The sequence below is a fragment of the Nonomuraea sp. B19D2 genome (genome assembly GCF_040137845.1).
Taxonomy (GTDB): domain Bacteria; phylum Actinomycetota; class Actinomycetes; order Streptosporangiales; family Streptosporangiaceae; genus Nonomuraea.
Genome location: NZ_JBEFAK010000013.1, coordinates 172441 through 228803, shown reverse-complemented (window position 1 = coordinate 228803; position 56363 = coordinate 172441). Strand labels below are relative to the sequence as shown.

The 56363-nt window shown below is 70.7% G+C and carries 52 protein-coding genes and 1 pseudogene (2 of these 53 only partly in view); 33 read left to right on the top strand and 20 right to left on the bottom strand.

The genetic code is table 11. From position 1 onward, the window contains the following. On the bottom strand, positions 1 to 1949 hold the 5' portion of the coding sequence (locus ABN273_RS24900) for an ATP-binding protein (RefSeq protein WP_349451396.1). Its footprint begins 193 nt before the window's first position; 1949 of the gene's 2142 nt are visible here — the first part of the coding sequence; the start codon lies at positions 1947 to 1949; its stop codon lies beyond the left edge, outside the window. Between the two features lie 135 nt (positions 1950 to 2084). On the opposite strand from ABN273_RS24900, the gene ABN273_RS24895 reads away from it, so the two are divergent. Beyond that, a complete protein-coding gene (locus ABN273_RS24895; protein ID WP_349451395.1) occupies positions 2085 to 2489 on the top strand; it encodes a hypothetical protein in 405 nt (134 codons plus the stop codon). A gap of 517 nt (positions 2490 to 3006) precedes the next feature. On the opposite strand, the gene ABN273_RS24890 is transcribed toward ABN273_RS24895, so the two are convergent. Further along, positions 3007 to 3477: a hypothetical protein gene (locus ABN273_RS24890; protein WP_349451394.1), complete on the bottom strand. Its 471-nt coding sequence runs from the start codon at positions 3475 to 3477 to the stop codon at positions 3007 to 3009. On the opposite strand from ABN273_RS24890, the gene ABN273_RS24885 reads away from it, so the two are divergent. Beyond that, on the top strand, positions 3470 to 4315 hold the full coding sequence (locus ABN273_RS24885; RefSeq protein WP_349451393.1) for an aldo/keto reductase: 846 nt from the start codon (positions 3470 to 3472) through the stop codon (positions 4313 to 4315). The genes ABN273_RS24890 and ABN273_RS24885 overlap by 8 nt on opposite strands. 39 nt (positions 4316 to 4354) lie before the next feature. On the opposite strand, the gene ABN273_RS24880 is transcribed toward ABN273_RS24885, so the two are convergent. Then, complete coding sequence (locus tag ABN273_RS24880; RefSeq protein WP_349451392.1) at positions 4355 to 6022, bottom strand: glycosyl hydrolase family 18 protein; 1668 nt, start codon at positions 6020 to 6022, stop codon at positions 4355 to 4357. Between the two features lie 371 nt (positions 6023 to 6393). Between ABN273_RS24880 and ABN273_RS24875 the strand changes: the two genes are divergently transcribed. Genes ABN273_RS24875 through ABN273_RS24855 form a run of 5 tightly spaced genes read left to right on the top strand, consistent with a single transcriptional unit; the run spans position 6394 to position 13501 of the window. Continuing rightward, positions 6394 to 6885, top strand: coding sequence for a hypothetical protein (locus tag ABN273_RS24875; RefSeq protein WP_349451391.1), 492 nt, complete (start codon positions 6394 to 6396; stop codon positions 6883 to 6885). Positions 6886 to 6919: 34 nt separating this feature from the next. Beyond that, positions 6920 to 8326, top strand: coding sequence for a hypothetical protein (locus ABN273_RS24870; protein ID WP_349451443.1), 1407 nt, complete (start codon positions 6920 to 6922; stop codon positions 8324 to 8326). Further along, on the top strand, positions 8323 to 9633 hold the full coding sequence (locus tag ABN273_RS24865) for a VWA domain-containing protein (RefSeq protein WP_349451390.1): 1311 nt from the start codon (positions 8323 to 8325) through the stop codon (positions 9631 to 9633). The genes ABN273_RS24870 and ABN273_RS24865 overlap by 4 nt, the downstream gene beginning before the upstream one ends. Positions 9634 to 9644: 11 nt before the next feature. Then, positions 9645 to 10760: an ATP-binding protein gene (locus ABN273_RS24860; RefSeq protein WP_349451389.1), complete on the top strand. Its 1116-nt coding sequence runs from the start codon at positions 9645 to 9647 to the stop codon at positions 10758 to 10760. Next, the gene (locus ABN273_RS24855) at positions 10757 to 13501 is read left to right on the top strand and encodes a DUF5682 family protein (RefSeq protein ID WP_349451388.1); all 2745 of its coding nucleotides are present in this window, start codon (positions 10757 to 10759) and stop codon (positions 13499 to 13501) included. The genes ABN273_RS24860 and ABN273_RS24855 overlap by 4 nt, the downstream gene beginning before the upstream one ends. 179 nt (positions 13502 to 13680) lie before the next feature. On the opposite strand, the gene ABN273_RS24850 is transcribed toward ABN273_RS24855, so the two are convergent. Continuing rightward, positions 13681 to 14538 carry a polysaccharide deacetylase family protein gene (locus ABN273_RS24850; RefSeq protein ID WP_349451387.1) on the bottom strand — a complete coding sequence of 286 codons (858 nt, stop codon included), beginning with the start codon at positions 14536 to 14538 and terminating at the stop codon, positions 13681 to 13683. A 163-nt stretch (positions 14539 to 14701) separates the two neighbouring features. Continuing rightward, positions 14702 to 16213 (bottom strand): cytochrome bc1 complex cytochrome b subunit, encoded by a 1512-nt coding sequence (qcrB, locus tag ABN273_RS24845; protein ID WP_349451386.1) that lies wholly within the window; start codon positions 16211 to 16213, stop codon positions 14702 to 14704. Between the two features lie 402 nt (positions 16214 to 16615). Here qcrB and ABN273_RS24840 point away from each other — a divergent pair, with 402 nt between their 5' ends. Then, the gene (locus ABN273_RS24840) at positions 16616 to 17791 is read left to right on the top strand and encodes a L,D-transpeptidase (RefSeq protein WP_349451442.1); all 1176 of its coding nucleotides are present in this window, start codon (positions 16616 to 16618) and stop codon (positions 17789 to 17791) included. Here the strand turns inward: ABN273_RS24840 and ABN273_RS24835 are convergent. The 5 genes from ABN273_RS24835 to ABN273_RS24815 form a co-directional block, all read right to left on the bottom strand. Continuing rightward, positions 17781 to 18128 carry a sensor histidine kinase gene (locus tag ABN273_RS24835; RefSeq protein WP_349451385.1) on the bottom strand — a complete coding sequence of 116 codons (348 nt, stop codon included), beginning with the start codon at positions 18126 to 18128 and terminating at the stop codon, positions 17781 to 17783. The genes ABN273_RS24840 and ABN273_RS24835 overlap by 11 nt on opposite strands. A 282-nt stretch (positions 18129 to 18410) precedes the next feature. Then, entirely contained in the window at positions 18411 to 19073 is a 663-nt protein-coding gene (locus ABN273_RS24830; protein ID WP_349451384.1) for a response regulator, read from the bottom strand. Between the two features lie 33 nt (positions 19074 to 19106). Beyond that, positions 19107 to 20291, bottom strand: a complete 1185-nt coding sequence (locus tag ABN273_RS24825) for a sensor histidine kinase (protein WP_349451383.1) — start codon at positions 20289 to 20291, stop codon at positions 19107 to 19109. 84 nt (positions 20292 to 20375) lie between these two features. After that, complete coding sequence (locus ABN273_RS24820) at positions 20376 to 21044, bottom strand: response regulator (RefSeq protein WP_349451441.1); 669 nt, start codon at positions 21042 to 21044, stop codon at positions 20376 to 20378. Between the two features lie 17 nt (positions 21045 to 21061). Then, a complete protein-coding gene (locus ABN273_RS24815) occupies positions 21062 to 22183 on the bottom strand; it encodes a sensor histidine kinase (protein WP_349451382.1) in 1122 nt (373 codons plus the stop codon). 154 nt (positions 22184 to 22337) lie between these two features. Between ABN273_RS24815 and ABN273_RS24810 the strand changes: the two genes are divergently transcribed. From ABN273_RS24810 to ABN273_RS24750, 13 genes and pseudogenes are all read left to right on the top strand, one after another. Then, the gene (locus ABN273_RS24810) at positions 22338 to 22736 is read left to right on the top strand and encodes a hypothetical protein (RefSeq protein ID WP_349451381.1); all 399 of its coding nucleotides are present in this window, start codon (positions 22338 to 22340) and stop codon (positions 22734 to 22736) included. Beyond that, entirely contained in the window at positions 22733 to 24187 is a 1455-nt protein-coding gene (locus tag ABN273_RS24805) for a multicopper oxidase family protein (protein ID WP_349451380.1), read from the top strand. The genes ABN273_RS24810 and ABN273_RS24805 overlap by 4 nt, the downstream gene beginning before the upstream one ends. Positions 24188 to 24277: 90 nt before the next feature. Beyond that, complete coding sequence (locus tag ABN273_RS24800) at positions 24278 to 25162, top strand: fumarylacetoacetate hydrolase family protein (RefSeq protein WP_349451379.1); 885 nt, start codon at positions 24278 to 24280, stop codon at positions 25160 to 25162. A 45-nt stretch (positions 25163 to 25207) separates the two neighbouring features. Further along, complete coding sequence (locus ABN273_RS24795; protein ID WP_349451378.1) at positions 25208 to 25720, top strand: beta-galactosidase domain 3-containing protein; 513 nt, start codon at positions 25208 to 25210, stop codon at positions 25718 to 25720. Continuing rightward, positions 25615 to 25872 (top strand): annotated as a pseudogene (locus ABN273_RS24790) (beta galactosidase jelly roll domain-containing protein); the annotation flags it as partial. The gene ABN273_RS24795 and the pseudogene ABN273_RS24790, both read left to right, overlap by 106 nt. A 48-nt stretch (positions 25873 to 25920) precedes the next feature. Further along, positions 25921 to 26256, top strand: a complete 336-nt coding sequence (locus ABN273_RS24785) for a beta galactosidase jelly roll domain-containing protein (protein ID WP_349451440.1) — start codon at positions 25921 to 25923, stop codon at positions 26254 to 26256. 126 nt (positions 26257 to 26382) lie between these two features. Continuing rightward, positions 26383 to 27711 (top strand): lanthionine synthetase LanC family protein, encoded by a 1329-nt coding sequence (locus ABN273_RS24780; RefSeq protein WP_349451377.1) that lies wholly within the window; start codon positions 26383 to 26385, stop codon positions 27709 to 27711. Positions 27712 to 27836: 125 nt separating this feature from the next. Beyond that, positions 27837 to 28712: an ABC transporter substrate-binding protein gene (locus tag ABN273_RS24775; RefSeq protein WP_349451376.1), complete on the top strand. Its 876-nt coding sequence runs from the start codon at positions 27837 to 27839 to the stop codon at positions 28710 to 28712. Beyond that, on the top strand, positions 28709 to 29515 hold the full coding sequence (locus ABN273_RS24770) for an ABC transporter ATP-binding protein (RefSeq protein WP_349451375.1): 807 nt from the start codon (positions 28709 to 28711) through the stop codon (positions 29513 to 29515). Before ABN273_RS24775 ends, ABN273_RS24770 begins: the two co-directional genes overlap by 4 nt. Continuing rightward, positions 29508 to 30368 carry an ABC transporter permease gene (locus ABN273_RS24765; protein ID WP_349451374.1) on the top strand — a complete coding sequence of 287 codons (861 nt, stop codon included), beginning with the start codon at positions 29508 to 29510 and terminating at the stop codon, positions 30366 to 30368. The genes ABN273_RS24770 and ABN273_RS24765 overlap by 8 nt, the downstream gene beginning before the upstream one ends. Further along, positions 30365 to 31702, top strand: a complete 1338-nt coding sequence (locus ABN273_RS24760; protein ID WP_349451373.1) for an LLM class flavin-dependent oxidoreductase — start codon at positions 30365 to 30367, stop codon at positions 31700 to 31702. The genes ABN273_RS24765 and ABN273_RS24760 overlap by 4 nt, the downstream gene beginning before the upstream one ends. Then, positions 31699 to 32223 carry an NADPH-dependent FMN reductase gene (locus ABN273_RS24755; protein WP_349451372.1) on the top strand — a complete coding sequence of 175 codons (525 nt, stop codon included), beginning with the start codon at positions 31699 to 31701 and terminating at the stop codon, positions 32221 to 32223. Before ABN273_RS24760 ends, ABN273_RS24755 begins: the two co-directional genes overlap by 4 nt. A 182-nt stretch (positions 32224 to 32405) precedes the next feature. Beyond that, a complete protein-coding gene (locus ABN273_RS24750; RefSeq protein WP_349451439.1) occupies positions 32406 to 32909 on the top strand; it encodes a flavin reductase family protein in 504 nt (167 codons plus the stop codon). 179 nt (positions 32910 to 33088) lie between these two features. Here the strand turns inward: ABN273_RS24750 and ABN273_RS24745 are convergent, their stop codons facing one another. The 7 genes from ABN273_RS24745 to ABN273_RS24715 form a co-directional block, all read right to left on the bottom strand. Further along, complete coding sequence (locus ABN273_RS24745) at positions 33089 to 33991, bottom strand: TauD/TfdA dioxygenase family protein (protein ID WP_349451371.1); 903 nt, start codon at positions 33989 to 33991, stop codon at positions 33089 to 33091. A gap of 163 nt (positions 33992 to 34154) precedes the next feature. Further along, entirely contained in the window at positions 34155 to 34817 is a 663-nt protein-coding gene (locus ABN273_RS24740; RefSeq protein ID WP_349451370.1) for a cysteine hydrolase family protein, read from the bottom strand. 158 nt (positions 34818 to 34975) lie between these two features. Continuing rightward, positions 34976 to 36169 (bottom strand): MFS transporter, encoded by a 1194-nt coding sequence (locus ABN273_RS24735; protein ID WP_349451369.1) that lies wholly within the window; start codon positions 36167 to 36169, stop codon positions 34976 to 34978. Positions 36170 to 36275: 106 nt separating this feature from the next. Then, the gene (locus tag ABN273_RS24730; RefSeq protein ID WP_349451368.1) at positions 36276 to 37511 is read right to left on the bottom strand and encodes an amidohydrolase family protein; all 1236 of its coding nucleotides are present in this window, start codon (positions 37509 to 37511) and stop codon (positions 36276 to 36278) included. Positions 37512 to 37609: 98 nt separating this feature from the next. Next, a complete protein-coding gene (locus ABN273_RS24725; RefSeq protein WP_349451367.1) occupies positions 37610 to 40498 on the bottom strand; it encodes a M36 family metallopeptidase in 2889 nt (962 codons plus the stop codon). Between the two features lie 154 nt (positions 40499 to 40652). Next, the gene (locus ABN273_RS24720) at positions 40653 to 41045 is read right to left on the bottom strand and encodes a hypothetical protein (protein WP_349451366.1); all 393 of its coding nucleotides are present in this window, start codon (positions 41043 to 41045) and stop codon (positions 40653 to 40655) included. 125 nt (positions 41046 to 41170) lie between these two features. Next, positions 41171 to 42466: a serine hydrolase domain-containing protein gene (locus ABN273_RS24715; protein ID WP_349451365.1), complete on the bottom strand. Its 1296-nt coding sequence runs from the start codon at positions 42464 to 42466 to the stop codon at positions 41171 to 41173. Positions 42467 to 42622: 156 nt separating this feature from the next. On the opposite strand from ABN273_RS24715, the gene ABN273_RS24710 reads away from it, so the two are divergent. The 8 genes from ABN273_RS24710 (at position 42623) to ABN273_RS24675 (ending at position 49319) form a co-directional block, all read left to right on the top strand. Continuing rightward, on the top strand, positions 42623 to 43654 hold the full coding sequence (locus ABN273_RS24710; RefSeq protein ID WP_349451364.1) for a LacI family DNA-binding transcriptional regulator: 1032 nt from the start codon (positions 42623 to 42625) through the stop codon (positions 43652 to 43654). Positions 43655 to 43879: 225 nt separating this feature from the next. After that, positions 43880 to 44977, top strand: a complete 1098-nt coding sequence (locus tag ABN273_RS24705; RefSeq protein ID WP_349451363.1) for a Gfo/Idh/MocA family protein — start codon at positions 43880 to 43882, stop codon at positions 44975 to 44977. Further along, positions 44974 to 45879, top strand: a complete 906-nt coding sequence (locus tag ABN273_RS24700) for a DUF6807 domain-containing protein (protein WP_349451362.1) — start codon at positions 44974 to 44976, stop codon at positions 45877 to 45879. The genes ABN273_RS24705 and ABN273_RS24700 overlap by 4 nt, the downstream gene beginning before the upstream one ends. Then, positions 45876 to 46589, top strand: a complete 714-nt coding sequence (locus ABN273_RS24695; protein ID WP_349451361.1) for a cupin domain-containing protein — start codon at positions 45876 to 45878, stop codon at positions 46587 to 46589. Before ABN273_RS24700 ends, ABN273_RS24695 begins: the two co-directional genes overlap by 4 nt. Before the next feature lie 67 nt (positions 46590 to 46656). Then, positions 46657 to 47064, top strand: a complete 408-nt coding sequence (locus ABN273_RS24690) for a hypothetical protein (RefSeq protein ID WP_349451360.1) — start codon at positions 46657 to 46659, stop codon at positions 47062 to 47064. Beyond that, the gene (locus ABN273_RS24685) at positions 47061 to 48134 is read left to right on the top strand and encodes a LacI family DNA-binding transcriptional regulator (protein WP_349451359.1); all 1074 of its coding nucleotides are present in this window, start codon (positions 47061 to 47063) and stop codon (positions 48132 to 48134) included. Before ABN273_RS24690 ends, ABN273_RS24685 begins: the two co-directional genes overlap by 4 nt. A 7-nt stretch (positions 48135 to 48141) precedes the next feature. Continuing rightward, a complete protein-coding gene (locus ABN273_RS24680) occupies positions 48142 to 48870 on the top strand; it encodes a class I SAM-dependent methyltransferase (RefSeq protein ID WP_349451358.1) in 729 nt (242 codons plus the stop codon). Positions 48871 to 49130: 260 nt separating this feature from the next. Further along, the gene (locus tag ABN273_RS24675) at positions 49131 to 49319 is read left to right on the top strand and encodes a hypothetical protein (RefSeq protein WP_349451357.1); all 189 of its coding nucleotides are present in this window, start codon (positions 49131 to 49133) and stop codon (positions 49317 to 49319) included. Between the two features lie 106 nt (positions 49320 to 49425). Here the strand turns inward: ABN273_RS24675 and ABN273_RS24670 are convergent, their stop codons facing one another. From ABN273_RS24670 to ABN273_RS24660, 3 genes are all read right to left on the bottom strand, one after another. After that, positions 49426 to 50220, bottom strand: coding sequence for an SAM-dependent methyltransferase (locus ABN273_RS24670; RefSeq protein WP_349451356.1), 795 nt, complete (start codon positions 50218 to 50220; stop codon positions 49426 to 49428). Between the two features lie 66 nt (positions 50221 to 50286). Further along, complete coding sequence (locus tag ABN273_RS24665; protein WP_349451355.1) at positions 50287 to 52167, bottom strand: M6 family metalloprotease domain-containing protein; 1881 nt, start codon at positions 52165 to 52167, stop codon at positions 50287 to 50289. Between the two features lie 80 nt (positions 52168 to 52247). Further along, positions 52248 to 52703 (bottom strand): SpoIIE family protein phosphatase, encoded by a 456-nt coding sequence (locus ABN273_RS24660; RefSeq protein ID WP_349451354.1) that lies wholly within the window; start codon positions 52701 to 52703, stop codon positions 52248 to 52250. Positions 52704 to 53008: 305 nt separating this feature from the next. On the opposite strand from ABN273_RS24660, the gene ABN273_RS24655 reads away from it, so the two are divergent. The 4 genes from ABN273_RS24655 to ABN273_RS24640 form a co-directional block, all read left to right on the top strand. Beyond that, positions 53009 to 54163, top strand: coding sequence for a sensor histidine kinase (locus tag ABN273_RS24655; RefSeq protein WP_349451353.1), 1155 nt, complete (start codon positions 53009 to 53011; stop codon positions 54161 to 54163). Beyond that, positions 54160 to 55278: a hypothetical protein gene (locus ABN273_RS24650; RefSeq protein WP_349451352.1), complete on the top strand. Its 1119-nt coding sequence runs from the start codon at positions 54160 to 54162 to the stop codon at positions 55276 to 55278. Before ABN273_RS24655 ends, ABN273_RS24650 begins: the two co-directional genes overlap by 4 nt. 127 nt (positions 55279 to 55405) lie before the next feature. Then, positions 55406 to 56146 (top strand): response regulator, encoded by a 741-nt coding sequence (locus tag ABN273_RS24645; RefSeq protein WP_349451351.1) that lies wholly within the window; start codon positions 55406 to 55408, stop codon positions 56144 to 56146. 12 nt (positions 56147 to 56158) lie between these two features. Next, positions 56159 to 56363, top strand: the 5' portion of a protein-coding gene (locus tag ABN273_RS24640) for a TauD/TfdA family dioxygenase (protein WP_349451350.1). It continues 770 nt past the right edge of the window; 205 of the gene's 975 nt are visible here — the first part of the coding sequence; the start codon lies at positions 56159 to 56161; the stop codon falls past the right edge of the window.

Sequence of the window (56363 nt, the reverse complement as noted above, 5' to 3'; positions counted from 1 at the left end):
TCGTAGTGGGTGAGCGCCTGCTCATGTTGCCCTAATTCGGCGTACGTGTAGCCGAGGCTGTCGAGAGTGTCCGCCTCGCCATCGTGGTCGTTGAGGTCTTGGAAGAGCTTCAGCGCGGCGTTGCATGTCGCCAGCGCCGCTGGATACTCGCCGAGATGGGCGTGGCACCAGCCGAGATTCTCCAGGGCGTGGGCTTGGCCGGCCGGTTCGTGATGGCGCTTGTGCAGGCTCAGCGCGCGTTCGAGGTGCTCCTTAGCCTCTCCGTAGCGGTCCTGCTCCTCGTGGACGATGGCCAAGGCGATGAGCGTGTTGGCCTCATGCACCTCCGAGCCGACCTCCCGCAGGATGGCCAGCGCCTCGAACAGTTGCTCCTCGGCTTCGGCAAAGTGCCCGATGCGCGAGTGCGCGTAGCCGATGCTGGTACGGATCAGCGCTTCAGCCTCACGGTCACCCAGTCGCCTGGTCGCCCGCAGCGCGGCCTCGCTGGTGTGCAGCCGGTCGGACGCGTGACCGCGGCGGTCGAAGTAGACACCGAGCGTCCAGGCGAGCCGCCAGGCGTGCGTGTCGAATCCGTGGCGCAGGGCGTGATGGATGCTCTCCACCAGGCCGGTGTGCTCGGTTTCCAGCCAGTTGATGGCCTCTCCGTAGGTGGAGAACACGGGCACGGGGAGGCTGTCGGCGGAAGGCGGGAGGTCGATGCGGGTGCGGTTGGGAGTGATCAGGCGGTCGGCCGCATCGGCTGCCAGCAGTAGGAAGTCGAGGAATCGCCGCATGGCCTCCCTTCGGGATTCTGCGGGCTCGTCGCGCTCCACCTGGTCTGCGGCGAAGGTACGCAACAGGTCGTGGATGCGGTAGCGGTCGCGGGTCAGCTCGCTGACGAGGTTGGTCTCTACGAGCACGCTGAGTAACTGTCGGGTCAGGGCGAGCGGTGAGTCGGCCAGCGACGCCACGGCGGCAAGGCCGATCTCGGGGCCGGGGGCCAGCCCGAGCAGACCGAAAAGCCTGGCGGGATCGGGGGAAAGGCTGCGGTAGGACCAGGAGAAGACGGACGTGACGTTTGTCGTTTCGCTGTCGTGCAGATCCAAGGCGTAGAGCCGATCTCTCTCGGAGCGCAGGTCATCGGCGAGCGATTCCAGAGACCAATTGTAAATCGCCGCTCGTGCCCCGACTATGCTCAACGCGAGTGGTAATCTGCCGCAGAGTTCCACAAGTGTGGCTGCTGCGCTTCTTTCATTTTTGACGCGTTCGCTGTTCAAGTAGCGGACCAGTAGGTTGATCCCTTCCCGTCGGCCCATGAGCTTCATCGCCAAGGGTATGGCGCCGTGCTCCGCCACCAGCGCTCCCAACTTGTTTCGGCTGGTGACGATGGCCATGCAGGTCGGCGAACCGGGAAGAAGAGGGCGTACCTGATCGGTACTGAGAGCATTATCCAGTATGACCAGAACTTGTCGCCCATCGAGCAGGGATCGATAGAGCGAAATCTGATCATCCAGCTCGAACGGAATACTATCCGGCCTAATTCCCAACGCCGCGATAAAGCCCTTCAATGCTTGGCCTGGCGTCACCGGGACGCCGCTGGAGTCGAATCCCCGTAGATTCACATAAAGGTGCCCGTGGGGAAAACGGTCCGTGACCCCGTGGGCCCAGCGCAAGGCGAGCGTCGTCTTGCCGATCCCGGCCATGCCGCTGATGGCGTAGATGGCGCCAGGGCCAGGCCCGCGCTCGTCCAGGGCTCTGTCGAGCGCGGCAAGCTCGCTTTTCCTGCCGATGAAACGACTTGTCGCCGGTGGGAGCTGCCGCGGCACCACGGGAGCTGAGGACGTCTGCCAGTGGATCTGCACGCCCCCGCTGATCGATCCGGCCTGGATCGCCGGGCCATGGACCGAACCCGACAACACATTGGCCGGCTCGTCCTCCGACGACGCGGAAGGTGACACCTGCGCAATCACGGTCTGACTGGTTCCCTGCCGACGACACCGGCTTACCATCGATTCCAGGATTGCATGGTGCCTCTATCATGTCATTAAGCTCAAGAGATTAATACGCCTGAGACGAATGCGACTTACCGGGATAAAGAGGTCGACATGGACGAGACCGCCTTGGCTCTTGTGACCGCGGCCATTACCAGCCTCATCACCGGGGCAACCGGCGAGGCGGGCAAAGGGGCGTGGACGTCGCTCGTGGCCATGGTGAAAAAGACGTTCGGCAAGAAGGGCGAACAGGAACCGCCCTTGGAGCTCGTCGAGGCCGTCAAGGTGGAGGATCGGGACGTCATCGAACTGTCGGAAATCCTGGTGGAGCGGGCCGGGCAGGACGCCGAGTTCGCCAGCGAGCTGTCCGCCTGGCTCAAGGACGTCAAGGTGCTCGCGAAGTCCGACGGGCCCACCAATGTGGTGGCAGGAAACGCGAGGATCACCGGTCCTCTGATCCAGGGACGAGACTTCTCGGGGCCGATCAGCTTCGGCGCTCCTCCACCGGGCGCGAGCTGAAAGAGTCGAACGGAAGCTCGCACAGTGGCGGGAGACCACGCCCGACGCCCAGGTCAGCTACCTCTGCCACTCCATGGGCGGGCTATAGCCCGCTACTACTTGGAGGTGCTCGGCGGCAGGAGCACCGCCCGGCGACTGGTCACCATCGGGACACCGCATCAAGGAGCGGCCAAGGCCGCCGTCGCGCTCAGCCTGGGACCGCTGCCCGCGCTGCGGGCCCGGTTGGGGAGTTACGGCGACTTCCTGGGACCGGATCGGCGAGGTGATGAGCGAGTCTCCCTCAGTGCACCAACTGTTGCCGACCTACCGGTGTGCCCGTAGTGGACGAGCTTGCACAGGCTTGTGAGCGTTAGACCGGCGGCTAGACGTCGCCTGCGAAGTTCCCGGCCAAAGCTGAGTGGCTGCTGAACCACCTGGACCTCCCTCGCAGTCCGTTGCGCAGCCGAGAGTCGCTGCTGTAAGAGTGCGTCAGCGGCGCCAGTTGATCAAGGCCCGCTATGGTGTTTTCCGTTTCCACCTACAAGCCCCGTGCCTGACCAGCGAGGTTGCCAGCCAGCGTAAATAGGTGCATGCCTCCTGTGGTGATGCGCTCTACGAGCAGAAGGTCGGTGGCGTGGATATGCACATAACCGAAAGCTGAGCCGACGGCGCTCTGCTGCTTGATGGCAAGGGCGCGATCGGCGGTACGGCGGAGGGTGAGAGCGAGGTCGATCTCCACTCGAACGTGCATGTCGACCTGGGCCTCGGGGGCTCCGTACAGTACGGCGTTCAGTTCCTCGATATTGCGGATCTCCACGGCTTCGCGGGAGACCAGCGAACGCAGCGCTGTGGCCAGTACCCATTCGCGTTGCTGAGAGTCCATGGCGGATAGATGCGGCTTGGGGTTCTCCTGCCCTGGCGGCGGATACAGGCGGCCGGTGCCACGGGCGGGTCCGTCATGCTGGGAGAGTAAAGGTTCGACGTCTGACGGAGTGTTACGCATGTCCATAGAACTCCAGTCCACCGGTATGTTCACGATCGGCGACAAGAGCGTTCATCGCCTCGGCTTCGGCGCCATGAGTCTGACCGGGCCCGGGGTCTGGGGGCCGCCCCGCGACCATGACGAGGCCGTCCGGGTGCTGCGCCGGGCCGTCGAGCTGGGCGTCGACTTCATCGACACCGCCGACTCGTACGGGCCGTACATCAATGAGGAGATCATCCGGGAGGCGCTGTACCCGTACCCTGAGCAGCTCCTGATCGCGACCAAGGCCGGGTTCGTGCGTCCGGGGCCGGCGCAGTGGGTGGTCGTGGGCCGGCCCGCGTACCTGCGGCAGGAGGTCGAGATGAGCCTGCGCCGGCTCAAAGTGGACCGGATCGACCTGCTCCAGCTGCACCGCATCGATCCGGAGGTGCCGCTGGAGGACCAGCTCGGGGAGCTCAAGGCGCTGCGCGATGAAGGCAAGATCGGCAGTGTCGGCCTGTCCGAGGTGAGTGTCGAGGAGCTGGAGCGGTCGCGGCGCATCGTCGAGATCGTCAGCGTGCAGAACCGGTACAACCTCACCAACCGGTTCTCGGAGGGGGTGCTGGAGCACTGCGAGGAGCAGGGGATCGGGTTCATCCCCTACAGCCCCATCGCCAAGGGTGCGCTTGCGGCGCCCGGCAGCCCCGTGGACCACGTCGCCAAGGCCGTCGGCGCCACGCCCGCGCAGGTCAGCCTGGCCTGGCTGCTGGCCCGTTCGCCGGTGACGATGCCGATTCCCGGCACCTCCACGGTCGCCCACCTTGAGGAGAACCTGGCGGCCTCGACGGTGGCGCTGACCGCCGAGCAGTTCAGCGAGCTGGGCTGAACGGGCCGGCCCCTTGACAGGGGCCGGCCCTCTCGTGGGTCAGCCCAGGCCGTTCCTCATGGCCGTGAGCAGCTCGGCGTTGGTGGTGTCGCCGCTGAGCTCCCAGAAGAACGCGCCGCCGAGGCCCTGGCTCTTCGAGTAGCTCATCTTGCCGCCGATCGTGTTCGGCGTGTCGTAGCTCCACCACTGGCCGCCGCAGTACGCGTACGCGGTGCCCGCGACCGTGCCGGTGGCCGGGCAGCGGGTCTTGAGCACCTTGTAGTCCTCGATGCCCTGTTCGTACGTGCCCGGCGCCGCTCCCGTGGCCGTGCCGCCCGGCGCGGCCTGCGTGACCCCGGTCCAGCCGCGGCCGTAGAAGCCGATGCCGAGCAGCAGTTTGCTCGCCGGCACGCCCTTGCCCTTGAGCTTCTGGATCGCGTTGTCGGAGTAGAACCCGGCGATCGGGATGCCGGCGTAGGAGGTGAGCGGCGAGTGCGGGGCGGTCGGGCCCTGTGCCGCCCAGGCGCCGAAGTAGTCGTACGTCATGACGTTGTACCAGTCGACGTACTGCGCGGCGCCGGCGTAGTCGGCCGCGTCGATCTTGCCGCCGTTGGTGCCGTCGGCGGTGATGGCCGCGGTGACCAGGTTGCCGGAGCCGAAGCGGGAGCGCAGCGCCGACATGACGTTCCTGAACGCGGCCGGGCCGCTGGTGTCGCAGGTGAGGCCGCAGGCGTTCGGGTACTCCCAGTCGATGTCGATGCCGTCGAACACGTCCGCCCAGCGCGGGTCCTCGACCAGCTTGTAGCAGGAGTCGGCGAACGCGGCCGGGTTCTGGGCGGCCTGGGTGAAGCCGCCGGACCAGGTCCAGCCGCCGAAGGAGAACAGCACCTTCAGGTTCGGGTACTTCTTCTTGAGCTTGCGCAGCTGGTTGAAGCTGCCGCGCAGCGCGCCGGCGTCCCACGTGTCGGCCACGCCGTCCACGCTCTCGCTCGCCTGGTAGAAGCGGTCGTAGTCGGCGTAGCTGTCACCGATCGTGCACTGGCCGTTCTGCACGTTGCCGAACGCGTAGTTGATGTGGGTCAGCTTGGCGGCCGAGCCACTCGTGTCGATGTTCTTGACGTGGTATCCGCGCTGGTAGACGCCCCACTGCACGAAGTAGCCGAGCACCTTGTCGCCGCCGCCACCGCCGCCACCGCCGCCCGTGGTCGTGGCCGTGATGGTGTTGCTGTTGGCGGAGCGGTTGCCGGCGGCGTCGCGGGCGCGGACGGTGTAGGTGTGGGCGGTGTTGGCGGTCAGTCCGGTGTCGGTGTGGGTGGTGCTGGTGACGGTGGTGATGAGGGTGCCGCCGCGGTAGATCTCGTAGCCGGTGACGGCGACGTTGTCGGTGGAGGCGTCCCAGGCGAGGGAGACGCTGCTGGCGGTGACGCCCGTTGAGCGCAGGTTGCCCGGGACCGATGGCGCGGTGGTGTCCGTGCCGCCGCCGGTCGCGGGCTTCCACAGGGCGGGGACGTTCGGGGGCTCCCAGCCGGGCTGGGAGGTGTGGCTCTGGATGCACTCGTACTCGACGCCGTTGTACGTGACGTGCGTGCCGGCCGTGTACGCCGTCCACGGCGCCCACTCTGCCGCGGCGGCGTACACCGAGGCCGAGGCCTGCGGCGGGGCGACCGCCACGGTGGTGAGGGGGAGCAGTAACGCCACCAGGATCTTGCTCAGGGTGCTGTGTCTCATGGCTCTCCGACATCCGGTTGGGGGTGTATGGGGGGTTGGGATGTCAGGAAACTATTAGGAAAGTTTCCTTTAAGTTATGAGACGACGTTAGCCTTTGCCTGCGGAGGCGTCAACGGGGTGGCCGTAGTGTCACTCGGCGGCGATGGGCGTCCCGGTGAAGAACCGCAGGCTCCGCTCCGGCTCGGGGGTGGGCAGTTCGACGTGGCCGATGGGGGCGATGCCACCGGCGCCCGATCAACGGCTTTGATCATTTGAGCCCGTTCTGTCAGTGGGGTCGGGTAAGTTCCCGGATCAATTGATCAGCCGGCCGCGCAGGAGCGGGCACTCCCGCCTGCACCCGCGAGCCGGCCGGGGCGGGAGGTTCTGAGGTCGTGGACGCGGACATAACCGCGTGGGAGCAGCGCAGCGTGGTGCAAGTGGTGCCGCCTGTCAAGCCGCGCAAGCTGGCGAAGGTGCCCTTCGTCGAGCTGGCCGACGGGCGCTTGCAGGGGGTCGTGTCGAGCGGGTCCGACATCGAGCGGGTCTACGTCTCGTCGATCACCGCCGGCGCCCACGCGCTGAGCTGCAGCACCAACAACAACCGGCCGTGCGGCGCGCTGCACGGCTACGCCTGCAAGCACATTCACCAGCTGGCCGACGAGGCGGTCCTGCAGTACGGCTTCGAGCGGGTCACCCGTTACCTGGGGGTGGAGGTGCCGGAGGGCCAGGGCCTGATGTCCGCCATCAACGGGCCGATCGAGCGCACCCCCGCCGCCGTGGTGTTCAGCCGGTTCCTGCGCCACCTGGCCTACCTCGAGGTGCCCGGCAGCACGGAGCCGCTGGCCGAGCTGCACTGGTTCCCTGCGACGGGGGCGGTGCGCTGATGCCCGGGCTTCAGGAAGGAAAGGCGGTGCGGTGATGCTGGACGTACAGCTCGGTGAGCTGCTCGGCGACGCACCCGCGGGGGTCGGCGAGGCGCTCGACCTGGTGGCGGGGTTCGACGAGGCGCTCACCCACGGGTTCGCCCGGCTCGGTGAGGAGGCGTCCGCGGGGCTGGCGGCCCTGGCGGGCGCGCTGGCCGCGAGCCCGCTCGGCGACCGGATCGGCGAGGCGGCCGAGAAGGTGAGCGCGGGATCGATCGGCGACGAGCACCTCGCGGCGCTGGCCGGTGGACGGGCGGCGCTGTTCGGGGCGGTGCACGACGCGCTGCTCGCCCGGCTCGACACGGCGATCGGCCGCACCCGCGCGGCCTGGGCGCCCGCGGAAGGCGCGGACGATCCTGAGAGCATGCTCGCCGGATGCCGTGGCTGGCTGCGGGAGCTGGCCATCACCGGCTGGCGCGGCGTCGACCACGACCTCGTCTCCTCCTCCGACCAGGCGATCGAGGCGCTGCTCGCCGTGCCAGGCATGCGCGGGCTGGCGGTGCTGCTCGACGGCCTGGCGGCGGAGCTGCGGGCGTCGTGCCCGGTCGCCACGATGGACCTGCTGCCCGCGCGCCGCTGGGGCGACCTGTGGACGCGCGCCCTGCTGCTGTCCCAGAAGGGCGCCCAGCAGAGTGCCCAGAAGAGTGCATGGAACGGCGCCGCCGAGCCGGTCTCGGGGCGGCTGCTGATCCTCGGCACGGACGTGCACGAGCACGCCACCGCCGTCCGGGTGCAGGTCCACGGCATACTCGAGCCCGGCGGGGGCGCCCACTCCAGGCTGGTACGCACGAGCGTGGCGGCCGCGAAGGTGGACACGATCTCCGGCCCGTCCGTGTGGCGGCTGATGGGTGACCACCCCGTGCTCATGGGCGCGCTGGCCGAGCACCTCAGCCTGGAGATCACCGGCATGCCGCTGCTCCCGGGCGGCGACCTGGTGTGGCACGACGACCGGGCGAAAGCCGGCGAGGCGGCCGACCCGTTCGCGACGGCGCGGGTCCAGCTCGCCACGGCCGAGGCGCCGCCGACCCCGCCCCTCGACCGCCATCCCGTACGCATCGCGGAGCCCGTCTTCCTCGAGGGTTACACGATCGACGGCGAGACGCTCGACCTGGGCGGCAACAGGCTCCCGGTGGCCCTCGACCGGCTGCCGGCCTGCGGACCGCTCACGCCCGAGCTGGTGTCGGCCTCCTCCGCGTGCATCGGCCTGATGCGCTGGGACGGCGGGCAGTGGCTCCTGCAGCCGCTCGCCGTGCAGGCCACCGTCAAGAAGAAGCCCGTCGTCGCGCACACCGGCGACTGGGCCATGGGCCCCACCGACCCCAAGGTCGTCAAGGCCGGGGCCAAGGCCGGCGACGTGGTCGCCGTGCTACGCGAGCGAGCGGGGCGGTTGCTGCGGAAATGACCGATTCCCAGACGACCTCGGACGGGACGCGGCGCCAGGTGCTCTACTGGCGGTTGCTGTCCCGCCTGTTCGGCGCCGACGAGCAGCCCACCCTGGAACGGGCGAGCGTGGCCATCGTCGACGACCTCGGCCTGCCGCCGGCCCTGCTCGACCCCGGCATCTCGGTCGACAACCTCGTGCAGCGCTTCCCCGGCCTGGCCGCCGAGTTCGAGGGCCTGATGGCGGAGCGGGACCACGAGGAAGGCGACGAGGTCCGCCGCGCGGCCCTGGTCTCCAAGCTGCTGCTCAACGTGTTCGCCACGGGCTCGGGCAACGTCACCGCGGGACAGCTGGAGGCGTGGAAACAGGACGCGGCCTGGTTCGAGCGCGGCATGGGCTGCGAGCCGGGCGGGCTGCGCCACAGCCCCGGCAACGAAGAGCTGGCCGGGCTGCTCGCCGGGCTGGAGGGCGACCTGGTCAAGCGCATGCACCTGCGTGAGGTGCTCGCGGACCCGGCGCTGGCCAGGCAGCTCACGCCCAGCATGTCGCTCATCGAGCAGCTGCTGCGCGACAAGTCCAACCTGTCGGGCGTCGCGCTGGCCAACGCCAAGGCGCTGATCCGCAGATATGTGGACGAGGTCGCCGAGGTGCTGCGTACCCAGGTGGAGCAGACCAGCGCGGGCGTCATCGACCGGTCGGTGCCGCCGAAGCGGGTCTTCCGCAACCTCGACATCGAGCGCACCATCTGGAAGAACCTCACCAACTGGAGCCCGGAGGACCAGCGACTCTACGTCGACCGGCTCTACTACAGGCAGACCGCCCGCCGCACCACCCCGGCCCGGCTGATCGTGGTCGTCGACCAGTCGGGCTCGATGGTGGACTCGATGGTCAACTGCACCATCCTGGCGTCGATCTTCGCCGGACTGCCGAAGGTGGACGTGCACCTCATCGCGTACGACACCCGGGCGATCGACCTGACCCCGTGGGTGCACGACCCGTTCGAGGTGCTGCTCCGTACCAAGCTCGGCGGCGGCAACGACGGCCCGGTCGCGATGGCCATGGCCCGCCCGAAGATCGCCGATCCGCGTAACACCGTGATGGTGTGGATCTCCGACTTCTACGAGTTCGACCGCTCTCAGCCGCTCTACGACGGCATCGAATCGGTCTACCGCTCCGGGGTGAAGTTCATCCCCGTCGGCTCGGTCAACAGCTCGGGCCAGGAGAGCGTGGACCCGTGGTTCCGCAAGAAATTCAAGGACCTGGGCACCCCGGTGATCTCAGGCCACATCCGCAAGCTCGTCTTCGAGCTGAAGAACTTCCTCGCTTAGGAGACCCTCTTATGAGTGACGATATGCTGCGCGCCCCCGCAGAGGTGAAGTACGCCGAGGAGCTCGACTATCTGGAGTCGATCGACGACGGCCCCAAGCCGTTCTCGTGGCGGCTCAGCCCCCGCATGATCCGGCTGTTCGTCCTCGGCTCCGAGCGCTCCGACGGGCTCGACAGGGAGATCCCGCAGAAGTGGTTCGGTGACCGCAGCTTCGTCGAGCGCAGCATCGTGACCCTGGCCTCCGACCGGGGGCTGCTGCTCATCGGCGACCCGGGCACCGGCAAGAGCTGGCTGGCCGAGCTGCTGTCCGCGGCCATCTGCCGCAACTCCACGCTGGTGGTCCAGGGCACCGCGGGCACGACCGAGGACCACATCAAATACTCGTGGAACGTCTCCATGGTCATCGCCAAGGGCCAGTCCCGGGAGTCGATGATCCCCTCGCCGATCATGACGGCGATGGAGAAGGGCGTGATCGGCCGCTTCGAGGAGCTGACCCGCTCGACCAGCGACGTGCAGGACGCGCTCATCTCGATCCTGTCCGAGAAGTACGTCTCCATCCCCGAGCTCGACGACGACAACATCGTCTTCGCCCAGCCCGGCTTCTCCATCATCGCCACCGCCAACAGCCGCGACCGGGGCGTCAACGACCTGTCGTCCGCGCTCAAGCGCCGCTTCAACTTCGTCCGCATCCCCGTCGTGACGAACAAGAAGAGCGAGGCCGAGATCGTCCGCTTCCGCACCGAGGAGCTGCTGCGCAGGCACCGGATCGAGCTGGACGTCCCGCCCACGCTGCTGGACATCCTGCTGCAGAGCTTCGCCGACCTGCGTTCGGCCGCCGCGTCGGCCACCAGCGACGACGAGAAGCTGGAGTCGGCGCTGTCCACCGCCGAGCAGATCGGCGTACTGGAGGACGCCATCCTGCACAGCCAATTCTTCGGCGACCGCACGCTGCGCGCGCAGACCCTCGCCGGCTCCCTGGTCGGCTCGCTGGCCAGGCGCAGCCCCGAGGATCTCGCGATCCTGAACAAGTACTGGCACGGCGTCGTCGAGCCCCGCAGCAAGAAGGACGGCGGGGAGTGGCCGGAGTTCCTCGAGGGCGGCCGCGAAGCCATCGCCACCCTGTCATGAGCACGTTCGACCCGTTGCGGGAGCAGCTGACCCAGGCGGCGCGGGAGTTCGGCGGCGACGTCGTGTCCGACGTCCTGACGGGGCTGGTGGACGACGTGGACCGGGCGCTGCGTGAGGAGCTGGAGATCTTCCCGGTCTGCCACCACTCGCCGGCCTCGGCGCTGGCCATGGTGCGCAGGCTGCGGGAGAAGCAGCCGAAGGTCATCTACCTGGAGCTCTGCGAGGACCTGCAGCCGCTGCTGACCGAGCTGCGCAACTGCCGGCTGCCGGTGGCGGTGCAGGCGTTCGCGACCGACATCGACGGCTTCCCCGCGTCGTGGGCGCCGCTCAGCGTGGTGGCGCCCATCACGGAGGCCTCCGCCGAATACCAGGCCATCTCGTACGCGCTGGAGACCCCGGGCGTCGAGCTGGTGCTGGTCGACAGGTCGACCGACCACGTCTTCCAGTGGGCACCGAAGGAGGAGCCCGACAAGAAGGAGCACACGGAAGAGGGCGGCCTGCACGGCGACGCGGTGGGCGTCGAGATCGGCGACCTGCGCCCCCGCTTCGCCGAGTTGGAGGAGCACCTGCTCCACCACGGCAAGGTGCGCCACTGGTCCGAGTGGTGGGACCAGTACGTCGAGCAACCCCTCGCCGGAGCGGACTACGACACCTACCGCCAGGTCATGGTGCTGATCGGCAGCCTGTTCCGCCGCCTTGACCGCGGCGGCGACCGGCTGTCCGTGGACGAGGACCGCGAGCGCTACATGTGGACCAGGATGCGCGAGCACCTGGCGGCGTCCGGGGCCGACCCCGCCGACTGCCTCTACGTGTGCGGCGCCTTCCACGCCGCCAGCCGCGTGGAGCAGTTCGGGCTGGGGTCCACGGCGAGCTTCGAGATCAGCCCGCGCACCGGCACGAAATGGCTGTACGGGCTCATCCCGTCCAGCCACTCGGCCATCGAGGCCCAGTTCGGGCTGGCCTCGGGCTCGGTGTCGATCGCGGCGGCGTCCTGGGCCAAGTCGCTGACCCGTAACAAGCTGACGCCGTTCCAGCTGGCCGGGCAGAAGGGCGCGCGCAAACGCGCGGCCAAGCTGCCCGTGCCCGTCACCCGGGGCGAGGTGGCCGACCGGCTGACCGGGTTCCTGTCGAAGCCGCCCGCGCTCGACGAGATGGACGAGGCCGAGCTGCTCGGCTGGAGCGTAGACATCGTCCGGCTGGCCCGCCGCAACGGCTACCTGGCCAGCACCGCCGACGCCATCGCCGTCTTCGAGACCTCGATCCTGCTCGCCGGCATGCGCAACCGGGCCAGGCCCACCCCGTACGACTTCCAGGACGCGGCCGTCACGTGCATCGAGAAGGACGTCGTGCCGGGCCGCCGCGACGTGCGGCGGCTGTGCGAGATCCTGCTCGGCGGCGACCGCGTGGGCGAGGTCGGCTACGACGCGATGCCGCCGCTGGCCCGCGACGTGTACGACCGGCTCGCGCCGCTCGGGCTGGACCTGGAGAAGCGCACGATCCAGCGGGCGCTGCTCGACCTCAACGCCGACCCCGACCTGGTGCCCTGCTCCGACCTGCTGTGGAAGCTGCGCTACCTGCTGCCTTCCGATGCCGTGCGCCCCATCATGGGCGAGCGCGGGCTGGGGGAGCGCTCGATCCAGGAGAGCTGGGACGTGGCGTTCGGCAAGCACCAGCGTTCGATCATCGAGCTGGGCTACGCGGGCGTCACCATCGAACAGGTGCTGGAGCAGCGGCTGCGCCGTTCCGTCTGGGACCCGAAGGCCACCGCGGCCGTCGCGCTGGCGGCGGTCGAGGACGCGGTCATCTTCCTCGGCAGCCGGCGCTTCGCCGACGAGCTGGGGGCACGGGCGGTGGAGCTGCTCGCCTCCGAGCGGAGTGTGGACGACGCGCCCGAGGTGCTGCGCAGGATCCGGCGGCTGATGGCGTACTACCGCGCCCACGAGCCGGAGCTGCCGGCCTGGTGCGAGGAGTTCGCGACCGCCGGATACGCCCATTACTGCACCCTGCTGCCGACCGCGTTCGTGGCTGACGACACCGGGGTGCGGCAGGTCGCCGCCATGCTCGGATTCCTGTTCTCGATGGAGAGCCTCGCGATCTCGCTGGGCTGCGACCGGGCCCAGCTGGAGCTGGCCGTGCAGCAGTCCCATCCCGAGTCGCCGGCCAAGGTGGCGCTGCTGTGGGCCGCGCGGTCCCAGCTCGGGCTGCTGTCGCAGGCCGAGCTGCGGGAGCGGTGCGACGAACTGCTGGCCAACCCGCTGGTCGTGCCGTCGTTCCCGCACTACATCATCGGGTTCGTCCAGGCCATGGAGCCCGTCCCCGCCCTGTCGGGCTTCGTGGTGGAGGTCATCTCCAAGGCGTTCGGGCGGCTGCCCGACCGGGTGCTGCTGCCGTGGTTGCCGAAGCTGATCACGGCGCTGCGGGACCAGGCGGGGGAGCTGGTGCCGGTGCTCGTACGCGAGGCGGGGCGCACGTTCCCCGGCACGCTGGGCGCCGTGGACAGCTGGGTGCCGCCCTGGTCGGCCCGCCCCGCCGCGGCCACGCCCGCCGCGCCGGCGGCCTCGGGGCCGGTGGCCGAGCTGCTCATGGGGCATCCGGCGGCGTGCGACGCGGTGGCGGGACTGCTCGGATGCGAGGGCTCCTGGCAGGCTCCGGCGGCAGGCGGGGCGGACCACGGGGAGGTGACCGCGCTCCTGGCCGACCACCCGGAGCCCGCTCTGGCGGTCGCGGGCCTGCTCGCCTGAACCGGTCTCCGCTCGCCGGGCGTTCTGGTCCGAGGACCGGTCAGCCCCGCAGCCCGCGCAGGCCGGCAGCCCGGCCGGCCCGCGCGGTGTCCCTGCTGCCGGTGTCGCAATCCTTTCTCCTCGGCGCGCGATCACCGCTCACACCGGGAGATACGCCGGGAATGCGAGAAGGGTTCAGATCAGTGTTTCTTCGGCGGGGCGGCGCCGAAGGCGACGTGCGGCGGGCGGCCGCCGAACAGCTCGCTGACGGTGACGAAATGGTAGCCGCGCTTGGCCAGGCTCTTCAGCACGCGCGGCATGGCCCCCACCGTCGTGCGGTGGATGTCGTGGAACAGGACGATGCTGCCCGGCCGTACCGATCTGAGCGTCCTGCGGGCCACCGTGGCGCTGTTGCGGTAGCGCCAGTCCAGGGTGTCCACGTTCCACATCACGATGGGGCGGGCGATCTGCCTGCGCACGGCTCTGTTGAAGGCCCCGTACGGCGGGCGGACCAGGTGGGGCATGACGCCGGCGGCCGCCTTGACCGCCCGGTCGGTGCGGGCGATCTGGGAGCGCACCCGGGCGGCGGGCAACCTCGTCAGGAGAGGGTGCGACCAGGTGTGGTTGCCGATCTCGTGCCCGGCCGCGACGGTGCGGCGCAGCACGCGGGGGTACGTCACGACGTTGCTGCCCAAGACGAAGAACGTGGCGCGGGCGTGGTACTTCGCGAGATGGCGCAGCAGGGTGCCGGTGTGGCGGCCGGGACCGTCGTCGAACGTGAGCGCCACGCACTTGACGCGGCGGCAGTCGACCCGGGGCCGCGGCCGGGCCTCGGTGGCGGAGTCGCCTAACGCCTCGAACGGCGCCACGCCAGGCGTGTCGGGCGGCGCCACGCCTAACGCGTCGGACGGCGCCGCTCGAGTGCCGGCGCGCGCGGCGGCCTGGGCAGCACCCGTGGCGGCGGTGAGCGTGACCAGCAAGGCCGCGGCGAGCACCCCCGCGGTCACCCGCTTCGCCCCAGCCAGGAACGGCGGGTGCGACCTACCCCAGACATCCATCAATCCCCCTTGTGCGCAGCGCCCCAGGCGCGTCCCTCCCATGAGGACGATCCCGGACGGGGATCGTTCCACCAGGTACGACAACCGCCGCGCACACATGGTTCGCAAAAGATCGCATTCTGGATGAGGAATCCGCGCCGCTGACCGTGGAGAGGATCGACCCTCAGCTCGACCACGAGCGTTGTACGGCGTCGCGCACGCGGCGCCGGGCCGGGGGCGGCACGTCGCCGTCGGCCGCCGCCGGCAGCGCGGGCGGCGCGGCCGGCACGAGCACGGCCGACTCCTCCTCGGTCGCCGGCCGCTCGATCTCGGCGAACGCGCCGTCCGCGCTGCGCACGATCACGCCCGTCTCCACCCCGTGGGCGACCGTGTGCCGGTCGCGGGCCCGCAGCCCGAGGCAGATCCGCCGGGCGATCACGTACCCGAGCACGGGCCCGGCGATGATCAGGACGCGGAAGATCCAGGTGGTCGTGTACAGCGAGATGTGGAAGGTCGAGGCGAGCAGGTCGTTGCCGCCCGCCATCCAGAGCACGCCGTAGTAGACGATCCCCGCGACCCCGAGTCCCACCCGTGACGGCACGTCGCGCGGCCGGTCCAGGAGGTGGTGCACGGCGTTGTCACGGGTGATCCACCGCTCCAGGAACGGGTACAGGGCCAGCCCGGCGAACAGCAGCCCCAGCGCGCCCAGGGCCGGGATCAGCACGCTCATGGGCACCGTGTACCCGAAGACCATGAACTCCCACGGCGGCATGATCCGCAGCGCGCCCTCGAGGAAGCCCATGTACCAGTCGGGCTGGGAGCCCGCGCTGACCGTGCTCGGCGAGTACGGACCGTACAACCAGACGGGGTTGATCTGGAAGACCGACGCGAGCAGCGTCACCGTCGCGAGCACCCACAGGAAGAACACCGTCGTCTTCGCCAGGAACGCGGGGAAGAACGGCGCGCCGCGCACCACCCGGTCGCTCAGCCCCTTGGCCCTGAACTGGGTGTGCGTCTGCCGCCAGGTCAGCACCACGGCGTGCAACGGGATGAGCACGAGCAGCAGCCCGGGGATCAGCAGCACGTGGATGCTGAACAGCCGGGAGATGATGTCCTCGCTGGGGAACTCGCCGCCGAACAGGAACATCGCCAGGTACGTGCCCACCAGCGGCACCGACACCGTGATCCCGTGCAGGATGCGCAGCCCCGCGCCGGACAGCAGGTCGTCGGGGAGCGAGTAGCCGAACAGCCCGTTGAACATCACCAGCAGGAACAGCACCACACCGATCAGCCAGTTCAGGTCGCGCGGCTTGCGGAACGCGCCGGTGAAGAAGTTCCGCAGCATGTGGATGACGATGGCGCCGAGGAAGACGAGCGTGGCCCAATGGTGCATCTGCCGCATCAGCAGGCCGCCGCGCACCTCGAAGCTGATCTCCAGCGTCGAGGCGTACGCCTGGCTCATCCTGACGCCGCGCAGCGGCGCGTAGGCGCCGTTGTAGATGACCTCCTCCATGGTCGGTTTGAAGAAGAACGTGAGGAAGACGCCCGTGATCAGAACGACCACGAACGCGTACAGCGCGATCTCTCCCAGGAGGAAGGTCCAGTGATCGGGAAAGACCTTCCGCATCGCCTTTTTCAGGAACCCGGCCCCGCCGATCCGATCGTCGAGCGCCTGGGCCAGTGAGCTGACCTTCATAGTCACCCCGCCTATGACTGGTGTGGTGTGTCACCAGACAAGACGGAATGGGATGAAGAAATGTGACATCACCCTCCGACGCGGCGCCTCCAGGCGCGGACTGCCCCCGCCCGGCGTCTGGCGTGCGGCGGTCACCGGGAGCGGGGTCACGCCGTCCGAGGTCTTGCCGAGGTCGGGGATCACCCGGTCATCACCACGACCGATAACAGGAGCCTGGCGAGCTTCGTCATCTGAAACTTTCACCCTCAAGGAGAAAATTTCGGGCAGAGGTAAAGCGGATGCTAGACGGCGCTCAAGTGGCGGTCAATGCGTCCCGGCATGGCCCCCCGGTTCGAGGGCAGAAGTCGCCGGGATCACCTACTGTGAATCTGCCCCATTTGTCAGGTTTGGGAGGCATTGGTGATGCGGAACGGCCGCACCATACTCGTCAGCACGTTCGCGGCCCTGCTCCTCGCCGCCGGCTGCAGCTCGGGCGGCTCATCAGGGCCCGCCGCGAAGCCGCAGGAACAGGGGCCGGTGGCCAAGCTGTCGATCACGCCTGCCGACGGCACGAAGAAGGTCGCCCCCGACACCGGGATCGGCGTCAAGGTCACCGACGGCAAGGTCACCAAGGTGATCGTCGCGGACGCCAAGGGACGCGAGGTGAGCGGGAGCACGAACGCGGATGGGACGTGGCGGCCCAGGTGGCCGTTGAAGCCGTCGACCGCATACACGGTGAGTGCGCAGGCCACCGGCACGGACGGAAAGCCGGTCACGGCGCAGGCCGAGTTCACCACGCTCAAGCCGAAGCGGGTGCTTGAGAGCGGCATGTCGCCGCTGGACGGCGAGAAGGTCGGCGTCGGGATGCCTGTGCAGCTCCTGTTGTCGCAGCCGGTCACCGCGCGCGAGGACCGGGCCGCGGTCGAGCGGTCGCTGGTGGTGCGGATGTCCAAGCCGGTCGAGGGTGCGTGGAGCTGGGTGAGTGACCGGGAGGTCCAGTTCAGGTCGCGGGAGTACTGGCCGGTCGGCGAGCAGGTCACGGTGGTCGCGCACCTGGCCGGGCTGCGTGCCGGGCAGGACCTGTGGGGCACCAAGGACCGCAGCCTGACGTTCACGGTCGGGCCCGAGCACATCACGAAGGTCAGCAACGCGGACCACCAGGCGGTCGTGCGGGAGAACGGCAAGGTCGTCAAGACCATCCCGGTCAGCCTGGGGAAGCCGGGGGACGACAGCTACTCCGGCGTCATGATCGCCCAGGAGAAGGCCGCGGAGACCATCATGGACTCGGCCACCGTCGGCAAGCCGGGCGAGTACCGCATCCGCACCAAGTGGAACGTCAGGATGACCTACAGCGGCACGTTCTTCCACGCCGCGCCCTGGTCGACCGGCGCGCAGGGCAACCGCAACGTCAGCCACGGCTGCGTGAACGCCAGCCCGGCCAACGCCCGCTGGTTCTACGAGTTCACGCAGCGGGGGGACATCATCGAGGTGACCGGGACGTCGCGGAAGCTGCGGTTCGGCAACGGGCCGACGCCCTGGGCGAAGTCGTGGGACGAGTGGCTGGCGGGCAGCGCCCTCGGCAAGCCGATCAACGGGTAAGGGGAACGGCGGCGCTTATCGTGGTGCCTTCTCCTCGTACGCCATTGACGGTGAGGCGGCCGCCCAGTCCGGCGAATTCGGCCCGCCGGCTGCGTAGACGGGCCTCCAGCACCTCCGCCGACATCCCGGAGTCGTCATGGCTGACGGTCAAGCGCAGCCCGCTGGGGGCCACGGTGAGGGCGATGGCGACGGTACGGGTCGATGCCTGCCGTTCCACCTCCCGCAGGACGTCACGGATCGTGCCATGGATGACCTCGGTGATCACGGTGGGAAGCGGTTGTTCCGGCAGAGCCCATACCTCCACCGTGATCCCGGTCTGCAGCGACCATTCCGCCAAGTAATCTGCCAGGGCCTGTGAGGCTGTGCGGCTGCCTGATTCGAGTTCCCCGTGTGAGCTGTTGGCCATCTGTTTCTTCCCTTGCTCGTCACCGGTGCTCAGATTCTCTGCAGAAATCGGCGCGCAGTCCTCAACCCTCGAATTGAATCGGCGGAACCATCCGCAGCAACCGCGACTCATCCAACTGCTGTAGACCCGGGAACTACTGCCCCTCCTGGCCCACCGCAGAAGTTTACGGCGACGTGATCATCTCAGCCGACCGTCGGCACCGTGGCGCGGCTGTCAGCGCGAGCCCGGTTTGACCAGGCCGCAATCATAGGCGAGGACAACGACTTGGGCGCGGCTGCACAGGCCCAGCTTGGTCATCAGACGGTTGAGGTGGGTCTTCACCGTGGCCTCGCTCACCTGAAGGGCCTGGGCGATCTGCCCGTTGGACATCGCCCGGCCGACGAGCTGGACCACCTCGGTCTCCCGCGCGGTCAACCCGGCCAGGGTGGGCGGCGGCGTGTGGGCCACGGGGGTGTTGAACGCCTCGATGAGTCGCCTGATGGCGACCGGGGCCAGCAGGACGTCACCGGCCGCGACCGTATGGATGGCGGCGATCAGGCGCTCTGGAGGAGTGTCCTTGAGCAGGAATCCGCTGGCACCGACGCGGAGGGCGTTGTAGACGTACTCGTCGAGGTCGAACGTGGTCAGAATGATCACTTTGGGCCCGTCTTCACCGCATGTCATCAGGATGTGCTCGGTCGCGGTGATGCCACTCATGCCGGGCATGCGGATGTCCATGAGGATGACGTCGGGGCGCAGGGCGGAGGCGAGCCGCATCGCCTCCTCGCCAGAGCCCGCCTCGCCGACCACGTCGATGCCGGGGGCGGCGCGCAGCAGGGCCGCCAGGCCGGCACGGATTAAGATCTGGTCGTCTATCACGGCTACCCTGACGTCCACTCGCACCACCATCGGGGTCTGGGGGACCGGCCCCTACGGAGACGGGGGCAGGGGGAAGGACGCGGCTACGTCATAGCCACCTTGGGGAAGCGGGCCTGTGGTGATCGCGCCACGGTAGAGCTTTACACGTTCCGCCATGCCCAGCAAGCCGTGCCCCCCGGACATCGTCGCCCGCGTGCCGCGCCCGTCGTCGGTGATGCGAAGGGCCAGCTCGGCCGGGCCGTAGGTCACCACTATCCGTACGCGGGCATCATCGCCGGCGTGCTTGAGCACGTTCGTCAGCGCCTCCTGCACGATCCGGAACGCGCACAGGTCCAAGCCCGGGGGCAGCGGCCGCGCCGTTCCCTCGACGGTCATGTCGATCGACAGGCCCGCCAGCCGCATCCGCTCGACCAGCGACGGCAGGCGTTCGAGACCAGGAGTGGTGGTGTAGAGCTCCTCATCCTCGCTGGCCGGCTCGACGCGCAGGATCGACAGTAGCCGCCGCATCTCGGTCAGGGCCGCGCTGCTGGTGCGGGCGATGACCTCCAGTGCCTGCCGCGCCGTCTCGGGCTCGGACGATGCCACATAGCGGCCGAGCCCGGCCTGTACGGAGATCACCGACATGTGGTGGGCGACCACGTCGTGCAGCTCGCGGGCGATCTGCATGCGCTCCAGCGCGACCGCCCGGTGCGCGGCGGCCTCCTGCTCCCGGTGCAGCCGGTCGGCCAGCTCCGCCAGCTGCCTCGTACGCGACTCCAGCAGCCGCATGCTCGCGCCGACGCTCACGGCGCAGCCGGATACCACCAGAGCCTGCCCCAGGGCGGACCATACGGCTACTCCCGGCACGTGCCAGGAGGCGTGCGTCCACTCGGCGACGACGGGCGCGGCGCAGACGAGCGCGGCGCGCAGCGGCCGGTGCGCGGCGACGGTGTAGAGCGCCAGCAGGGGGCCCATGTTGTTGAGCCCGTGGTGGTAGCCGAGCAGGTGGTAGACGGCCGCCCCTGACACGCTGACCACCAGCACGGCGTAGGGTGCGCGACGGCGGGCCGCGAGGGGGGCGTTGACCAGCAGTATCAGGGCCAGCGACGGCAGGTCGGCCGGACGGCGTCCCTGGCCCGGCTCGGCCACGGCCCACAACCAGCTCGTGATGATCAGGAACAGCGCCAGTGCGGTGTCGACGATCGCGGGGTTGATCTCTGACAGCCTCCGGATTGCCGGTGGCGCGCCATTGAGCATCCGCCAGCGTAACTCCGCGCGGTCCCGGCCCGCATGCACCCGTGAGTGGAGATTGCGTACCGCAGAAGTCGTACGCCAGGGCGTCTAGAGCCCCCTCGTCCCCGGGACCACCAGGCCGGACTCGTAGGCGACGACGACCAGCTGGGCCCTGTCGCGCACGCCGAGCTTGGTCATCGACCGGCTCACGTGGGTCTTGGCGGTGGCCCCGCTGATCACCAGGTGCTCGGCGATCTCCTCGTTGGACATGCCCCTGGCGACCAGGGTCACGATCTCGCGCTCCCTGTCGGTCAGGCGTTCCAGGCCGGGGGAGGGGGTGGGGCGGGGCGGGGTGGAGACGTACTCCTCGATCAGGCGGCGCGTCACCGAAGGCGACAGGAGCGCGTCGCCGCGGGCGGCCACCCGCACCGACTGGAGCAGGTCGCCGGGCTCGATGTCCTTGAGCAGGAACCCGCTGGCCCCGGCGCGGAGCGCGGCGAAGACGTACTCGTCGAGCGCGTAGTTGGTGAGGATCACCACGCGGACCCCGTCGAGGTCGGAGGCGGCGCCTATCCTGCGGGTGGCCTGGATGCCGTCGAGCAGCGGCATCCGCACGTCGAGCAGCGCCACGTCGGGCAGCAGGCGCCTGGCCAGCTCGACGGCCTCCACGCCGTTGGCCGCCTCGCCGACCACGGTGATGTCGTCGGTGAGCTCGAGCAGCGCCTTGAAGCCGGCGCGGATCAGCGGCTGGTCGTCCGCCAGCAGGACCCGGATCACCCCGGAGTCGTGCGCCGTCATGCCGGGACCTGGACGGGCAGCTCGGCGCGTACGGTGAAGCCGCCGTCATCGTGGGGACCGGCCGTGAGCGAGCCGCCGAGGGCGACCGCGCGCTCCCGCATCCCGATCAACCCCATCCCCGGCCCGGGCGTGCCCGGCTCGCCGTCGTTCTCCACCCGCAGGACGACCCTCGAGGGATCGTATTCGACGGCCAGCGTGACCGTGGCCGCGCCCGCGTGGCGCAGCACGTTGGTGAGCGCCTCCTGCGCGATCCGGTACGCGGCCCGGTCCACCTCGGGCGGCAGCTCGTACGGCGCCCCCACCACGGTGTGCGCCACCCGCAGCCCCGCGCTCTCGGCCCTGGACACCAGCTGCGGCAGCCGGGACAGCCCGGCCCCGTCGGGCTCGGTCTGGCGCAGCACGCCCAGCGTGGCCCGCAGCTCGCTCATCGCCTCGTGCCCCGACTCCTTGATCGCGGCCAGCGCCTGCCTGGCCCGCGCCGGGTCGCGGTCGAACAGCTCCATGGCCACCGCGACCTGGACGTTGACCACCGAGATGCTGTGGGTGAGCGAGTCGTGCAGCTCCTGCGCGATCCACAGCCGCTCCTCGCCGGCCCGGCGCAGCGCGGCCTCCTCGCGGGTGCGCTCGGCCTCCTCGGCGCGCTGCTCCACGGCCCGCAGGTACGCGCGGCGGTGCCTGGTCATCTCCCCGATCACCACCATGGCCACCAGCCACCCGCTCAGCAGCCCCATCCAGTTGCCCGCGGCCGGATCGTCGGCGGCCAGCGCCATCAGCCCGTAGACCGCCACGGCCAGCGACACCGACAGCCAGATCGCCGCCCTGCGCCGGCCGAGCGTGGCCAGGGTGTAGATCGAGGCGAGCGCGGGCGCGCTGGCGAACACGCCCGGGTAGTGCGCCGCGTAGTAGACGACCCCGCCGGCCGCCGCCACCAGGCCGGCGGCCAGCGGCGCGGTGCGCCGGAAGGCGAGCGTCAGGGACGAGATCGTGATCAGCGTCACCCCCGCCGGGTCGAGGGGGACCTCCAGGGGGCCGGTCCACGACAGGTGCCCGTACGTGCCGCCCATGATCGCTGCGTAGGCGACCGCCGCGACCAGCGCATCGGTCTTCCGGCTGTCCATGCTCACAAGGTAGGTGACCCTGCCTGACCCGGGCGTCATCCCGTGGTTGTACGTCTGTGGCCCCGGGACGGGCGGCGTACTCCCGCGGCGGTAGGTCCGGATGCCCTCCCACGTGGGACGTCCGTGCAGGCCCCGGCACTGGAGCATGCCGTGCATGACCGCATCACCATCCGCCCCGCCCGGCTGGACCGTCTGGTCCCTGCGCGCGTTCGCGACCGCCCACCTGGCCGGGGTGCTCGGGCAGGCGGCGCTGGCCGGGCTGTTCGTCACGGGCGACGTCGACCTGCTGGCCTGGCACCGGAACAACGCCGGGTTCACGCACTCCCTGCTCTACCTGCAACTGGTGGCCGCGATCCTGCTGTGGCGGCCGGGGCGCGGGCCGCTCTGGCCCGCCCTGGCCAGTCTGGGGCTCGTGGTGGCGGAGACGATGCAGGTGGTGCTGGGCCAGTTCAGGGTGCTCGCGCTGCACTTCCCGCTCGGCATGGCCGTCTTCGGCCTGTCCGCCGTCTTCACCGCGTGGACCTGGTACGCGTACAGGAGGAGCGCCGCATGAGGGCCGTGACCAGGCGGCGCTTCCTCGGCGTGCTGGGCGGGGCCGCGCTGGCCGCCGCCGGGTGCGGCGCGTTCCGCGAGACCTCAGGGCAGCTCCTGAGCAGCGAACTGGCCCTGCCCCGGCCGTTCACCGTGCCGCTCCCGATCCCCGAGGTGGCGCGCCCGGCCGGTCCCGGCCGTTACGAGGTGACACAGCGGGCCGCCGAGGTCGAGATCATCCCCGGCACGGCCACCGAGGTCTGGGGCTATGGCGGCACCTTCCCGGGGCCCACGTTCGACCTGCGGCGCGGCAGCGGCGTCACGATCACCGTGCGCAACCGGCTGAGCGTGCCCACCTCCACCCACCTGCACGGCGGCGTCACCCCGCCCGGCTCCGACGGCTACCCGACCGACCTCGTGCAGGCGGCCGGTCAGAAGGACTACCACTACCCGCTGGAGCAGCGGGCCGCCACGCTCTGGTACCACGACCACCGGATGGACCACACGGCGCCGCAGGTGTGGCTGGGGCTGGCCGGGTTCGTGCTGGTGCGGGACGCGGAGGAGGACGCGCTGCCGCTGCCCGGAGGGGAGCGGGAGCTGCCGCTGATGATCTGCGACCGGGCGTTCGGCGCGGACGGCTCCTTCCGGTACCCGAGCCCGCCCGGCGTCCACGAGACGCACGGCGGTCATGCGGCCTCGGTCCACGGCGACTACATGGAGGGCGTCGAGGGGGACGTGATCCTGGTCAACGGGGCGCCGTGGCCGGTCGCCGAGGTGACGGCCACCCGCTACCGGCTGCGGCTGCTGAACGCCTCGAACGCCCGCAGGTACCGGCTCCGGCTCGCGCCGGGCGGCCGGTTCACGCAGATCGGCAGCGACGCCGGGCTCCTGGCCGCGCCCGTCGCGCACGACACGATCCCGATGTCCCCGGGCGAGCGGTACGACGTGGTGGTGGACTTCTCCGCCTATCCCGTCGGCAGCGCGGTCACCCTCGTCAACACCCTGGCCGACGGTTCCGCGCGGAACGTGATGCGGTTCGTGGTCGCCCGCCGGGCCGCCGACGACAGCGCCGTGCCGGCCGTCCTGTCCCGCCCGCCCGGGCGGCGGCCGCCCGTGACCACCCGGACATTCGACTTCCGCAGGTCGGAGACGGCCTGGACGATCAACGGTCACCCCTACCGGCCCGGCGTCCCACTGGCCCGCCCGCACCTGGGCACCGCCGAGATCTGGCGGCTGACCAGCGACTTCCACCATCCCGTGCACGTCCACCTGGCCCACTTCCTGGTGCTGGCCAGGAACGGCAGGCCGCCCGCCGCCACCGACGTCGGATGGAAGGACACCGTGGACGTGCGCCCGTACGAGGTCGTGGACGTGCTCGCCCGCTTCGACGGCTACCGGGGCCGGTACCTGCTGCACTGCCACAACCTTGAGCACGAGGACATGGCGATGATGGCCGACTTCGAGGTGATCTGATCCCGGGCGGCCGGAGCCCTGCCCGTCGCGACTCCGACCGGGTAGGGAAGACTCTCACCAGACCCGTCTGATGAGAATGAGGAGCAGGCAATGCACATCGTACGGTTCGTCAGCCCCCTGACCGACGCGCCCGCGGTCGGCGTCGACGACGGCGAGCGGGTGGTGGAGCTGTCCGGCGTCACCACGGTGGCGGAGCTGCTGCGGTTGCCGGTCGAGGGGCTGCGGGAGCGGGTGGCCGGGGCGGACGGGCCGGAGCACCCCTCCGGATCCGTGCGGCGGCTCGCGCCGGTTGACGGGCAGATGGAGGTCTGGGCGGCGGGCGTGACGTACCGGCGCTCGCGCGAGGCCCGGGTGCTCGAGAGCGAGCGCGCCGCCGACGTGTACGAGCTGGTCTACGACGCCGAGCGGCCCGAGCTGTTCTTCAAGTCGGTGGCCTGGAAGGTCTCGGGCGACGGCGGGCGCATCGCGGTGCGGTCGGACTCGGAGATCGACGTGCCGGAGCCGGAGCTCGGCCTCGTGCTGAACGCGGCCGGCGAGATCGCCGGCTACACGGTGGTCGACGACGTGAGCTCGCGCACCATCGAGGGGGTCAACCCGCTCTACCTGCCGCAGGCCAAGATCTACCTGGGCGCGTGCGCGGTCGGCCCCGCGATCAGGCCGGTGTGGGAGGTGTCCGACCCGTACGCGCTGGACATCACGCTGAGCATCGCCAGGGCGGGGGAGACGGTGTGGGACGGCAAGGCGTCCACCTCCCAGCTGAACCGCCGGCTCGACGACCTGGCGGGCTATCTGTACCGGGCCGACGTCTTCCCCGACGGCGCCGTGCTGGCGACCGGCACCTGCCTGGTCCCCGACCTGCCGTTCACGCTGCAGGACGGCGACACGGTGACGATCGGCATCGGAGAAGTCGGCATCCTCACGACCGGCGTGGTCAAGGGCCTGGAGCCGATGCGAGGGATCGGCGGAGTTCTGTAACTCTCATGACGGACGTGCGGATGAGACTCCCAGCCGGCGGTCAAGGTGCTCGACGGGGAGGTGAAGGCCGTCTACCGCGACGGCGACCTGCGCCTCGACTACGTGCATGACGGGCTGGCCAGGGTGCTGGTCACCGGCGGCGGGCGGCGGCCGCTGCTGCTCCTGCTCGGCACGGACGAGGCGGCGGCCGGCTTCTGGCGGGCCGAGACCGAGTCGGGGCCGGTGCTGGTGCGCGGCACCGAGCTCGTCCGCTCGGCCTCGGCAAGCGGCGACACCCTGAGCCTGGCGGCGGACACCGCGGCGGGGCAGGTCGAGGTGTTCGCCCCGCCCGCGGCACGGCGGCTGCGGATCGGCGCGGAGGACGTACGCGTCACCCGGAGGCCGAGCCCGGCTTCGATGACTCCCGCTGGACCGCCGCCGATCACACCACGACCATCAGCCCGCATCGGCCGAAGACCCTGCCCGTCCTGTACGCCGACGACTACGGCTACCACTACGGCGACGTCTGGTACCGGGGCCACTTCACCGCCACCGGAGCCGAGACCAGGATCGACCTGAACGCCGTCACCGGCCTGCGCGGCAACTACCTCGTCTGGCTCAACGGCCGCTACCTCGGCTCGGCCGCCGGAGGCGTGGAGGCGGACTCCGGCGACCAGTGGACCCCGCCCAACCCCGACCCCGGCCCCGGCCACTTCGCCATCCCCGCGGGCGCGCTCAAGCCGGGCGCGGACAACGTGCTCTCCGTGCTCGTCGCGAACATGGGGCACAACGACGACTGGATCGCCGACGACCTGCGCTTCAAGCAGCCGCGCGGCCTGGTGGCCGCCACCGTCGGCGGAACCCCGATCAGGTGGTGGATCCAGGGCGCCGCCGCCGCGGACCGGGTACGCGGCCCGCTCAACACCGGCGGCCTGTACGGGGAGCGCACCGGCTGGCATCTACCAACTTTTCCCGATAAATCACGGAAGGCCGCCGGCGGGAACCTGCCTCCCGGCGTCACCTGGCACCGGACCACGTTCCGCCTCGACCTCCCCGAAGGCCAGGACGCGCCGATCAGCCTCTTCGCCTACGGCAACGTCCGCACCGCGCGCTAGCCGCGCATTGACAGGCATTCATGCTTACCTACTGTTTGGATAGGAACGCGTCGGCCCCGAGGAATGCGGTCGACGCGGCTCCCGGATTTCCTGAATTTCCTACCAAATATGTGGGATAGTGGAAGAGTGAGTCTGGACAGGATCCGCGCCTCGAGCGCCCGAGCCGATTCCCCTCTGACCGCCGCCATCCTGGCGGGCCGGTGGATCAGATCCGCCGCGGCCGATGACGAGCGCGGTAGGCGCTGGCTGGCCAATCCCGATCCGCGCGGCGGGTCGGCGGTCACCCCCGAGCCCTGGTCCCTCTATTCGGGGGCGGCGGGCATCGTGCTGTTCTTTCTCGAGCTGGCCGCGGCGACCGGTCACGAGGCGTACCTCGAGGACGCCAGGGCCGGGGCGCGCAGGCTCGTCGCGACCTGGCGGGAGCAGGACGACCTCTCCCTCTACCACGGGCTGACCGGCACGATGATCGCGCTCATGGAGGCGGGCTGGGCGCTCGGCGAGGGCGACTTCGAGGCCGAGGCGGCCGCCGTCGCCGAGGTGATCCTGCGCAGGGGGCGGGAGTTCGGGAACGGCGTCGGGTGGTCGCGGGATCCCGCCCAGCGGGGTGAGGGCGGCATCATCCTCGGGCTGCTGCGGGCGGCGGCCCACCTCGGCGTGCCCGCGTACGAGGAGGCGGCCGTGGCGGCGGGGCTGCGGATCGCCCGGCTGCCCGTCCCTGGGCACCAGTTCGGCGACTGCGCCGACCTGCCCGTGGACGCGGTCACGCCCGGCTTCCTCGCGGGCACGTCCGGCACGGCGTTCCTGCTCGCCCGCCTGTACGGGGTGACCGGTGACGAGCGGTTCCTGTTCGCCGCCCGCAGCGGGGCGGCCTTCGTCCGCGAGGTCAGCGTCGTGAGCGGCAGCTGTGCGGTCGTCCCGCACCACGTACCGCACGCCCGTGGGCTGCACTACCTGGGCTTCTGCTCCGGCTCGGCCGGCGTGGCCAGGATGTTCTACGAGCTGTACCGGGTGGGCGGCGACCCTGGCGACCTGGAGTGGGTGGAGCGGCTGGCCCGCGGCATCGTCAAGAGCGGCGTGCCGCGGCGCCATACCGAGGGCTACTGGAACGTGGCCTGTCAGTGTTGCGGCGCGGCCGGCCTGATCGAGCTGTTCGTGGGGCTGTGGGCGGCGACGGGCGACGAGGCCCACCTGGAGTTCGCCCGCCGGCTCGCCGCCGACCTGATCGGCCGGGCCACCGACCATGACGGACGCGGCTACCGCTGGTACCAGGCGTACCGGCGGCTGCGCCCCGGCGAGGTGACGGCCGACACCGGCTACATGGTGGGCGCGGCCGGCATCGGCGCCGCGCTCCTGCACCTCGACGCCGCAGGTCAGGCCGACCGCCCGCGCCGCGTGATCCTGCTGCCCGACAACCCGTTCCCGGCGATCCCGTTGCCTGCGTCCGTGCTCCGTTGACAGCAATTCATGTATATCCAGTAGGGAATGTTGACTTTATGGGCCGGAGCTCGTAGTTTCATAGTCATGGGCTTTTACCTGACCACGCGCCCGCACGTGGACTTCGGCCACGTCGCCAGCGCGCAGTGTCGCTGATCACGGAGCTCGGCTATCTCGGCGACGTCAAGCTGAAGTGGGTCGGCAACACCACGTCGGGCCCGCAGGACATCCAGTCGGCGGCCACCGGCCAGACCGACTTCGGCGGCGCGTTCAACGGCGCGATCGTCAAGCTCAAGGCGGCCAAGGCCCCGATCAAGGCGGTGATCGGCTACTACGGCTCCGACAAGGACACGTACCAGGGCTACTACGTCAAAGAGGACAGTCCGATCAGGACCGCCCGCGATCTGATCGGCAAGAAGATCGGCGTCAACACCCTCGGCGCCCACCATGAGGCCGTCATCAAGGAGTACCTCGGGCGCCAGGGGCTGACGCCCGAGGAGAGCAAGCAGGTCCAGCTCGTGGTCATCCCGCCGGTCAACACCGAGCAGGCGCTGCGCCAGGGGCAGCTCGACGTCGGCACCCTCGGCGGCGTGCTCAGGGACAAGGCACTCGAGCGTGGCGGGCTGCGTCCGTTGTTCAGGGACGTGGACCTGTTCGGCCCGTTCACGGCGGGGTCGATCGTGCTCAGAGAGGACTTCATCGCCGAGAACCCCCACACCGTCAAGACGTTCGTGACCGGATTCGCCAAGGCCGTCGAGTGGGCGCAGACCCACTCGCGCGAGGAGGTCATCGCCGAGTTCCAGCAGATCATCGCCAAGCGCGGGCGCAACGAGAGCGCCGACACCGTGCGCTTCTGGAAGAGCACCGGCATCGCCGCCAAGGGCGGTGCCATCGCCGACCAGGAGTTCAAGACCTGGATCGACTGGCTGGAGCGCGAGGGCGAGATCAAGCCCGGACAGGTTAAGGTCTCCGACCTCTACACCAACCAGTACAACCCCTTTGCCGGTGGGAGCGGCTCATGACCAAGATCAGCATCCGGAACGTGACCAAGACGTTCCAGGTCAGGGACGACCCCCGGCCATTCACCGCGCTCTCCGGCATCGACCTCGCCGTGCGCGAGGGCGAGTTCCTCACGCTCGTCGGCCCCAGCGGCTGCGGCAAGTCCACCCTGCTCGACCTGATCGCCGGGCTGACCGCGCCGACGTCCGGTGAGATCCTCATCGACGGCGTGGCGGTCGCCGGGCCCGGGCTCGACCGGGGCATCGTCTTCCAGCAGTACGCGCTGTTCCCCTGGCGCACGGCCCAGTCCAACGTGGAGTTCGGGCTGGAGGCCACGGGCGTGCCGAGGAAGGAGCGGGCGCGGCGGGCCCGCGAGCACCTCGCGCTCGTGGGGCTGGCCGGGTTCGAGGAGCGGTACCCGCACGAGCTGTCCGGCGGGATGCGGCAGCGGGTCGCGATCGCGCGAAGCCTCGCGTTCGACCCCGACGTGCTGCTGATGGACGAGCCGTTCGCCGCCCTGGACGCGCAGACCCGCGAGTCGCTCCAGGAGGAGCTGGTGCACCTCTGGGAGCAGACCGGCAAGACCGTCGTGTTCATCACGCACGGCATCGACGAGGCCGTCTACCTCGGCCAACGGGTCGCGGTGATGACCTCGCGGCCGGGCCGGATCAAGGAGGTCATCGACGTGCGCTTCGACTCGCGTGAGGGCGACCTGCGGGCGGACCCGGCCTTCGGCGAGTACCGCCACCGCGTGTGGAGCCTGCTGCGCGAAGAGGTCGCGGCGGCGCAGGTGCAGGAGCGGAAGGCGGCGACGACGCATGGCTGAGCAGCGCCTGCTCCCCGGGGACATCCACTGGTACGACCTGCCCGACGACGAGGCCGAGCAGGACGTCCCGCGGGAGAGGCCGCGCCGGCGGATCCCCGGCCGGCGCGTCCGGCGGGCGGCCACGAACTCCACGGCCATCCTGCTCCTCCTCGCCGCCTGGGAGGCGCTGCCCAGGCTCGGCGTCGTGGACCCCGTCTTCGTCCCGCCGCTCTCGGAGAACCTCGTCGCCTGGTACGACCTCCTGGCCGGCGGCCAGCTCTCGGAGCACCTCGAGGCCTCGCTCGCCCGCTCGCTGGCCGGCTTCGGCCTGGCCATCGTGCTGGCGATCCCGCTCGGCCTGCTGATCGGCTGGTACAAACCGGTCGCCGACTTCCTCACCCCGCTGCTCGAGCTGTTCCGCAACACCTCGGCGGTGGCGCTGCTGCCGGTGTTCACGCTCATCCTGGGCATCGGGGAGACGACGAAGGTCACGTTCGTGCTGTACGCGTGCTCCTGGCCGATCCTGCTCAACACCGTCAGCGGCGTGAAGACCGTGGAGCCGCTGCTCATCAAGTCGGCCAGGTCGATGGGCCTGGGCCCGGTCCGGCTGTTCCAGAAGGTGATCCTGCCCGCCGCCGTGCCCACCATCTTCACCGGGGTGCGGCTGGCGGGCGCGTACTCGATCCTCGTCCTGCTGTTCGCCGAGATGGTCGGCGCCAAGGCCGGGCTCGGATATCTCATCCTCGACACCCAGTCCAGCTTCCGCATCCCCGACATGTACGCGGGAATCATCACGATCTCCGCGCTCGGCGTGCTGTTCAACCTGCTCCTGGTCGGCGTCGAGCGCCGATTCTCCACCTGGAGGACCACGTGACGAGAAAGCTCCACCTGAACGCCTTCCTCATGGGCGTCGGCCACCATGAGGCGGCCTGGCGGCACCCCCGTACAGAGCCGGCCCGCCTCACCGACGTCCGCCACTACCAGGAGCTCGCCAAGATCGCTGAGCGCGGCAAGCTCGACTCGGTCTTCCTCGCCGACGGCGTGGCCCTGCACGGCAACGTCAGGCACAACGCGCTCGGCGGCCTCGAACCGCTGACCCTGCTGTCGGCCCTGGCGGCCGTCACCGACCACATCGGCCTCATCGCCACCGTGTCGACGACGTACAACGAGCCCTTCCACGTGGCCCGCAAGTTCGCCTCGCTCGACCACATCAGCGGCGGCCGGGCCGGCTGGAACATCGTCACCTCCGCGGGCGAGGCCGAGGCCCGCAACTTCGGCGTCGTCCGCCCGTCACACGCCGACCGCTACGCCAGGGCCACCGAGTTCCTGGAGGTCACGCGGAAACTCTGGGACAGCTGGGAGGACGACGCGATCCTGCGCGACCGCGCCGGCGGCCTGTACGCCGACACCGGCAAGATCCACGCGATCGAGCACGCCGGCGAGCACTTCGCGGTCGACGGGCCGCTCAACACCTCCCGCCCGCCCCAGGGCCACCCGCTCCTGGTCCAGGCCGGGTCGTCGGAGGACGGCAAGGAGTTCGCCGCCCGCTACGCCGAGGCCGTCTTCACCGCTCAGCAGACCCTGCAGGAGGGGCAGGAGTTCTACGCCGACCTGAAGCGCCGCCTGGCGGCCTACGGCCGGCGGCACGAGGACGTGCTCGTCCTGCCGGGCGTCTCGCCGATCATCGGCTCGACCGAGCGCGAGGCGTTGCGGCTGGAGAAGGAACTGGAGGATCTCATCATTCCCGCGTACGGGCTGGCACAACTCTCCACCATGACCGGCATCGAGCTGACCGAGGACGCGCTGGACAAGCCCCTGCCCGAGGTGCCCGTCGAGACGGAGGGCGCGCAGAGCCGGCGCAAGCTCGTCGTGGACCTGGCCAGGCGCGAACACCTCACGGTGCGGCAGCTCCTCGGCCGCCTCGCCGGTGGCCGCGGCCACCGCGTCGTCGCCGGGACGCCCGATCAGATCGCCGACCAGCTCCAGGAGTGGTTCTTCGCCGGGGCGGCCGACGGGTTCAACATCATGCCGCCGATCCTGCCCGGCGGGCTGAGCGACTTCGTGGATCATGTGGTGCCGGAGCTGCAGCTCAGGGGGCTGTTCCGGGTCGACTACGAGGGCCGCACCCTCCGCGAGAACTACGGCCTGCCCAGACCCCCGTCCCGGTACGCCGCCGCCCGGCGTGACGAAGTGGCGGTGGCGCGATGAGCATCGTGACGCTGGTCGGCAACCCCCGGGCGGGCTCCCGCACGCTCGCCGTCGCCACCTCGGCCGCCCAGGCGGTCGGCGGGCGCCTCGGGGCCTCGTCGGGGGCGTACGCGGTCGTGGACCTGTCGGGGCTCGGACCCCACCTGCTCTCGCCCGACAAGCACCCCGACGTGGGGGCGGCGCTGGAACTGGTGAGCGGGGCGAGCGTGCTCGTGGTGGCCAGTCCGACCTACAAGGGCACCTATACCGGTCTGCTGAAGTCGCTCCTCGACCGCCTGCCGCCGGACGCGCTGGCGGGCAAGGCGGCGCTGCCGCTGCTGGTCATGGGGGATGCCAGGCATTCGCTGGCGGTAGAGGTGCACCTGCGGCCGCTGCTGGTGGAACTGGGAGCCTTCGTGCCCACCCCGGGACTGGCGGTGTTGGAGTCGCAGATTCCCCAGTTGGCGGAGGTACTGGCCGGATGGGCCGATCGGGTGGCGCCGCAGGTGGCCGCTGTGCTCAAGGAAGGGGCGCTTTCATGACGGAGACTGTGGCCGCTCGTGAGGCCCGGCGGGCCAAGGAGGCACGGCACTCGCGCTTTGCGGCGGAGGGCCGGTTGACGCCCGCGCGGTCCCCGGAGGCCCGGTTGGCGCCGCCGCCACGGTCGTCGGTGGAGGCGCCTGCGGTGGTGGAGGGCCGATCCCTGACGGAATCGCAGCCGGCCGTGGCGGCGGTTTCCGGCAGTCCCGTGGACGCTGACGGGTTCCGGCAGGCGCTGGCCGTCCATGCCGCCGGGGTCGTCGTCATCACCGCCCAGACCGACGGCATCCCCGCCGGGCTCACCGCCACGTCCTTCTCCTCCGTCAGCCTGGACCCACCCCTGGTCTCCTTCTACGTCGACCGGTCCTCCTCCACCTGGCCCTCGATGCGCTCCGCGGACCACTTCGCCGTCAACGTCCTGGCCAGCGACCAGGCCGACCTGGCGGCCAGGTTCGCACGCAAGGACATCGACCGGTTCGCCGAGCCCACCCGCTGGCGTCCAGGCCCCCTCGGCGCGCCCCTGCTGAACGACGTCTCCGCGCACCTGATCTGCCTCCCGCACGACACGGTGGACGTCGGCGACCACATCCTGGTCGTGGGCCTGGTCGCCGAGGCCACGGTGCACAGCCCAGGCCGTCCCCTCATCTACCACCAGGGCCGCTTCGGCCGCTTCCTCGCTCATCCCTGAGGCCCCTGAGAACGCCGACGGCCGCCCGGCGCATTGTCGGGCGGCCGTTTCTCGTTGCTCACCACGTGGTCACTGACGACCACGAGGACCACCGCCCGCATTCACGCGGATGAGGAGCGCGGACACGCGTGTGGCCCCGGCCACGTCGTCGGGGCCGGGGCCTTGCGCGGAGGGTCAGGTCAGGCGGCGATGGGGGAGTAGGCTGCCGCGTCGCCCTTCAGCACGACGCTGGGGCGGCCGTCCACCCCCACCGGCACGTCCCCGGCGATGGTGACCCGGTGCAGCCGGCGCGGCCGGTCGCCGAAGTCGTGCACCACGCGGTGCTGGGTCGCCCGGTTGTCCCAGACGGCCACGTCGCCGGGCGCCCACCGCCAGCGCACCGTGTTCTCCACCTCCGTGACGTGCTCCTGGACCAGCCGGATGAGCGAGGCGGACGCGTGCGCCGACAGCCCCGGCAGCCGCTTGGCGAAGTCGCCGAGCAGAATCGACCGTTCGCCGGTCTCCGGGTGCACGCGCACCACGGGGTGCTCGGTCTCGAACACCGTGGAGGCGAACACCTTGGCGTACTCCTGGGCCCGCTCGGGGTCCTCGGAGGCCGCGACGCGGGCGTAGTCGTACTGGTTGGTGTGCACGGCGCGCAGCCGGTCGAGCAGGTCCCGCAGCTCGGCGGGCAGGTGCTCGTACGCGCTCACGGTGTTGGCCCAGAGCGTGTCACCACCGGCGGCGGGAACGGTGACGGCCCGCAGCACCGACGCCAGCGGCGGCCGGTCCACGAACGTCACGTCCGTGTGCCAGCGATCCACCTTGTGGCCGTTGCTGTAGTCGAGGTCGAGGATGTGGTCGTTGCCGTTGAGCGAGGGCACGGTCGGATGTGCGGCGGTCGGCTCGCCGAGCAGCCGGGCGAAGGCCACCTGGCGCTGCTCGTCCAGATGATCCTGGCCGCGGAAGAAGATCACTTTGTGGCGCAGCAGCGCCAAACGGATCTCCGCGACGACGTCAGCGGGCAGATCGCCGCCGAGCCGCACACCGGAGATCTCGGCGCCTATGCGACCGGCGACAGGGACGATGGACAGGGATGACATGGGATTGTCCTTCCGTAAGGGGATTGGCCTGCGGTCGGAAGGACGGACACAGCGCGCTGGCCACGCGGCAGAAGTCCACGTGACCCCGGATGGTCAGAGCCGTGGTCGTCACACTGCAAACGTAGATCGCCCACACCAAATAGTCAATCTAATTGGTAGGGAATTAGGGTTTTGGCTCTGGTTCGGACAGCCGGTCGGCGATCTCCTCGGCCCGCAGAACCAGCGCGAAGCCCTTGCGCAGGACCGCGAGTTCGGGTTCCTGACGGGACTCGTCGTCGGTGGCGGTGACGTCCGAGCCGAACACGACCTGGTAGCCGCGCTCGTACGCCTGCCGCGCGGTGGTGCCGCAGCAGTAGTTGGTCAGCGTGCCGGTGACGATGACGGTGTCGCGGCCCAGGTTGCGCAGGATGGTGTCGAGTGGGGTGTCGTAGAACGCGCCGTAGGAAGGCTTGCGGATCAGGATCTCGTCGTCGCGGTATCCCATGGGCTCCCAGACCGCCGCCGGGCCCGGCCTGTGCCAGTCGGTGTCGGCGTGCGGGAGGAAACGCAGGGCGTGGGGGCGGTCCAGCCCGAGGTGGGTGTCGTCGAAGATGGTCCAGATCACCGGGACGTCGGCGCCTCGGCAGTGGTCGACGAGCCGGCGCAGCCGGGGAGCCATCCGGGTGGCGGCCGGCACCCAGTACGGGCTCCAGCCGGGCCGTACGAACTCGTCCTGCATGTCGATGACCAGCAGCGCGGAGCGCTCGGGCCGGACGGCGAACGACGCCTGTCCTCGCTCGTAGGCACTCCGCGCCCGCGACGTCACCCACTCCTCGGTGTAGTCCATTCCGCAGTTCCTATCTCGATTCGAGGTATGTCGATTCGAGGCCGCAGCCTAGCAGCCGCGCCCAACTGCGCGATGGCCACAGCGAAGACGCTCGGCTCCCACACGTGCACGCCACGCTTGCCATTGCGCGAAGCTCTGGTGGTCGCCGCCACCGCCGATCACGATCCGGCTGGTGCGGGTGTTTGGACCGGGTCGGTCCCGTCCGGGACGTGGCGGTGTGGCCGTGCCGAGCCGGCCAGCAGGACGACGAGCCCGGCGGCGGTGACGCCCGCGCCGACCCAGAGCGGTGAGACGAAGCCGAGCCCGGCGCCGAGGGCGAGCCCGCCCAGCCAGGCGCCGAGCGCGTTGCCGATGTTGAAGGCCGCTATGTTGGCGCCGGAGGCCATCGTGGGCGCGTCCTGGGCGTACCCCATGATCCGCAGCTGCAGCCCGGGTGCGGTGGCGAGGCCGACCGCGCCCATCAGCAGCAGCGAGACGATCGTCATGACCTTGCTCTGCGCCGTCAGCGCGAACACCGCGAGCACCACGGTGAGCAGTGCCAGGATCACGGTCAACGACGTGTTCAGGGCGCGGTCCGCGAACTTGCCGCCGGCGAAGTTGCCGGCGAACGTGCCCGCCCCGAACAGCACCAGCAGCCAGGGCACCGTGGTGGTCGCGAACCCGCTGACCTCGGTGAGCGTGAACGCGATGTAGGTGAACGCGCCGAACATGCCGCCGAAGGCCAGCACGGTGACCGCGGCGGAGACCCAGACCTGTGGCCGGCGGAACACGCCGAGCTCGCCGCGCAGGCTCGTCTCGGCAGGCGCCGGCGTCGGCGGCACCAGCAGCCGGATTCCGGCCAGCGCGACGACGCCGATGATGGTGATCGCCCAGAACGTCGAGCGCCAGCCGAGCTGCTGGCCGAGCAGCGTGCCCAGCGGAACCCCGAGAACGTTGGCCGCGGTCAGCCCGGCGAACATCAACGCGATGGCCCCGGCCCGCCGGTTCGGCGCCACCATGTCGGCCGCGACCACCGAGCCGACGCCGAAGAACGCGCCATGGCACAGCGCCGCGACGACCCGGCCCGCCATCAGCACCGAGTAGACCGGTGCGATCGCGGAGATCAGGTTGCCCGCGATGAACAGCACCATCAGCGCGAGCAGCACCTTCTTACGGTCGAACCGGGCGATCGCCGCAGTCAGCGCGATGGCGCCGACCGCCACGCTCAGCGCGTAACCCGAGACCAGATAACCGGCCACCGGCTCGCTGACCCCGAAATCCGCCGCCACCTCCGGCAGCAGCCCGATGATCCCGAACTCGGTGAGCCCGATGCCGAAGCCGCCCAGTGCCAGGGCGAGAAGCCCGATAGGCATATCAAAACCCTCCAATTGCAATGCGTCCGCCGTTATGCGGCGCTTGCAATCATTGCGCGCGCTTCGGAGTCTTCACGAGTGGCCGGGGAGCCACTATACGAAAGAATCAGGCCAGGCGGCTGGCGCTATGGCGTACGCCGCCCCGCCACACGTCCGCGATGGCCCGGGTGGCCGTGATGTCCGTGGTCGGGTCGCCGTTCACCAGGAGCAGGTCGGCGCGGAGTCCGGGCGCGATCCTGCCCCGGTCGGCGAGGCCGAAGCAGCGGGCCGGGATGCTGGTCGCCGCCGCCAGGGCCTGTTCCGGGGTCCAGCCGGCCTCCGTCAGGAGCAGGAGCTCGTGGTGCAGGCCCGCTCCGTGCACCGGTCCGAACGGGGTGGCGTCCGTGCCCGCCGGCACCGGCACGCCCGCCCGGAGCAGGGCCGCGGCTGAATGGGATGCGTTCAGCACGCCCTGTGAGTGCATGGGGACGTCCGCCCACTCCCGGCCGAACGTGCCCTTCGCGCGCTCCGACATCCGGCCCGCGACACGCGGGTCCCGCAGGAGCTCCTGGCCGTTCGGGTCGCCGGTGACGGCCTCGATGTAGGTGATCGTGCTGATCACGAACGCGTCGTACGAGGCGATCCTGGCGGCCATCTCCTCGGCCTGGTCCTGGTCCACGTCGGAGTACAGGTGCGCCAGCCCGTCGGCGCCCGCGTCCAGGGCGATGATCGCCTCTCTCGCGGTGACCGTGTGCGCGATGACCCGCAGCCCGGCGGCGTGGCCCGCCTCGACCAGCGCGGCGGCGAGCGACGGGCTGAGCGCGGGGAGCCGCATCCCGGACGAGCCACCGTCGTCGATGGCGATCTTGAGGTAGTCGACGCCCTCCGCCAGCCGCGCCTCGACGAACGCCTTGGCCTGGCCCGAGTCGGCGACCGTGTCGAGCGTGCGGTCCGTGCCGAGGGCCTTGAGCACGTCCGCGGTCATGATCTGAGTCGGATGCCCGTGCGGGGCGGTGGCGATCATGCTGGAGCTGCGGATGTCGGCCACGTCGTCGCGTTCGGCGGCCAGCCGGCGCTGGGCGGCCAGGACGGGCGGCAGGTTGTTCATGTCGAGCTCGGTGGTGACGCCGAACTTCAGCGCCTCCTCCAGATCGCCGTCGAAGGCGTGCGCGTGGGCGTCGATCAGGCCCGGCAGCAGGGTCTTCCCGGTGCCGTCCACCTCGACGTCCACGGGAGCGATGTCCGGCTCGCCGATGCTGCCGCCGTCGATCAGCACGTCGGCGGCGGGCGCGGTCCGCTCGCCGTCGAAGACCCGGACGTTACGGATCAAGGTACGCATGGTCTGCTCCAGATAGTTCGACATCTAACTAAATCTCCATCGGATAGTACGATGTCTAACTATCTGGGAGCAAGCATGCGTGCGGCCCGCGCCCCAACAGCGCGGGCCGCAGACCTGAAACGTCAGTGCGAGAACGCCTGGAACTCGGCCGCCCTCACCTGGTCCCGCAGCGGGCTGGCCGTGGCGCAGTCCGTCGCGGAGTTCGGATCCTTGTCCTGCTCACCGGCGTACCGCGGATTGCCGGTGCACTGCGTGCTGACCACCCGCAACATCAGATGCGTGGCGCTGGCGGGCCGCACCCCGAACGACTTGATGACCATGTCCGCGCCCCGCGGGCGCGGCAGACCGGCGTTGAAGGCGTCCGCCGGACTGGTGTAGATCTTCGTGAAGTTCGCCGGGTCGGCGCAGCCGGAGCTGCAGGCCAGCACCTCGAACGCGCGCAGGCTGGAGAAGCGGTTCTGCCCGCCCGGGTCGGCGGTGTCGCCGATGTTGGGCCTGAGCATCGTGCTCACCTGCACCCGCCGGACCGTGACCGGCGCGTCGCCCGCCAGGTCCACGACGACCGACTTGCCGGCGGGGGCGCCGGTGAGCGAGGCCCAGTTCGTGGCCTCGGTCTCGTCGATCAGCTTGGCCTGGTTGACGCCGTCGCCCGCGGCCGCCGCGCCGCCCGCCGCCGAGGCGAGGTTGCGGGTCAGCGGCAGCGGGAGCGGCAGTGTCACGCCGCCCACCACGGCGTACTTCAGCCGCGTGTGCCCGAACCCGTTGCCCGTCACCACGAAGGAGTACACGCCGGGCGTCATCTCCACCGTGTCGCCCAGCGGTGTCGCCGGGTCGGTGTCGGCGACCGGCACCGCGCGGCCCTCGTAGTCGCCCACGTACAGCCGCAGCGCCGCGTCCTTCGCCTCGCCCAGCGGCTTGAGCTGCAGCGAGCCGTTCTTGCCTGCGGGGTTGACGAAGCTGGGCGTCGGGTCGGCGTCGTTCGGGCCGTTGCTCGCCGCGCCCTTGCCCAGGCCGTGCTCGGCGAACGCGCGCCACATGATGTCCTGGTTCTTGCCGCCGAAGCGGATCGCGTCCGCCGCCAGCAGCGCGTCCCGGTGGTCGACGTAGCTGACCGCGCCCGAGGCCATCAGCAGCAGGGCGTCGAACGACAGCTGCGCCCAGCGCCGGTTGCCCGGGCACCGCTCGACCGGCGTCTGGCCGTCCGCGCAGGCGCGCTGCTGCCTGGTGGTGCCGTCGCCGTACCGCTTGACGAACGCCGCCCGCACGTCGAACTGCGTGGCCGACCAGATCTCGCCGTCCGCGTGCACCTGCTGGCCGACGATGTCGTAGGCGACGTCGCTGTAGTTCAGCGGGGACTTCGACATGTCGTAGTTCCTGATGCCGCGCGCCTTGTCGCCCGTCACGTAGCCGCCGGTCACGTACGGGGTCAGGCCCGAGGGACGGAAGCCGTACTCGAAGAGGTGCTCCATCGCGAACAGGTCGGACGTGCTCTCGTTCATGGCCCCGGCCTGGGCGCCGCTCCAGCCGGCGGTCGGGCCGCCGATCATGCGGCCGGAGATGGCGTGCGTGTACTCATGGCCGATGACCGACATGTCGTAGTCGCCGTCCGCGCACGGCGAGTAGAACGAGCCGGCGATGGGCTGCCACAGGTACATGTTCGTGATCGGCGCGACGCCGTCGGGCCCGGTGATCTGGTTGGCGTTGTCGCGCACCGACAGGACACGGGCGCCGGCCTGCGCGTTGCCCTGCTCGGGGTCGCCGCCGAGGCCGCCGCGCGAGCCGTTGTCGGCCTGCATGTTCCAGGCGGTCTCGGTGAAGCCGAGCCGGTAGGACCAGTCATGCATGCGGTTGTGCATGGCGTTCAGGTTGGCGATGGCGGCCTCGACGTCGGCCTCGCCGCTCTGGTCGAACACCGCGGGGTCGCACTTCGCCTCATTCCACGTGTTCCGCCACGGGTAGACGTAGTTCCTGCTGGGCGTGAGCACGTTGGTACGCGTCCCGACGGTGAACGGGTCGCCGCTCGCCCGGTTCTCGGTCGTCTTGGTCGCGTTGCCGGAGCTGGTGTTCGTCGGCTCGTTCGTGGCGTGGTCGACGTCCCACGCCTTGCCGGTCCCCGGGTCGCCGCCGGTCACGAAGTCGCAGCCAGGGCCGGCTGCGAAGCACCAGGTCTGGCGGGTGTCGTGGGAGGAGTAGTCGTCGCGCGGGTTCGCCGGGAAGGCCGCCCAGTGGGGGTTCTCGGGCTCGAAGTGGTCGACCAGGTTCTCGCGTACCAGGATGGCGCCGCTGACGGCGTCCACGTGCGTGGTGAACCCCGCGGCCTCGCCCTGCGCGCCGCCGACCAGGACCACCTGGTACGCGCTGTGCACCCCGTCGGGGGCGGGCACCGCCACCGAGGTGGTCTGCTTGGTGGTCGCCTTGGCCAGGTCGATGCCGCCGTCCCTGGCCGCGATCTCCAGCGCCTGCTGCGCGGTGATGGCCGCGGCCGGGGGCGCCTCGCTCTCCCGGGAGAGCGACGAGGTGACGTGCCTGACCTGGCCGTCCACCACGCCGACGGCGACGAGCCCGTCCACGCCGGCCGGCAGGCCGCCGAAGCGCTGGCGCAGCAGCACGGCGTGACCCGCGCCGATGGGGTTGACCGCGACCCGCTCCAGCGCGTCCACCGCCTCCGCGGACAGGCCGAAGACGGTCTGGTTGTTCTTGAGGTACGTGCGGGCGGCCTGCTCGGGATCTTCACCGAGGCCCTCGGCCAGTGGGTCCGCGCTGGTGATGGCGGCGGGCGTGCCGAGAGCGTTCCAACGGATCTCGGCCTGCTGCCCGGCGGTGCGGGCGTTCACTCCGGCGGGCGGCGCCACCCTGCCCTGCCGGTTGTCCACGTCGGGTTTGCCGTGCTCTTCTGCCTGGAAGTCGTGGACCGGGGCCTGCCTGCCGGGCTCGCCCCGGGCCGGCCCCGCGAGGGGTAAGGCCGACGCGACGAGCGCGGCGGCCAGGAGGGTGCTGCGTAACCAGGACAAGTGTGCCTCCTGCGGCTCAATGGTGCGCGGATTGCACGCACTCGCAAGAGGTAACACTGGGGGAGGAGGCTGGCAAGATCTCAATGCGGGACAGGTGGCCGGCGCTTCGATGGATGCTTGAGGGCGCGGGCGCCGGGCTGCGCGACGGCCAGTCTTAGATGATGCGGTACTTACGGCCGCAGTTGTCGAACTTGCCGGCCCAGCAGGTGAACGTGTAAACCTTCGTGATCCCCCGGCCGTGCCAGCCCTCGACCGCCTTGCCGTCGAACGAGCGGCTGAACTTGTGCCAGTCGCCGTTCTGGTAGTACTCGAACCACACCCAGCCCTTCTTGCCGCCGACCTTGTCCACGCCGTACCACCTCGTGAAGACCTTGCCGCCGGCCTGCCAGGTCTTGCCGAACGTGTACGCCTTGTCGTCGCTGGAGAAGAACTTGCCCCACTTGACAGTCGTGGTGGACTGCGTGGCGGCCTGAGCCGCAGGGGTCATGGCGATGCCGGTGACGGCCATCGAGCCGGCGAGAGCGATGATCGCAAGGGTCTTGCGCATTGGGTTTCCTCCCCGTTGTCAGTGCGCCGGTTGGCCCGGCAGCACGGACATTACGGAGACCCAGAGCGATCATCTGTGGACAAATCCGCACTCGCGAAGTGATCGGTGACACACTTGCCAGGCGATCAGCGGACCACGGCTGAGAGCGTGTCCGAGGGGAGCGGGAGGACCTGCGGCCGCGACGCCTTCGCCTGGGCCGCCGTGTCGCCGCACAGGGCCACGACTATGTGATCCACCAGGGCGTAGTCGATCGGGCTCGGCACGACCTGGCCGTTCTCATCGATCTTCTGGTACTTCATGAGGTTGATCCCGAACGACAGCTGGCGATTGCCGTCCGGGCTGGACAGCGACTGCGTGCCCATCCCGAACACGCCCCCGTCGTGCCCCCAGAAGCGGCCGCACGGCAGGTCGAGGGAGTAGAGCCCGAGCCCGTACGCGAGCGAAGCCCCGCCCACCAGCACCGGCACCGTCTTCTGCATCTCGGCGACCTGTGCCGCGCCGACCAGCTCACCCCGCAGCAGCGCCCGGTAGAAGCGGTTGAGGTCGTCCATCGTGGACACGACCGCGCCCGCCGTGCTCGCCCACGACATGTTGTAGACGCTGTAGTCACGCGGCGGGTCGATCCAGCCGAACAACGACTCGTACGCCTTGGAGTGCGGGCCCGGGATGAGCGGTGTGCGCGGGAAGGACGTGTGGCGCAGGCCCGCCTTGCGGATGACGTTGCGGGTGATGTACCGCTCGGCGTCCGTGCCCGTCACCTTCTTCAGGAGCAGGCCCGCGATGACGTAGTTGGTGTTCGAGTACGAGCCGGGCGCCGCCCCCGGCTCGCCGGTCGGGGTCGCGGCCAGGCCCAGCTTGACCAGTTCCTCCGGGGCGAACGTGCGGAAGCGGTTGTCGTCCAGGCTCTTGCCCGAGCCTTCCAGCAGCGAGGGGAACGCCGGGCCGATGTAGTCGGCGATGTGGCTGGTGTGGTTGAGCAGCATCCGTACGGTGATCCGCTGGCCGCGCTCGCCGGGGACGAGGTCGGGCAGGTAGCGGCCGATCGGGGCGTCCAGTTCGACGGCGCCGCGTTCGACCTGCTGGAGGACGGCGATGGCGGTGAACGTCTTGCTGATGCTGCCCACCCGGTGCACCATGTCTGGCCGTACGGGGCGGCGCGTGTCCACATCGGCCACGCCGGACGCGCCCTTCCACGTCTGGGCCGCATCCCGCACTTCCGAGTAGATGCCGTACATGCCGGCCTCGTGCACGGCGTCCAGCGACTGCCGCAGCGCCTGCCGGTCGAGCCCGTCCGCTGCCTGGGCGGTCGTGGGCGCGGCCAGCAGCCCTGACGCGAGCAGCGCACCCGCGCCGGCCGCGACCGCCAGCCGCCTGACGCGGCCCACGGCTGACGCCGGCATCCTGAATCGGGGAGAAGTCATGGCCGTAGCGTGATGCCAAACCTGTTTGGCCGGTAAGTCCGCTGTGTCACCGTTTTCATATGACATAGGTCATGGTTGCGGATCGGCGTCCGGGTACGCTTCTTTACCCGCCCGGTTCGCGGGCCGGCCCCTTCGCCTTCGGAAAGGACCCTGCGGATGCCCCATGCGGCGAGGCCCACGGTCACGCTGCACGACGTCGCCGCGGCGGCCGGGGTCTCGGTCTCCACCGCCTCCAGGGTCCTGGGCGGCAGCACGCGGAAGGTCGCGCCCGAGTACGAGGCCCGCGTGCTGGCCGCCGCGGCGGCCCTGCGCTACACGGTGGACGCCGCGGCCAGGGCGATGCGGCGGGCGAGCGACTCGATCGCGCTGATCGCGGACGACCTCACGACGCCGTCCATGGCGATGGTCGTGGCGGCGATGGAACGCCAAGCGCGTACGGCGGGCGCCTTCGTCACCGTATCGTCCACGATGGCGGCCTCCGAGCGGCAGTTGGAGACCGTCCGGCTGCTTCGCGCGCTGCGGCCGCGCGCGCTGGTGCTGACCTCCAGCCGTTTCATGGCGAACGCGTTCGACGGGCGGCTGCTGAAGGAGCTCGACTCCTACGAACGCGAAGGCGGCCGGGTCGTCATCGTCGGCGAGACCGACATGAGTTTCGATTCGATCGGCTTCGACGATTTCGCCGCCGGGCGCTTGGCCGGCGCCTTTGTCGCGGAAACCGGGCACCGGCGGGTGACGATATTCGGCGGCGTCAGGGAACTGCGCAACATGGCCCTTCGAACGGCCGGTTTCGTGGCGGGACTGCGGGCCGGGGGGCTGGCCGAGCGGGACATCCGGACCGTCTATTGCGAGGTCGGCCGCCAGGGCGGATTCGACGCGGCGCGACGGCTGGCCGAGGACGGAATGGGCGGTGCGGAAGCGGTTCTCGCGGTCAACGACATGGTCGCCATCGGTGCGATGTCGGCTTTCCGCGCGGCCGGTGTGGCGGTGCCCGACGACGTTTCCGTGACGGGAATCGACGACATTCCGCTCGCCGGGGATGTGACACCGCGATTGACCACTGTGGCGCTTCCGCTGGCGCAGGCGGGCGTGGAGGCGATCCGCTTCGCGCTGGAGAAGCCCGGCACGCGTGAGCGGCTCACCCTCGAAGGGCGGCTGATCGTCCGCGAAAGCACCCGCACCCGAGATTGACGCCCGTGCTGAAGGACGCGGGTCCGAGCCTGCTGGTCGAGGCCGTGCGGGCCGCGTACGCGCCCCACAAGATCACGACTCCGCTGGTCCGGAAGCGACGCTCTTGACGCCCGCGTAACGGCCGTGCAAACCTGCGGAATACGTTTTCCTGGAATGCGCTTTCCCGTGACGAGCCGCAGACCGAGATCGACGGCGCCTGATATTCCCCCCTATAGGAGCACCATCTTGACAGAACGGATCTACCGGGCCGCGATCGTCGGAACCGGTGCGATCGCCCATGCGCACGCCCAGGCCGTCCTCGGGTCCGGGCGGGCGGAGCTCGTGGCGGTGGCCGACGTGGACGCCGACCGGGTGACGGCGTTCGCCGAGAAGTACGACGTGACGAGCACCCACGCGAGCCTGGACGACCTGCTGCGGGCGGAGGAGGTCGACCTCGTCCACCTGTGCACGCCGCCCCAGCTGCACACCCCGCTGGCCATCGCGTGCCTGGAGGCCGGGGTCACGGCGCTGGTCGAGAAGCCGCCGACGCTCTCGCTCGCCGAGTTCGACGCGTTGATCGAGGCGGAGCGCCACTCGACGGCGCACGTCGCGACTGTCCTGCAGCACCGCTTCGGGGCGGGCGCGCTGCGGCTGCGCCGCCTGCAGGAGGCCGGCGAGCTGGGCCGTCCGCTGCTGGCCACGTGCAACACCCAGTGGTACCGCGACGAGGCGTACTACGCGGTCCCGTGGCGCGGCACGTGGGAGTCGGAGGGCGGCGGGCCGACCATGGGGCACGGAATCCACCAGTTCGACCTGCTGTTCTCGATCCTCGGCCCATGGCGCGAGGTCACGGCCGTGGCCGCCCGCCAGGCGCGCCCGGTGGACACCGAGGACGTCTCCCTGGCGCTGGTGACGTTCGAGAACGGCGCCGTGGCCACGATCGTGAACTCCGTCGTGTCCCCGAGGCAGACCTCCCAGCTCCGCTTCGACTACGAGCGCGCCACCGTCGAGGTCGAGCACCTGTACGGCTACACCGACGACGACTGGACCGTGACCCCGGCGCCGGGCCAGGAGGCGGTGTCGGACCTGTGGGCGCAGGGGCACAGCACCGTGCCGAGCAGCCACGACGGCTGGCTCGCCGCCGTCTTCGACGCGCTCGACCGGGGCGAGGCGCCTCCGGTGACCACCGAGGACGCCCGCCGGACGATGGAGTTCATCGCCGCGCTCTACACCTCCGCCTTCACCGGCGAGCGGGTACGAGCCGGACAGATCACTGCTGACAGCCCGTTCGCCCTGCGCATGGACGGCACGGGCGCTCCTTGGGAAAAGGTGAGGAACCCGTGACCCTGCAAGCCACGCACGTGCTCGACCGCTCGGTGACCCTCGCGGCGGGCGACGTCGACCTGTTCACGTACGTCTACCGCCCCGACACGCCGGTGCTGGAGTCGCCCAAACCGTACCTGCACCCGATCCGCACCCTCGGTGGCCGGCTGGTGTCGCTGTTCAGGCCGCACGACCACGTCTGGCACAAGGGCATCGCCTGGTCGCTGCCGCATGTGGGGGAGCACAACTTCTGGGGCGGGCCGACGTACGTGCACGGGAAGTTCTACGTGCAGCTCGAGAACAACGGCAGCGCCACCCACCGCGAGATGACCGCGCTGTCGGTCACCGGCGACCGGGCCGAGCTCGGGCACACGCTCGACTGGACCTCGCAGGCCGGCGCCCCGGTCATCGCGGAGCGGCGGTCGCTGGCCGCGCAGGTGCTGGACGAGGCGACGTGGGCGCTGGTGTTCGACACGGAGATGACGAACGTGTCGGGCGGCACGCTCGCGTTCGGCTCCCCGACCACGAAGGGCCGCGAGAACGCCGGCTACGGCGGGCTCTTCTGGCGCGGGCCCAGGTCGTTCACCAACGGGATCATCCAGTCGCCGGCCGGAGCGGGCGGTGACGAGCTGCGCGGCACGCGCGCCGAGTGGTTCGGCTTCCGCGGCAGGCACGACGAGACCGGTGACCACTCCACGATCGTCGTGGTCGACGCCGCCTCGAACCCCCAGCACCCGCCGCAGTGGTTCGCGCGGAGCGAGGACTTCGCGTGCCTGTGCCCGGCGCCGTTCTTCAGCGAGGAGGTGGAGCTGCCGGACGGGGAGTCGCTGCGGTTCCGGTACGCGGTCGTGATCGCCGACGGCGACCGGGGCGAGGAAGGGACCGGGTTGCTGGCCAAGCAGGGGCGGGCGGCGCTGGCATGACCTTCCCCGGAGGCACCTCGGTCAGCCGGCTGTCGGTCTACTCCGGCAGCCCGTGCGCCGACGGGCTGGAGGGCGGCACGCCGCACCTGCACACGGCCTCCACGGAGGCGTACGTGGTCGTCGGCGGGTGCGGCACGCTGCAGACGCTCGACGTCAACGGGCTGCGCGAGACGGAGCTGGGCGCGGGCACGACCGTGTGGTTCACGCCCGGCACCATCCACCGCGCGGTCAACCGCGGGGACCTGGAGGTGGTGGTCGTGATGTCGAACGCCGGCCTGCCCGAGGCCGGCGACGCGGTCATGACGTTCCCGCCGGAGATCGTCGCCGACCCGGACCGCTACCGCGAGGCCGCCACCCTCCCCACCCAGGGCGAGGAGGACGCGGTGCGCAGGCGACGGGAACTGGCCGTCGAGGGGTTCCTCCGGCTCGCCGGCGCCGCCGCCGAGGGCGACCTGGGCCCGCTCCACCGCTTCTACGACCACGCACTCGCACTCGTGCGTCCCAAGGCGGCGGCGTGGCGGTCGATCTGGGAGGACACGGTCGCCCAGGAGGCGCGCCGCACGGCCGAGATCCTCGACGCCCTAGAGCGCGGCGACGGCGCGCACCTGCGCCGGTCCGCCCTGATGGAGAGCCCGCCGCACGAGCGGTGGGGCATGTGCGGCCACCTGCGTGCCCACGACGTGGCCCACCCCATCGTCCACACCCCATAACCGAGCTGATCGCCCTTCGGCGCGCCTCCGAGCGTGCGGCGCGCCGAAACACCCCCTGGAGCCGGTCATGCCGAAGTTCCTGCACGTGCTCACAGCCGCCGCCATGATCCTGACACCCGCCCAGCCCGCCACGGCCACGGCCACAGTCACAGCCACGGCGGGCACCACGTACTACGTCGACGCCGCCGGAGGCGACGACGCGGCCTCGGGCCTCGACGAGGCGCACGCCTGGAAGAGCCTGGGCAAGCTGAACGAGACCACGTTCCGCCCGGGCGACCGCATCCTCCTGCGCGCCGGCCAGAGGTGGACGGGCCAGCTCTGGCCCAAGGGCTCGGGCGAGAGCGGCGCGCCGATCACCATCGACAGGTACGGCGAGAGCGGCAAGCCCCGCATCGGCAGGCACACGTACGTGGCCGAGCTGGCGAACGCGGCGGGCGTGACCAGGAGCGACCCGCTGACCGTGGCGGCCGGATGACCGGCGTGGGCGACGGGCCCAAGGCCCCGCCCACCCTCCACGACGTCGCCCGGGAGGCGGGCGTGTCCGTCGCGACCGCCTCGCGCGCGCTCAACGGCAGCTCGCGCAACGTCAGGTCCGAGAACGTCACCCGGGTGCGCGCGGCGGCGGCCAAGCTCAACTACGAGCCGCACCTGTCGGCGCAGGCCATCGCGAAGGGCTCGACCAGGACCGTCGCGCTGGTGATCCGCGACGTGGCCGACCCCTACTTCTCCTCCATCGCCGCCGGGGTGACCCAGGCGGCGGAGGCGGCGCGGCTCATCGTCACCATGGCGGTGGCGGACGGGTCGCCCGAGCGCGAGCTGGAGATCGTCCGGACTCTGCGTGGGCAACGGCCGCGCGTCATCATCGTCGCGGGCACCCGCGTCGCGGGCTCCGGGACCAGGGAAGCGCTGATCGAGGAGCTGGCGGAGTACCGCACGGCGGGCGGCCGGGTCGTGCTGATCAGCCAGCGGGACCTGCCGTTCGGCACCGTCACGATCGACAACCACGGCGGCGCCCGCGACCTCGCCCGGGCGCTGCTGGACGCGGGATACCGGCGCTTCGCCGTCTTCCACGCCCCGGGCGAGATCCGCACCTCGCGCGAGCGCCACGACGGCTTCCGCGCGGGGTTGGCCGGGTCCGGTGTGGTCGAGCCGGTGGCGATCGAGACCACGTTCACCCGCGCGGGCGGCTACGACGCGGCACGCAGGCTGGTGGAGCGGGGCTTCGCGGACGTGGAGGCGGTGTTCGCGGTCAACGACGTGATGGCGATCGGCGCCATGGCGGCCTTCCGCGACGCCGGGGTTGTCCCGGGGGTGGACATCGGGGTGGCGGGCTTCGACGACATCGGCTCCGCGCTGGACGTCGTGCCCGCCCTCACCTCCGTGGCCGTGCCGCTGGAGGAGGCGGGCCTGAGCGCCATGCGCCTCGCGCTCTCCGACGACGAAGGGGCGCCGGACGTGCCGCTCCCGACCCGCGTCGTCCTGCGCGAGAGCACCCCGCCCCGCCACGGAAAAGGGCGTGCGGGGCGGAGTGCCCGCAGAGCATGATCGCGGCATGGGCTATGAGGAGCTGATGCGCGAGGCGCTGACCACGTCGTTCGAGGGCTGGGACTGGGCCGTGTTCCGCGGCCGGATGACCACCGCCGACGATTTGCCGTGGGACTACGAGGAGCTGGTGCGCGAGCGCCTGCCGGAGGCGGCGTCCCTGCTCGACCTCGGCACCGGAGGCGGTGAGCTGCTGTCGTCCCTGGCCCCGCTGCCGCCCCGCACCGCCGCCACCGAGGAGTACGCCCCCAACGTCCCGATAGCCCGGCGCCGGCTGGAGCCTCTGGGCGTCGAGGTGGCCGAGACGATCTCCTCGTTTCCCGACGGCTCGTTCGAGCTGATCGTCAACCGGCACGAGGCGTACGAACCGGGAGAGATCCGCCGCCTCCTCGCTTCCGGCGGCACGTACGTCACCCAGCAGGTGGGAGGGCGCGACCTGGAAGAGATCAACCAGGCGATGGGCGCCCCGCCGCACGAGGACCACGGCTGGGACCTCGCGACCGCGACCGCCGCGCTCACCGAGGCCGGGCTCGACGTCACCTGGCGGCGGGAGTCGAGCTATCCCGTCACGTTCCACGACATTGGCGCGCTCGTCCTCTATCTCCGCGTCATCTCGTGGCAGATCCCCGGTTTCACCGCCGACGAGTACGCGGACCGGCTCCGTGCGGTGCACGCGGAAATGGCGAGCGGCCGCCCGCTGAGAGCGACCGCCCACCGTTTCGCCTTGATCGCTACGTGATGCGGACGCTCCGGGTTTCCGATACGTGCGCCCGCCGCTCTGAAGTCAAGTTCACGACCTTCGAGTGGCCTGTGGGGCGGGGGCGTCAATCTTGCATCCGAGGCCAAGAGATTGACGTCCGCGAGTGGGTTTTTCCATCCACCTCCCGCCCCCATGGGTAGCCGGTGCCCCGGTCGGGATGGAAAGCTTCCCGCAGCCGACCCTGTCCTCCCGCGAAGAGGCAGGGCGGAAACTCCGCAGTGCACTGGAAGGAGTACGGCATGACTCAAGACGCCGGCCGCGTCGCGGCCAAGCGGATCAACGATCACGTGGAGGTCATCCACGTCGACAACCCGGACAAGGTGCTGGAGGTCCCGCGCCGCGACTGGGAGGCATTCACCGCAGCGGTCAAGTCGGGCGCGTTCGACCTTGAGGCGCTCCACCGGGAGGCCGAGGAAAGCGCGGCCTGACCTTCTCCGCTGCACGAAAGGCGCCCGCTCTCAGCGCAGTGGAGCGGGCGCCTCTGCGGCACCCGGCAGAGGCTCACCAGACGCCAGGCCATTGCTCCCGGGGGAGTCAGCGCTTGCGGCCGACCCCCGCGTACATCCAGGTCGGGGGGTCGTCGGGGAAGAGCGGCGTGTCACGCCACTCCGGGGCCGGCACGAGCCCGGGCTCGATCAGGTCGAACCCGTCGAAGTAACGCGCGATCTGCTCGCCCGTCCTCGGCGTCCTGTGCATCGCCTGGTGGCTCGTGGCCGTCAGGTAGGTGTCGGCGGTCTCCTTGGACACGAAGTCCAGCGTCAGGTGGCTCAGCACGAGGTAGCTGCCCGAGGGCACGGCCGCGGTGAACGCCTGCACCAGCCCGGCGGGGTCGTCCTGGTCGGGGATGTGCATGAGGATCGCGACCATCATGAGCGCGATCGGCTGCGTGAAGTCGAGCGTGTCCAGCACCTCGGGGTGCTCGAGGATGGCGCGCGGTTCGCGTACGTCGGCCTCGATGTAGGCGGTCCTGCCCTCCGGCTTGCTGGTCAGCAGCGCCCTGGCGTGCGTCATCACGATGGGGTCGTTGTCGACGTAGACCACGCGGGCGTCCGGCGCCTCCGCCTGCGCGACCTCGTGCGTGTTGCCCTGGCTCGGGATGCCCGTGCCGAGGTCGAGGAACTGCCGGACGCCCAGCTGAGTGAGGTGGCGCACGGCCCGGCCGAGGAAGGCCCGGTTGTTCCTGGCGCTCTCGCGTACGCCCGGGACCGCCGCCATGGTCTGCTCGGCCACCTGGCGATCCGCCTCGAAGTTGTCCTTGCCGCCCAGCCAGTAGTCGTAGACGCGGGCCGAGTGGGGGACGTTGGGGTTGATGCCGTGGGGAGCGGTCACGGTCACGATCTTATGACATCCGCTCGAGCGCGCGTCAGGGGGCCATGACGCGCGCTCGGGGGCCGGTCAGGTGCCCGTGACGATGTCCAGCCGCCAGGCGCTCAGGACCCCGGCCGTGGCGTGTGACGGGGCGAGGTCGCTCACCCGCAGTGTCCACCCGCCGCCCGCCGGCTGGCCCACCAGCGGAGTCACGGCCGACGGCGGCTCGGTCGCGTACTCCAGCAGCTTCGAGGTGTCCAGGGTGGCGGCCCGGTGCGACAGGACGATGCGCCGGCCGGTCGGCGAGTGCAGCACGATCCGCAGGTCCTCGGGGTGGTTGTGGTCGAGGTCGATGAGGACCTTCAGCGTCCGCACGGTCCCCTCCGCCTCGATCGTGATCGTGTCGGCCACGCCGTGCGGGTCGCTGTCGGGGATGCGCAGCGCCGGCCGCGACACCGAGGTGAACGTGGCGCCGTTCACGCCCACCGGACCCGCCCGGAAGCGGATGGCCTGGCCGGGGTCGCTGATCGCCGACAGGGTCAGCCCCGACTCGGCCCCGCTCCACAGCAGGCTGGCGGGCACGGTCGAGTGCGACAGCGCCGTGCCGTCCACCCGGCCGTACAGGTCGCGGCTGTCGCCCCTGTTGAGGTTGTTCTCCAGGTCGAGGTGGCCGTCGGCCTGCAGCAGCGCGATCTGGTAGTGGTGCAGCGGCGTCCCGTCCTGCAGCTCGTTGGAGCCGCGGGTGTCGCAGTGGTACACGGCCAGGCCGCTCGCCGGCAGGTGCAGGTCGAAGCCGAGCTTGGCGCGGTTCTCCACCAGGAAGTACTCCTCGTCCGTCCCGGTCGAGTAGCGGAACACCTTGCGATAGTCGCCGTGCTCGGCCTGGAACACGCCGCCCCGGTTGAGTTCCGCCCTCTCGGGGCACCAGCCGGCCAGGTCGCGCAGGTAGGCGCTGACGGGCGCGGGTGTCTTGCCGCCGTTCAGGTGGTTGCCGGCGCTCATCAGGCAGTACAGGCCGAGGCCCGAGCTGGCGAAGTCGTCGCCGTCGCGGCGGCCGTAGTCGTACAGGTCGGGGAAGCGGCACAGGAGGTGCCCGGTCTCGTGGCAGAACGTGCCGATCGTCAGCTGCTCCGGGCCCTCGCCCATGCTCGTCACCATGTAGAAGTGGGTGCGCATGTCGCCGGACTCCAGCTCGACGACGCTGTTGTGCGGCCACAGGACACTGTCCTTGATGTACTGCGTCTTGCCGGCGTACATGACGATCAGGGCGTCCACGACCTGCTGGCCGAGCGAGTCGTACCGGGTGAGGTCGACGCCCGAGTCGACGGCCGCCCGCAGCGCCTCCGGGACCAGCACGTCGAAATTGTCGGGGTCGGCGTAGAAGGTGATGTTGTGGCTCATCCTGAACGGGCCCACGACGTCGTTGGTGAAGTCCAGCAGGCCGCTCGACACGGTCTTGTAGTACTCGTTGACCGAGCACGCGTTGCCGTTCTCGTGATAGCCGGGGGCGTTGAGCAGCGCGTCCACCTGCGCCTGGGTGACCGTCGTGGCCTGGTCGGGGAAGTCGACGAGGATCGTCAGGCCGCGTACGGTGCCGACGCTGAGCCTGCGGCCCTCCAGCAGCCCGCCCTTCGGCCCGAACGTCAGCACGGAGTCCTGCGCCGCCTCGGCCGAGAGCAGGCCCGGCCGGCGCCGCCGGTGTGCCGCGGCCATGGCCGGACCCGACTCGCGCAGGTGGCGCGGCACGCCGCCGGGCGCGTCGTAGGAGTCGACCCTGACCCCGGTGGACTGGAACCGCCCGTCCTTCAAGTCGGCGTAGCAGTAGGCGCCGGCGGAGGCGTCGTAGACGGCGGTGTAGCCGTCGAGGGTCTCGTAGCGGGCGTAGTGCTCGTCCCCGAACACGACGAGCCGCACCTCCTCGCCCTCCGCCTGGGTGAAGCTCAGCGTCTCTCCGAATATGGCGCTCATCCGAGGCCTCCGGTGTCCAGTGGGGCTGTTTCCTCCGATCGTCACTGAGGGCCGCGGGACGCGCCTGAGTACACCCGTACTCAAGCCGTGACGTAGTCGGCGATGATCACTGTGGCGTCGTCCTTGGGCTCGGCGGCGGCCATCTCGTCGTACAGCCGGTCCAGGCATGCGCCGGGCGACGCCCCGTCGGTGAACAGCTCCTTCATGCGCGCCGCGCCGAGCACCCTGATCGCGCCGTCCGAGACGATGACGACGCGGTCGCCAGGGCGGAGCGGGACGGCGCCGACCTCGGGGTTGAGCGCCGACGGCAGGCCGAGCCCGCGCAGCAGCGGGTCGCCGCCCGCGCCGTGGGCCGCCGCGACCAGCCGTTCCTGGACGACGTACGCGTCCGACGCCCGGCCGCGCGAGCCCGCGTACGTGCCGCCCGCCGCCACCAGCCGCGGCCGGGCCACCGGCAGGCCGGACGGCCGGTTCCCCTGCCGGGCCGTCATCACGGACAGGCAGCCGACCAGGATCGAGATCGCCAGGAAGGTCATGAGGTCCCCTCTCGTCGCATCGTCGCGACCGCAGCCAGTACACGCTCATGTGAGGAGACGCGACTGACGGCTGATCGGCCGTCGTAGCGCATGACGGCCGATCAGCCGTCATGCCGCCGGAGGGCACGGTGGGTCACGGTGCGAGGAGGCAGTGAACGCCGCGAGGAGAGCCGGACCGAGGGAACGATCATGCGACCCATGTCTCCACCCGCCTCCGCAAAAAGGCTGTATTCACACCGTGCTCCCCCATACCGGATGAGTTATTGTGAAGCCCGTCTTGTGCTCTCATCGCGAGCAGGCGGCCCATGTCTCACTCAGGCTCCAGGACATACGACTCGGCGGCCAGGCACATGGAGCGGACGATCGCCCGCACCTGTGCGGGGGCGCGGGGTGTGGTGGGCCTCGTGGCGGTCGTGGCCGCGATCCTCAGCGCCGTTCCGCCGGTGTCCGCGGCGTGGCTGGCGCCCGCGCTGGCGGTCGACCTCGTGTGGACCGGGCTGTTCCTGCGCGTGGCCCGGCGCAGGGAAGGGATTCCTGCCTGGCTGGTGGCGGGGGACGCGACCATCACGGTCACGCTCTGCCTCGCGCAGCGCCATCTCGTCGCGGGGGCCGCGCTCGACGGGGGATCGAGCTGGATCGCGGGGCTGGTCACGATGACCATCGTCGTCTCGGGCGTCACGTGGCGGCCTTGGGCGGCGGTGCCCGCCGGGCTGGGGGTGGCGGCGGCGTACCTGGCCGGGATGCGGCTGGCCGACCCGTACCAGGATGTGGCCGGGACGCTGGGGATCCACCTCGTGCAGATCCTCGCGATCGCGGTGCTGATGACGCTGCTGCGCCGCTCCGCCGCCTCGGCGGACGCGTTCCTGCGGGAGAGCGCCCGCGCCGAGATCGCGCTCATCGTCGAGCGCCTGCGGCGCGAGGACGAGCTGCGCCAGGTCGGCAGCGTCCACGAGACGTCGCTGCACACGCTGACGATGGTCGGGCTGGGCACGTACGGGCGGCCCTCGCCCACGCTGCGCCGCCAGGCGGCGGCCGACCTGGTGGCGCTGGAGAAGCTGCGCGCCCGGCCGCGCGCCCGCTCCGCGCCCATCGCGCTGGACGCCCTGCTCGACGAGGTCGCGGGGCGGGCGGCGGGGCTGGCCGTGCGCAGGCGGCTGACACCGGAGACGGTGCCGGGGGAGGTCGCCGAGCGCTTCGCCCGCGCGGTCACCGAGGCGCTGGCCAACGTGGCGCTGCACGCCGGGGTACGCGAGGCCGAGCTGGTCTCCAGCAGCCGCGACGGGGAGATCCGGGTGGAGGTCGCGGACGCGGGGGGCGGCTTCGACCTCGCACGGGTGCCGCCCGACCGGTTCGGCGTGCGTGGGTCGATCCTCGACACGATGCGCTCGCTGCCGAACGCCGGCGCCGACATCCTCTCCGGCGACCGGGACACCCGGGTGAGCCTGTGGTGGCGGCCATGATCGATGACATCGAGGAGGTCGCCCAGCGCTACGCCCGCTACACCGCCATCGGCGCCGTGGTGATCGCCGCGGCCTGGCACCTCGGCTACGACCTCACCGTCACCATCGCGGGCTGGCCGTCCTTCCGCTGGCCGTGGCTGGCGGCGGCGGCCTGGATCGGCTACACGGCCGTCGGCGTCATCGCCGCGCGGTCGCTGGTCCGCAGGTTCGAGGGCCCGGCCAGGGCGGTCGGGCTCGCCGTCGCCGTGCTGGCCGTGGACGTCGCGGTGATCGTGTCCTGCCGCCCCGGGGACCTGCTGGGCGCCGCCGACTGGGGCTGGGGCTCGGTGGGCTGGCTCGGCGTCATGCTCCTGTGGAACCGGCCCCGCTGGCGGAGCGAGCTGATCGCGTTCCTCTCCGCCAACGCCGGGATCATGCTGACCGCGATGATCGTGACGGGGACGGTCGACCGGGTCTCCATCGCCAAGTACCTCATGGTCATGGTCGGGAGCATCACGCTCCAGCTCGGGTACGCGGCGGGCTGCCACACGCTGCGGGTCCGGGCCGACGACGCGGCGTTGCTGGCCCGCCGGCTGGCCGCCGACGACGCCTGGCGGGAGTCCGCCCAGCGGATCCACGCCGACCGGCTCCGCCGGTACGCCGCGATCCGCGACGTGGCCGAGTCGCTGCTCGAGCAGCTCGCCGACGGGGCCGACCCGGGGGATCCCCGCGTACGTGAGGACTGCACGGCCGGGGCCATGCGGCTGCGCCGGCTCATCACGGAGCGGGAGGACGTACCCGACGAGCTGGTGTCCGTGCTGCGCGAGCGCATCGACGCCGCCGAGCGGCGCCAGGTGCTGGTGACGGCGCCGCCGTTCGGGCAGCGGATGCCGGTGCTGCCGGAGGGCGTACGGGAGGATCTGCTCAGGGCGCCCGTCCTGGCGCTGGACGGGGCGCGGTCACGGGCCAGGGTGACCGTGTCGGCGATGTCGGCCATGGTGAGCGTGGCCGTCGTGGCAGACAACGACGACCTGCCCATCAGCACCACTCCGGTACGCGAGCCGAGCGGGGTCGTCGTCACCTACCAGCGGCAGGGACGGGACGTGTGGGTCAACAGCATCTGGCAGGGCCCTTGAGGGGTGGGGCGGGGAGCGCGCCGGCCGGAGGGGGGTCGGCGCGCGAACCCGTAACGGATGCGCGTGCGCAAGCGACGGAACTGGGGACGGGCCAGATCGGGCAGGCGACGGGACTGGGACGGAGCGGATGGCGCGGGAGACGGAGCCGGGGGCGGACCGGAGCGGTGACAGGAGCGAGGCGGCGGGGCGGGTGACGGTCGCCCTGGTGGAGGACCATCAGGTGGTGGTGGACGGCGTCAGGTCGTGGTTCGGCGGGCCGAGCACGGTGGAGCTGGTCGCGCAGGGGCCGACCATCGAGTCGGTCCGCGGCGTGGCGGCCGACGTGCTCCTGCTGGACCTCAACCTCAACGGCACCATGGTCGTGGACCGGGTCGCCGAGCTGTGCGCGGGCGGCCAGCGGGTCATCGTCTTCTCGGAGCACGAGGAGCCGGAGACGGTACGGGCGGTGCTGGACGCGGGCGCCTCGGCCTTCATCGGCAAGGGCCGGGCCACGCGCGAGTCCTGCCTGGAGACCATCCTGGAGGTGGCGGCCGACCGGCCGAGCGTCACCCTGCCCATGGCCCACGCGATCGCCACGGACGAAAGCCCCCACCGGCCGCAGTTGTCGGACAAGGAGCGCGCGGCCCTGCTGTTCTGGTTCCAGTCGATGTCGAAGGCGTCGGTGGCGGCCAGGATGGGCATCAAGGAGCGCACCGTACGCCAGTACATCGACCGGGCGAGGGTCAAGTACGCCGCCGCGGGCCGCCCCGCGCCGACCAAGGAGAAGCTGCTCATCTGCGCCATCCAGGACGGCCTTGTCCAGCCGGACGAGGTGACGGTCTACACGTCGCGGGCCGCCCGCGCTCCCGGCTCCGTCCGCTCTGGGTGAAGACGTTATGCCGTGGGCGATGAGGTGCTGCCACCGCCGGCCGAGCAGGGCATGGTGAGTCCAGGCGAACGGCTGATCCGAAAGGCGGTGGCAGCCATGGCGGTCGCGGAGGTTCTGGGGCCGGGGGAGTGGCTGGGCGCGGAGCTGCGCGACAGCGACACGTGGCGGATCCCGCTGACCGAGGCACACAGGCGAGAGGTGCTCGCCGCCGTCCACG

What these genes read in the sequence shown, in the direction of transcription:
- ABN273_RS24895 (WP_349451395.1), top strand. Translation starts at nt 2,085, where the DNA reads ATGGACGAGACCGCCTTGGCTCTTGTGACCGCGGCCATTACCAGCCTC.
- ABN273_RS24885 (WP_349451393.1), top strand. Translation starts at nt 3,470, where the DNA reads ATGTCCATAGAACTCCAGTCCACCGGTATGTTCACGATCGGCGACAAG.
- ABN273_RS24890 (WP_349451394.1), bottom strand. Translation starts at nt 3,477, where the DNA reads ATGGACATGCGTAACACTCCGTCAGACGTCGAACCTTTACTCTCCCAG.
- ABN273_RS24880 (WP_349451392.1), bottom strand. Translation starts at nt 6,022, where the DNA reads ATGAGACACAGCACCCTGAGCAAGATCCTGGTGGCGTTACTGCTCCCC.
- ABN273_RS24870 (WP_349451443.1), top strand. Translation starts at nt 6,920, where the DNA reads ATGCTGGACGTACAGCTCGGTGAGCTGCTCGGCGACGCACCCGCGGGG.
- ABN273_RS24865 (WP_349451390.1), top strand. Translation starts at nt 8,323, where the DNA reads ATGACCGATTCCCAGACGACCTCGGACGGGACGCGGCGCCAGGTGCTC.
- ABN273_RS24860 (WP_349451389.1), top strand. Translation starts at nt 9,645, where the DNA reads ATGAGTGACGATATGCTGCGCGCCCCCGCAGAGGTGAAGTACGCCGAG.
- ABN273_RS24855 (WP_349451388.1), top strand. Translation starts at nt 10,757, where the DNA reads ATGAGCACGTTCGACCCGTTGCGGGAGCAGCTGACCCAGGCGGCGCGG.
- ABN273_RS24850 (WP_349451387.1), bottom strand. Translation starts at nt 14,538, where the DNA reads ATGGATGTCTGGGGTAGGTCGCACCCGCCGTTCCTGGCTGGGGCGAAG.
- qcrB (WP_349451386.1), bottom strand. Translation starts at nt 16,213, where the DNA reads ATGAAGGTCAGCTCACTGGCCCAGGCGCTCGACGATCGGATCGGCGGG.
- ABN273_RS24840 (WP_349451442.1), top strand. Translation starts at nt 16,616, where the DNA reads ATGCGGAACGGCCGCACCATACTCGTCAGCACGTTCGCGGCCCTGCTC.
- ABN273_RS24825 (WP_349451383.1), bottom strand. Translation starts at nt 20,291, where the DNA reads ATGCTCAATGGCGCGCCACCGGCAATCCGGAGGCTGTCAGAGATCAAC.
- ABN273_RS24815 (WP_349451382.1), bottom strand. Translation starts at nt 22,183, where the DNA reads ATGGACAGCCGGAAGACCGATGCGCTGGTCGCGGCGGTCGCCTACGCA.
- ABN273_RS24810 (WP_349451381.1), top strand. Translation starts at nt 22,338, where the DNA reads ATGACCGCATCACCATCCGCCCCGCCCGGCTGGACCGTCTGGTCCCTG.
- ABN273_RS24805 (WP_349451380.1), top strand. Translation starts at nt 22,733, where the DNA reads ATGAGGGCCGTGACCAGGCGGCGCTTCCTCGGCGTGCTGGGCGGGGCC.
- ABN273_RS24800 (WP_349451379.1), top strand. Translation starts at nt 24,278, where the DNA reads ATGCACATCGTACGGTTCGTCAGCCCCCTGACCGACGCGCCCGCGGTC.
- ABN273_RS24785 (WP_349451440.1), top strand. Translation starts at nt 25,921, where the DNA reads ATGGGGCACAACGACGACTGGATCGCCGACGACCTGCGCTTCAAGCAG.
- ABN273_RS24770 (WP_349451375.1), top strand. Translation starts at nt 28,709, where the DNA reads ATGACCAAGATCAGCATCCGGAACGTGACCAAGACGTTCCAGGTCAGG.
- ABN273_RS24765 (WP_349451374.1), top strand. Translation starts at nt 29,508, where the DNA reads ATGGCTGAGCAGCGCCTGCTCCCCGGGGACATCCACTGGTACGACCTG.
- ABN273_RS24755 (WP_349451372.1), top strand. Translation starts at nt 31,699, where the DNA reads ATGAGCATCGTGACGCTGGTCGGCAACCCCCGGGCGGGCTCCCGCACG.
- ABN273_RS24745 (WP_349451371.1), bottom strand. Translation starts at nt 33,991, where the DNA reads ATGTCATCCCTGTCCATCGTCCCTGTCGCCGGTCGCATAGGCGCCGAG.
- ABN273_RS24740 (WP_349451370.1), bottom strand. Translation starts at nt 34,817, where the DNA reads ATGGACTACACCGAGGAGTGGGTGACGTCGCGGGCGCGGAGTGCCTAC.
- ABN273_RS24735 (WP_349451369.1), bottom strand. Translation starts at nt 36,169, where the DNA reads ATGCCTATCGGGCTTCTCGCCCTGGCACTGGGCGGCTTCGGCATCGGG.
- ABN273_RS24730 (WP_349451368.1), bottom strand. Translation starts at nt 37,511, where the DNA reads ATGTCGAACTATCTGGAGCAGACCATGCGTACCTTGATCCGTAACGTC.
- ABN273_RS24720 (WP_349451366.1), bottom strand. Translation starts at nt 41,045, where the DNA reads ATGCGCAAGACCCTTGCGATCATCGCTCTCGCCGGCTCGATGGCCGTC.
- ABN273_RS24715 (WP_349451365.1), bottom strand. Translation starts at nt 42,466, where the DNA reads ATGACTTCTCCCCGATTCAGGATGCCGGCGTCAGCCGTGGGCCGCGTC.
- ABN273_RS24710 (WP_349451364.1), top strand. Translation starts at nt 42,623, where the DNA reads ATGCCCCATGCGGCGAGGCCCACGGTCACGCTGCACGACGTCGCCGCG.
- ABN273_RS24695 (WP_349451361.1), top strand. Translation starts at nt 45,876, where the DNA reads ATGACCTTCCCCGGAGGCACCTCGGTCAGCCGGCTGTCGGTCTACTCC.
- ABN273_RS24690 (WP_349451360.1), top strand. Translation starts at nt 46,657, where the DNA reads ATGCCGAAGTTCCTGCACGTGCTCACAGCCGCCGCCATGATCCTGACA.
- ABN273_RS24685 (WP_349451359.1), top strand. Translation starts at nt 47,061, where the DNA reads ATGACCGGCGTGGGCGACGGGCCCAAGGCCCCGCCCACCCTCCACGAC.
- ABN273_RS24680 (WP_349451358.1), top strand. Translation starts at nt 48,142, where the DNA reads ATGGGCTATGAGGAGCTGATGCGCGAGGCGCTGACCACGTCGTTCGAG.
- ABN273_RS24675 (WP_349451357.1), top strand. Translation starts at nt 49,131, where the DNA reads ATGACTCAAGACGCCGGCCGCGTCGCGGCCAAGCGGATCAACGATCAC.
- ABN273_RS24665 (WP_349451355.1), bottom strand. Translation starts at nt 52,167, where the DNA reads ATGAGCGCCATATTCGGAGAGACGCTGAGCTTCACCCAGGCGGAGGGC.
- ABN273_RS24660 (WP_349451354.1), bottom strand. Translation starts at nt 52,703, where the DNA reads ATGACCTTCCTGGCGATCTCGATCCTGGTCGGCTGCCTGTCCGTGATG.
- ABN273_RS24655 (WP_349451353.1), top strand. Translation starts at nt 53,009, where the DNA reads ATGTCTCACTCAGGCTCCAGGACATACGACTCGGCGGCCAGGCACATG.
- ABN273_RS24650 (WP_349451352.1), top strand. Translation starts at nt 54,160, where the DNA reads ATGATCGATGACATCGAGGAGGTCGCCCAGCGCTACGCCCGCTACACC.
- ABN273_RS24645 (WP_349451351.1), top strand. Translation starts at nt 55,406, where the DNA reads ATGGCGCGGGAGACGGAGCCGGGGGCGGACCGGAGCGGTGACAGGAGC.